Origin of the sequence: Rhizobium mongolense subsp. loessense (assembly GCF_900099775.1) — a bacterium.
GTDB lineage: Bacteria > Pseudomonadota > Alphaproteobacteria > Rhizobiales > Rhizobiaceae > Rhizobium > Rhizobium loessense.
Window position 1 is genome coordinate 286,696 of the sequence record NZ_FMTM01000002.1, and the last position, 57,045, is coordinate 343,740.

General features: G+C 60.1%; 54 protein-coding genes (2 of these 54 cut by a window edge). 16 read left to right on the forward strand and 38 right to left on the reverse strand.

What is annotated here, in order from left to right; translation table 11 throughout:
* The 3 genes from BLP23_RS09000 to BLP23_RS09015 form a co-directional block, all read right to left on the reverse strand.
* Positions 1-314, reverse strand: the beginning of a protein-coding gene (locus BLP23_RS09000; RefSeq protein WP_092584541.1) for a SulP family inorganic anion transporter. 1,216 nt of this gene lie to the left of the window's left edge; 314 of the gene's 1,530 nt are visible here — the first part of the coding sequence; its start codon is at positions 312-314; its stop codon lies beyond the left edge, outside the window.
* Positions 315-318: 4 nt separating this feature from the next.
* Positions 319-1,023 (reverse strand): carbonic anhydrase, encoded by a 705-nt coding sequence (locus tag BLP23_RS09005; RefSeq protein ID WP_092584542.1) that lies wholly within the window; start codon positions 1,021-1,023, stop codon positions 319-321.
* A 545-nt stretch (positions 1,024-1,568) separates the two neighbouring features.
* On the reverse strand, positions 1,569-1,961 hold the full coding sequence (locus tag BLP23_RS09015; RefSeq protein ID WP_092584544.1) for a winged helix-turn-helix transcriptional regulator: 393 nt from the start codon (positions 1,959-1,961) through the stop codon (positions 1,569-1,571).
* A 78-nt stretch (positions 1,962-2,039) separates the two neighbouring features.
* On the opposite strand from BLP23_RS09015, the gene BLP23_RS09020 reads away from it, so the two are divergent.
* Positions 2,040-2,948: an NAD(P)-dependent oxidoreductase gene (locus tag BLP23_RS09020; RefSeq protein ID WP_139187045.1), complete on the forward strand. Its 909-nt coding sequence runs from the start codon at positions 2,040-2,042 to the stop codon at positions 2,946-2,948.
* Complete coding sequence (locus BLP23_RS09025; protein ID WP_092584546.1) at positions 2,945-3,361, forward strand: GFA family protein; 417 nt, start codon at positions 2,945-2,947, stop codon at positions 3,359-3,361. The genes BLP23_RS09020 and BLP23_RS09025 overlap by 4 nt, the downstream gene beginning before the upstream one ends.
* A gap of 275 nt (positions 3,362-3,636) precedes the next feature.
* Here the strand turns inward: BLP23_RS09025 and BLP23_RS09030 are convergent, their stop codons facing one another.
* Complete coding sequence (locus BLP23_RS09030) at positions 3,637-4,053, reverse strand: GFA family protein (RefSeq protein WP_092584547.1); 417 nt, start codon at positions 4,051-4,053, stop codon at positions 3,637-3,639.
* 134 nt (positions 4,054-4,187) lie between these two features.
* The gene (locus BLP23_RS35220) at positions 4,188-4,514 is read right to left on the reverse strand and encodes a hypothetical protein (protein ID WP_407691775.1); all 327 of its coding nucleotides are present in this window, start codon (positions 4,512-4,514) and stop codon (positions 4,188-4,190) included.
* A gap of 196 nt (positions 4,515-4,710) precedes the next feature.
* Between BLP23_RS35220 and ku (BLP23_RS09040) the strand changes: the two genes are divergently transcribed.
* Genes ku (BLP23_RS09040) through ligD (BLP23_RS09050) form a run of 3 tightly spaced genes read left to right on the forward strand, consistent with a single transcriptional unit; the run spans position 4,711 to position 7,497 of the window.
* Entirely contained in the window at positions 4,711-5,610 is a 900-nt protein-coding gene (gene ku, locus BLP23_RS09040) for a non-homologous end joining protein Ku (RefSeq protein WP_092584548.1), read from the forward strand.
* Between the two features lie 14 nt (positions 5,611-5,624).
* Positions 5,625-6,443, forward strand: coding sequence for a non-homologous end joining protein Ku (gene ku, locus BLP23_RS09045; protein ID WP_092584549.1), 819 nt, complete (start codon positions 5,625-5,627; stop codon positions 6,441-6,443).
* A 4-nt stretch (positions 6,444-6,447) separates the two neighbouring features.
* The gene (gene ligD, locus BLP23_RS09050; RefSeq protein WP_092584550.1) at positions 6,448-7,497 is read left to right on the forward strand and encodes a non-homologous end-joining DNA ligase; all 1,050 of its coding nucleotides are present in this window, start codon (positions 6,448-6,450) and stop codon (positions 7,495-7,497) included.
* A gap of 276 nt (positions 7,498-7,773) precedes the next feature.
* Here ligD (BLP23_RS09050) and ligD (BLP23_RS09055) read toward each other — a convergent pair whose 3' ends face one another.
* The 15 genes from ligD (BLP23_RS09055) to BLP23_RS09120 all read right to left on the reverse strand — a co-directional run bounded on the left by ligD (BLP23_RS09055) (position 7,774) and on the right by BLP23_RS09120 (position 24,691).
* On the reverse strand, positions 7,774-10,416 hold the full coding sequence (ligD, locus tag BLP23_RS09055) for a DNA ligase D (RefSeq protein ID WP_092584551.1): 2,643 nt from the start codon (positions 10,414-10,416) through the stop codon (positions 7,774-7,776).
* 144 nt (positions 10,417-10,560) lie between these two features.
* The gene (locus BLP23_RS09060; RefSeq protein WP_092584552.1) at positions 10,561-10,872 is read right to left on the reverse strand and encodes a DUF982 domain-containing protein; all 312 of its coding nucleotides are present in this window, start codon (positions 10,870-10,872) and stop codon (positions 10,561-10,563) included.
* A 124-nt stretch (positions 10,873-10,996) separates the two neighbouring features.
* Positions 10,997-11,572: an alpha-ketoglutarate-dependent dioxygenase AlkB gene (locus BLP23_RS09065; RefSeq protein ID WP_092584553.1), complete on the reverse strand. Its 576-nt coding sequence runs from the start codon at positions 11,570-11,572 to the stop codon at positions 10,997-10,999.
* A gap of 21 nt (positions 11,573-11,593) precedes the next feature.
* Positions 11,594-11,788 carry a hypothetical protein gene (locus BLP23_RS09070; RefSeq protein WP_092584554.1) on the reverse strand — a complete coding sequence of 65 codons (195 nt, stop codon included), beginning with the start codon at positions 11,786-11,788 and terminating at the stop codon, positions 11,594-11,596.
* 145 nt (positions 11,789-11,933) lie between these two features.
* Positions 11,934-12,086: a hypothetical protein gene (locus BLP23_RS33625; RefSeq protein ID WP_167363857.1), complete on the reverse strand. Its 153-nt coding sequence runs from the start codon at positions 12,084-12,086 to the stop codon at positions 11,934-11,936.
* 511 nt (positions 12,087-12,597) lie between these two features.
* The gene (locus tag BLP23_RS09075; protein ID WP_092584950.1) at positions 12,598-14,217 is read right to left on the reverse strand and encodes a GMC family oxidoreductase; all 1,620 of its coding nucleotides are present in this window, start codon (positions 14,215-14,217) and stop codon (positions 12,598-12,600) included.
* Between the two features lie 2 nt (positions 14,218-14,219).
* Positions 14,220-15,749 carry an FGGY-family carbohydrate kinase gene (locus tag BLP23_RS09080; protein ID WP_092584555.1) on the reverse strand — a complete coding sequence of 510 codons (1,530 nt, stop codon included), beginning with the start codon at positions 15,747-15,749 and terminating at the stop codon, positions 14,220-14,222.
* Between the two features lie 30 nt (positions 15,750-15,779).
* Positions 15,780-16,622, reverse strand: a complete 843-nt coding sequence (locus tag BLP23_RS09085; RefSeq protein WP_092584556.1) for a class I fructose-bisphosphate aldolase — start codon at positions 16,620-16,622, stop codon at positions 15,780-15,782.
* Positions 16,595-18,343, reverse strand: a complete 1,749-nt coding sequence (locus BLP23_RS09090) for a glycerol-3-phosphate dehydrogenase/oxidase (protein ID WP_167363858.1) — start codon at positions 18,341-18,343, stop codon at positions 16,595-16,597. The genes BLP23_RS09085 and BLP23_RS09090 overlap by 28 nt, the downstream gene beginning before the upstream one ends.
* Before the next feature lie 12 nt (positions 18,344-18,355).
* Positions 18,356-19,351: an aldo/keto reductase gene (locus BLP23_RS09095; RefSeq protein WP_092584558.1), complete on the reverse strand. Its 996-nt coding sequence runs from the start codon at positions 19,349-19,351 to the stop codon at positions 18,356-18,358.
* Positions 19,348-20,355, reverse strand: a complete 1,008-nt coding sequence (locus tag BLP23_RS09100) for a sugar-binding transcriptional regulator (protein WP_092584559.1) — start codon at positions 20,353-20,355, stop codon at positions 19,348-19,350. The genes BLP23_RS09095 and BLP23_RS09100 overlap by 4 nt, the downstream gene beginning before the upstream one ends.
* A 1-nt stretch (position 20,356) precedes the next feature.
* Positions 20,357-21,346: an ABC transporter permease gene (locus BLP23_RS09105; protein ID WP_167363859.1), complete on the reverse strand. Its 990-nt coding sequence runs from the start codon at positions 21,344-21,346 to the stop codon at positions 20,357-20,359.
* A 22-nt stretch (positions 21,347-21,368) separates the two neighbouring features.
* Complete coding sequence (locus BLP23_RS09110) at positions 21,369-22,895, reverse strand: sugar ABC transporter ATP-binding protein (RefSeq protein ID WP_092584561.1); 1,527 nt, start codon at positions 22,893-22,895, stop codon at positions 21,369-21,371.
* 64 nt (positions 22,896-22,959) lie between these two features.
* Positions 22,960-23,988 (reverse strand): substrate-binding domain-containing protein, encoded by a 1,029-nt coding sequence (locus tag BLP23_RS09115; protein ID WP_092584562.1) that lies wholly within the window; start codon positions 23,986-23,988, stop codon positions 22,960-22,962.
* 556 nt (positions 23,989-24,544) lie between these two features.
* Positions 24,545-24,691: a DUF1127 domain-containing protein gene (locus BLP23_RS09120; protein WP_092584563.1), complete on the reverse strand. Its 147-nt coding sequence runs from the start codon at positions 24,689-24,691 to the stop codon at positions 24,545-24,547.
* A 352-nt stretch (positions 24,692-25,043) separates the two neighbouring features.
* Here BLP23_RS09120 and BLP23_RS09125 point away from each other — a divergent pair, with 352 nt between their 5' ends.
* Positions 25,044-25,286: a hypothetical protein gene (locus BLP23_RS09125; RefSeq protein ID WP_092584564.1), complete on the forward strand. Its 243-nt coding sequence runs from the start codon at positions 25,044-25,046 to the stop codon at positions 25,284-25,286.
* A gap of 4 nt (positions 25,287-25,290) precedes the next feature.
* Positions 25,291-25,599 (forward strand): DUF2934 domain-containing protein, encoded by a 309-nt coding sequence (locus BLP23_RS09130; RefSeq protein WP_092584565.1) that lies wholly within the window; start codon positions 25,291-25,293, stop codon positions 25,597-25,599.
* Between the two features lie 392 nt (positions 25,600-25,991).
* Here the strand turns inward: BLP23_RS09130 and BLP23_RS09135 are convergent, their stop codons facing one another.
* The 9 genes from BLP23_RS09135 to BLP23_RS09180 form a co-directional block, all read right to left on the reverse strand.
* On the reverse strand, positions 25,992-27,389 hold the full coding sequence (locus BLP23_RS09135) for a peroxidase family protein (RefSeq protein ID WP_233426663.1): 1,398 nt from the start codon (positions 27,387-27,389) through the stop codon (positions 25,992-25,994).
* 793 nt (positions 27,390-28,182) lie between these two features.
* The gene (locus BLP23_RS09140; protein ID WP_092584567.1) at positions 28,183-29,181 is read right to left on the reverse strand and encodes a L,D-transpeptidase family protein; all 999 of its coding nucleotides are present in this window, start codon (positions 29,179-29,181) and stop codon (positions 28,183-28,185) included.
* A 427-nt stretch (positions 29,182-29,608) separates the two neighbouring features.
* Entirely contained in the window at positions 29,609-30,769 is a 1,161-nt protein-coding gene (locus tag BLP23_RS09145; protein ID WP_092584568.1) for an alpha-hydroxy acid oxidase, read from the reverse strand.
* 812 nt (positions 30,770-31,581) lie between these two features.
* Complete coding sequence (locus BLP23_RS09155) at positions 31,582-32,442, reverse strand: hypothetical protein (protein WP_092584951.1); 861 nt, start codon at positions 32,440-32,442, stop codon at positions 31,582-31,584.
* A gap of 81 nt (positions 32,443-32,523) precedes the next feature.
* Complete coding sequence (locus BLP23_RS09160) at positions 32,524-33,441, reverse strand: homocysteine S-methyltransferase family protein (RefSeq protein WP_092584569.1); 918 nt, start codon at positions 33,439-33,441, stop codon at positions 32,524-32,526.
* Positions 33,442-33,636: 195 nt separating this feature from the next.
* Complete coding sequence (locus BLP23_RS09165; RefSeq protein WP_092584570.1) at positions 33,637-34,326, reverse strand: ABC transporter permease; 690 nt, start codon at positions 34,324-34,326, stop codon at positions 33,637-33,639.
* Between the two features lie 11 nt (positions 34,327-34,337).
* Positions 34,338-35,063, reverse strand: a complete 726-nt coding sequence (locus tag BLP23_RS09170; protein ID WP_092584571.1) for an ABC transporter permease — start codon at positions 35,061-35,063, stop codon at positions 34,338-34,340.
* A 25-nt stretch (positions 35,064-35,088) separates the two neighbouring features.
* Positions 35,089-35,862 (reverse strand): transporter substrate-binding domain-containing protein, encoded by a 774-nt coding sequence (locus BLP23_RS09175; protein WP_092584572.1) that lies wholly within the window; start codon positions 35,860-35,862, stop codon positions 35,089-35,091.
* Between the two features lie 44 nt (positions 35,863-35,906).
* The gene (locus BLP23_RS09180) at positions 35,907-36,689 is read right to left on the reverse strand and encodes an ABC transporter ATP-binding protein (RefSeq protein ID WP_092584952.1); all 783 of its coding nucleotides are present in this window, start codon (positions 36,687-36,689) and stop codon (positions 35,907-35,909) included.
* Between the two features lie 170 nt (positions 36,690-36,859).
* Here BLP23_RS09180 and BLP23_RS09185 point away from each other — a divergent pair, with 170 nt between their 5' ends.
* Positions 36,860-37,345 (forward strand): Lrp/AsnC family transcriptional regulator, encoded by a 486-nt coding sequence (locus tag BLP23_RS09185; protein WP_092584573.1) that lies wholly within the window; start codon positions 36,860-36,862, stop codon positions 37,343-37,345.
* Positions 37,346-37,629: 284 nt separating this feature from the next.
* On the opposite strand, the gene BLP23_RS09190 is transcribed toward BLP23_RS09185, so the two are convergent.
* Positions 37,630-38,406 carry a transporter substrate-binding domain-containing protein gene (locus BLP23_RS09190; protein ID WP_092584574.1) on the reverse strand — a complete coding sequence of 259 codons (777 nt, stop codon included), beginning with the start codon at positions 38,404-38,406 and terminating at the stop codon, positions 37,630-37,632.
* Positions 38,407-38,855: 449 nt separating this feature from the next.
* On the opposite strand from BLP23_RS09190, the gene fba reads away from it, so the two are divergent.
* The gene (fba, locus tag BLP23_RS09195; protein ID WP_092584575.1) at positions 38,856-39,920 is read left to right on the forward strand and encodes a class II fructose-bisphosphate aldolase; all 1,065 of its coding nucleotides are present in this window, start codon (positions 38,856-38,858) and stop codon (positions 39,918-39,920) included.
* An 8-nt stretch (positions 39,921-39,928) separates the two neighbouring features.
* Here the strand turns inward: fba and BLP23_RS09200 are convergent, their stop codons facing one another.
* The 7 genes from BLP23_RS09200 to BLP23_RS09230 all read right to left on the reverse strand — a co-directional run bounded on the left by BLP23_RS09200 (position 39,929) and on the right by BLP23_RS09230 (position 48,645).
* Complete coding sequence (locus BLP23_RS09200) at positions 39,929-41,674, reverse strand: glycerol-3-phosphate dehydrogenase/oxidase (RefSeq protein WP_092584576.1); 1,746 nt, start codon at positions 41,672-41,674, stop codon at positions 39,929-39,931.
* 29 nt (positions 41,675-41,703) lie between these two features.
* The gene (locus BLP23_RS09205; protein WP_092584577.1) at positions 41,704-43,254 is read right to left on the reverse strand and encodes an FGGY-family carbohydrate kinase; all 1,551 of its coding nucleotides are present in this window, start codon (positions 43,252-43,254) and stop codon (positions 41,704-41,706) included.
* 36 nt (positions 43,255-43,290) lie between these two features.
* The gene (locus BLP23_RS09210; RefSeq protein WP_092584578.1) at positions 43,291-44,133 is read right to left on the reverse strand and encodes a DeoR/GlpR family DNA-binding transcription regulator; all 843 of its coding nucleotides are present in this window, start codon (positions 44,131-44,133) and stop codon (positions 43,291-43,293) included.
* A gap of 179 nt (positions 44,134-44,312) precedes the next feature.
* On the reverse strand, positions 44,313-45,260 hold the full coding sequence (locus BLP23_RS09215) for a D-ribose ABC transporter substrate-binding protein (RefSeq protein WP_092584579.1): 948 nt from the start codon (positions 45,258-45,260) through the stop codon (positions 44,313-44,315).
* Between the two features lie 111 nt (positions 45,261-45,371).
* Positions 45,372-46,424, reverse strand: coding sequence for an ABC transporter permease (locus tag BLP23_RS09220; RefSeq protein WP_022714020.1), 1,053 nt, complete (start codon positions 46,422-46,424; stop codon positions 45,372-45,374).
* A 23-nt stretch (positions 46,425-46,447) separates the two neighbouring features.
* Complete coding sequence (locus tag BLP23_RS09225) at positions 46,448-47,992, reverse strand: sugar ABC transporter ATP-binding protein (protein ID WP_092584580.1); 1,545 nt, start codon at positions 47,990-47,992, stop codon at positions 46,448-46,450.
* Positions 47,989-48,645 carry a DUF2291 domain-containing protein gene (locus BLP23_RS09230; RefSeq protein WP_092584581.1) on the reverse strand — a complete coding sequence of 219 codons (657 nt, stop codon included), beginning with the start codon at positions 48,643-48,645 and terminating at the stop codon, positions 47,989-47,991. Before BLP23_RS09230 ends, BLP23_RS09225 begins: the two co-directional genes overlap by 4 nt.
* Before the next feature lie 798 nt (positions 48,646-49,443).
* On the opposite strand from BLP23_RS09230, the gene BLP23_RS09240 reads away from it, so the two are divergent.
* From BLP23_RS09240 to derI, 7 genes are all read left to right on the forward strand, one after another.
* Positions 49,444-51,018, forward strand: a complete 1,575-nt coding sequence (locus BLP23_RS09240) for an FGGY-family carbohydrate kinase (protein ID WP_092584583.1) — start codon at positions 49,444-49,446, stop codon at positions 51,016-51,018.
* A gap of 38 nt (positions 51,019-51,056) precedes the next feature.
* Positions 51,057-52,568, forward strand: a complete 1,512-nt coding sequence (locus BLP23_RS09245) for a glycerol-3-phosphate dehydrogenase (protein ID WP_092584953.1) — start codon at positions 51,057-51,059, stop codon at positions 52,566-52,568.
* Positions 52,569-52,579: 11 nt separating this feature from the next.
* The gene (locus tag BLP23_RS09250; protein WP_092584584.1) at positions 52,580-53,512 is read left to right on the forward strand and encodes a sugar phosphate isomerase/epimerase family protein; all 933 of its coding nucleotides are present in this window, start codon (positions 52,580-52,582) and stop codon (positions 53,510-53,512) included.
* A 73-nt stretch (positions 53,513-53,585) separates the two neighbouring features.
* Positions 53,586-54,521 carry a sugar-binding transcriptional regulator gene (locus tag BLP23_RS09255; RefSeq protein ID WP_092584585.1) on the forward strand — a complete coding sequence of 312 codons (936 nt, stop codon included), beginning with the start codon at positions 53,586-53,588 and terminating at the stop codon, positions 54,519-54,521.
* A 99-nt stretch (positions 54,522-54,620) separates the two neighbouring features.
* Positions 54,621-55,397, forward strand: a complete 777-nt coding sequence (locus BLP23_RS09260; RefSeq protein WP_092584586.1) for a DeoR/GlpR family DNA-binding transcription regulator — start codon at positions 54,621-54,623, stop codon at positions 55,395-55,397.
* Positions 55,394-56,164, forward strand: coding sequence for a triose-phosphate isomerase (locus BLP23_RS09265; RefSeq protein ID WP_092584587.1), 771 nt, complete (start codon positions 55,394-55,396; stop codon positions 56,162-56,164). The genes BLP23_RS09260 and BLP23_RS09265 overlap by 4 nt, the downstream gene beginning before the upstream one ends.
* A gap of 12 nt (positions 56,165-56,176) precedes the next feature.
* Positions 56,177-56,632 (forward strand): D-erythrulose-4-phosphate isomerase, encoded by a 456-nt coding sequence (gene derI / locus BLP23_RS09270; protein WP_092584588.1) that lies wholly within the window; start codon positions 56,177-56,179, stop codon positions 56,630-56,632.
* Between the two features lie 263 nt (positions 56,633-56,895).
* Here derI and BLP23_RS09275 read toward each other — a convergent pair whose 3' ends face one another.
* A protein-coding gene (locus BLP23_RS09275) for a hypothetical protein (protein WP_092584589.1) crosses the window boundary here: on the reverse strand, positions 56,896-57,045 show its 3' portion. 126 nt of this gene lie beyond the right edge of the window; the window shows 150 of its 276 coding nt (coding positions 127-276); its start codon lies off the right edge, out of view — the gene reads right to left on this strand; the stop codon is at positions 56,896-56,898.

The window sequence follows — 57,045 nt, forward strand, 5'->3', positions numbered from 1 at the left end:
GAGCCGATCCTCAGGAAACCCGCCATGATCTGCAGGAGGCCGACAACGAGCAGCACGGGACCGAGCATGGCAATGCCATACTGTTCGACGAAGCCGAAGACGATGACGGCAAGACCGGCGGCAGGCCCGGAGACCTGAAGAGGCGAGCCTGCCAGCAGGCCGACGACGAGGCCTCCTATGATACCGGAGATAAGCCCCATGGCCGCTGGTACCCCGGAGGCGATCGCAATTCCCAGGCAGAGCGGAATGGCGACAAGAAAAACCACCAGGGACGAAGCGAGGTCGCGCGATAATGCAGAGCCGTTGTTTATCATGGCGCTACTCCCCGGCAAGCGTTGCGGCAACCCGCGGCATGACATGCGGGTGATCTCGTCCTGTGATGGCGACCGGCAGCGGCTCCCCCTCCTGCACCTCGGTAAACGTTGCCAAGACCCCGTCATAGACTTGCACCTCGCCCGTCCCAATGTCGAAGAACCAGCCGTGCAGCGTGATCTCGTTGGTCGCAAGCTTCGCAGCTACCGACGGATGGGTCTTTAAATGGTTGAGCTGCACGACGACGTTTTCCATTGCCACCGCGCGCACGCGGTCAGTTTCGGAGAGATCGTCGGGATAGGCTTGGCAAACAATCGAATAGGCGGCGTGGCTGTGCCGCAGCCAGGCTGCGACATTCGGCATTGGTTCCAGAATTTCCGGATGGCACAGCCCTTTCATCGCCCCGCAATCGGAGTGACCGCAGACAACAATGTCGCTGACGCCGAGCGCCAGGATCGCATATTCGATTGCGGACGAAACCCCACCATTGAGGGTCGAGAATGGGGGAACAATATTGCCAGCATTGCGGCAGACGAAGAGATCACCGGGACCGGACTGCGTAATCGTTTCCGGCATCACTCGGCTGTCGGCACAAGATATCATCAGGGCATGTGGCTGCTGGCCTTCGCGCGCCAGCTTGCGGTAAAGCGCCGAGTGATTCGGAAACACGGCGCCACGAAAATTGGAGATACCTTTCAGGAAATCACCCATATATCGGATCCTCTCTCTGGCCGGACGTCGGACTGGGAGGATGTCTCTCATCCGGCGGGTTGCAGAAGCGATGTGTTCGCACGTGCACAATAAAGGGCGGGACGAGAGCAAAAAAAGAGTCTCGCAGCATATTGCGTCGCAACATTTTTTGAACAAGACGTGATCTGGCCGATTGCCGCTCACGTCGCGAAGTCCAAGATCGAACGAATGCGATCCACGCCTTCGCGCGGGGATCCCGCCGCCGAATTCGCGGTGATTCGCAGATGCCCTTATTCCGACGGACACTACCGCATCATGATCCAGCAGGATCTTAAGACGGGTATCTCATGCCCGATGCAGTTGGGGGTGAAAGTCCGACAGGACGGGACATAGAGCAAGAGGGAACATCAGCCTGATATGGGGGGCTTGAGTGGAGGTCCCACGAACTGGACTGGCAACTCCCATAGAACAGAAATTCTGGCCGCAGGGGTGGTGCCGTCCCGCTTGAGCGACAACGCAAGCGTCATCGGCTGCTCAGCAAATACGGTGAAGCCAGTGCAGAACGGCTATGAAATTTCGGCTGTGTCCGCCTCAAGCCCCGACCGCCAAGACGGACCGCCGCTCCTGCCCGCCTTCTCCGCCATGCGGATTTCGTATGCCTTACCCCAGTTTGCCATCACGGTCACGGCATGGTTGAGGCTGCGGCCGAACTCGGTCGCGGAATATTCCACCCGCTGCACCTTCCCCGGAAACACCTCGCGGCTGATGAGATCGTCCGCCTCCATCTCGCGGAGCTGCTGGGCAAGCACCTTCTCGCTGATCCCTGACAGGATGCGCCTTAGCTCGCCAAAGCGGCGCGGCGAGAGATTGATCTCCCAGAGGATGTCGGTCTTCCACTTGCCACCGATCACGTTGAGCGCACTGGCAAAGCCGCAATCGTCGTCCGGCAGGCGTTTCATTTCCGTTCTCCCCTTACTGCAGAGTAACCGCTTACCTGAAGGTACGCAATTTACCTCTCCGACTCGCAGCCGTATCAAATGACGTCTCAAATATTGGAGTTCAATTCGATGACGACAATAGGGTTCTTCGGCGCGGGCCGGATGGGAGCTTCACTTGTTCGAACGCTCGCAAAATGCGGCCATGAGGTGCATGTCTGGAACAGAACGGCGGCGAAGGCGGAAGCGCTTGCGCCGTTCGGTGTGCAGCCGAAGCCAACGCCGGAAGCAGCGGCGGCTGAGGCCGAGATCGTCTTCGTCAACCTTCTCGACTATGCTGCCTCCGACGCACAGCTGAGAAAGCCGGAGGTCACACAGATGCTGAAGGGCAAGCTCCTGGTGCAGCTCACCTCGGGCTCCCCAAAAGCGGCCCGCGACACCGGCGCCTGGGCGACCGGCCACGGGATCGCCTATCTCGACGGGGCCATTATGGCGACACCAAATGTCATCGGAGAACCCGACACGCTGATCCTCTTCGCCGGGTCGAAGTCGCTTTACCAAAAGAACGAAAGGGTATTTGTGGCGCTCGGCGGCAAATCCGCCTTCCTCAGCGAGGATTTCGGGGCTGCATCGGCCCTCGACAGCGCCCTTCTTGGGCAGATGTGGGGCACGTTGTTCGGCACGCTTCAAGCGCTCGCCATTAACCGAGCAGAAAACATCAATGCCGATACCTACGCGACCTACCTCAAGCTCGTCCAGCCGGTCATCGACGGGGCCGAGCGGGACCTCCTGCAACGGGTCCGCGACGGCCGCGACGGCGGTGACGATGAAACATTTGCAACAATCGCTGCTCACAATGTCGCTCTCCAGCATCTACGGCATATCAACGCCGATCGCGGCCTGAACCCGGTCCTTGCCGACGCCTACGACAGCCTCTTCAGAACCGCCATCCAAAATGGTCACGTCGGCGACGATTTCGCCATACTGGCCCGTTTCATGAGGGCGCCATGACCGGTGCGGAAAAGCCCGTCGTCCGCACGGCGTGCTGTTCCTGCGGCAGCCTGAAGCTGACCCTCCGCGGGGCGCCGGAAAGGGTCTATGCCTGCGCTTGTCTGGACTGCCAGAAAGCGACTGGCTCGGCATTTTCCTACCGGGCGCGTTATCGCAAACAGGCCATCATCGCCGACGACGGCAAGCGAGGACGCTTCCGGCGCTTCACCGACAAGGGCCGTTGGATGGATCAGATCTTCTGCCCGAATTGCGGCACGCTGATCTACATGGAGGCGGAGGTGCTGGACGAGCAGATCGTCGTCTCGATTGGCTGTTTCGCCGAGCCAGATTTCGCGCCGCCAGCTGCGATCTTCTGGTCACGGCGCCGCCATTGCTGGTACGAGCCGAACCCAAAGATCCAGCTTGTCGAGTAGCCTCAATGCACTGCGACCGCCGCGCTCAAACATTGTAAGCGGTCTACCGGCCCGAACCCATCCGCCGTGCTGCCATCAGCGATCCCTCAATGGCAATATGGGTCAAGGGGTGCCGTTGTCCTTGCATAGTGTTTCGGTTTTGCATTTGGCCCGATGGCCTTCTCCAACACGTCACTGGAACCTTCATCGAGGAGGGACCGAGCCGGCAAGACTCTATTGCCCGCCTCTCGCGGCTTGGGTTTCAGCTTCTTCCGCGGTTTCCTCTCGCGGCCGCCTCAATCTGGGTACCGATCGAATATTGGAAGCACGTGGATGTGCTCGGACCAGGGCAAGCGTTCCGCAACCTGAACCTGAATGTCAGGGGCAACCATCGTTGGGTCGTCGAGGGTGGCAATTTGCACGTCGACGATCCCGGGGATGAGGGCTTCGTTCACATAGATAAGGCCTGTTCCGCATGTCGCGCAGAAATGTCGGTGCGCTTGGCCGTTGGATGACCAGATGCGAGGTTCGCCTTTGGTAATTCGGAAGCTGCCGGCCGCTACCCCCATCCAGCCGACCATCGGCGCACCAGACGAACGACGACAGTCCTCGCAGTGGCAGATCGCAGCATGAACAGGTCGATCTGACTCATATCGAACGGCGCCGCAACGGCAACCGCCAGTGAGTCGGTTGTTGGAGCCGGCTTCAACCATTTCCAGGTCCTCCCAATCCTTGACCTCATCTGATTGCGCGCTATAGCACGAAATCGCCACTCTTGCCTTGACCGCTGGGCGAATTTCTCATGGGAATCCGCGCGCGAGTAACTTTCATCAAGACTGGAGACAAGTCACAATGCAAGTGGCCGCATAGCACCGACCAATCCCGACGATCGGGGACCGGATCGAAGCACTTTCGATGACGTCACCCGTTTCGACGCGCAGACGCATAAAGCTCTTACCCGCCGTTGATGCCAGTTCAACGCTGAAGCCTGGTCAGTGCTTGACCTTTCCAATCCCCCGGTCGCACTCACCAGGCTTTGCTTTGGTTTTTGCCTTTCGGCGACGATCGACAGGAACAGTGCCGCCGACGTCGTCGCTCTCCTTGAACCGTCCTTTTCATTGCGCCGGACATAGCGTTCGTCGCTGCCTGTGCCGACCAGTTCGGCCTTGGTCATGTCATTCATCCGTCAGTTGCGACCGACATAGAACGCACGCCGTGGCAAAAAGATGCATCGAATCAAGACCATGATATTGACTCGGAAAACGAGCCGCGGCGCAGGGCAAGTCATTGAAATTAGATTCGTTTCGAATCGGAACAATCGATGAGTGATTCAGTTGATTCGCGATGATTGGAGTCAGGAGTCCGCGTAAATGGTTACCCCGCGAGCGAACTGGAAGGGCTACGTCAAGTTCGGTGAAGTTGCGTTTCCAGTCGCGCTTTACACGGCTGCCTCGTCCTCCGAGCGGATTGCCTTCAATACCTTGAACCGCAAGACCGGCAATCGCGTCCGCCGCGAATTCGTCGACAGCGAAACCGGAGATCCGGTGGAGCGCGAGGCACAGGTGAAGGGTTTCGAGATCGAGGACGGGCGTTTTGTTGTCCTCGAACCCGAAGAAGTTGCAGCGGCGATTCCAAATAGCGACAAGACACTGAAGGTCGAGGCATTCATTCCTTGCAACGAGGTCGACGACGTCTATTTCGACAAACCTTATTATCTGGCGCCCGACAAGATGGGGAGCGATGCGTACAAGCTCCTGCGCGACGGCATGAAAAAAGCCAAGGTCGCAGCAATTGCTCGCGCGGTCCTGTTTCGGCGCCTGCGCACCCTCCTCATCCGGCCGCACGGTAAAGGCCTGATTGGATCGACGTTGAACTACGACTACGAGGTGCGTTCATCCGAAAAGGCGTTCGAGGAGATGCCGGACCTGAAGATTGAAGGCGAGATGCTGGAGCTGGCAAAGCACATCATCAACACCAAGAAGGGTGAGTTCGACCCGAAACAATTCGACGACCGCTACGAGGAGGCGGTGGCCGAGCTCGTGAAAGCAAAGATGGAAGGCCGCACGCTGCCGAAGAAGAAGGCACCCCCGGCATCCAAGCCGAGCGATCTTCTGCAGGCCCTGCGTGAAAGTGCCGGAATGTCCACGCCTGCCAAGAGCAAACGCACCGCGGCCAACGCCAACGCCGGCAAAGGCCGGCAAAAGGCCAATAGCGCCGCCGCGTCCACGGCCCGTCGCACTGCTGGCGCCCACCAGCGTCGTGCTGGCTGATCGAAGAGGACACCATGGCTCTCCGCCCTTACTGGAAAGGCTATCTGAAGCTTTCGCTGGTTACCTGCCCGGTACAGATGATGCCGGCCACGTCGGAAAACGAAAAGGTGCGCTTCCACACGCTGAACCGGCAAACCCACAATCGCGTCGTGAGCCACTATGTCGATTCCGTCACCGGCAAAGAGGTGAAGGACGAAGACGAAGTCAAAGGTTACCAAAAAGGCGAGAACGACTATGTCATTCTCGAAGACGAGGAACTCGAAAATGTTGCACTCGAGAGCACCAAAACCATAGACATCGAGGTGTTCGCGCCGCGCGATAGCGTTGGATGGATCTGGCTCGATACGCCTTACTACCTGTCGCCGGACGATCCAGTCGGCCAGGAAGCCTTCTCGGTCATTCGCGACGCCATGGCGGCCGAGAATATGGTCGGTATTTCAAGACTTGTCATCTCGCGGCGGGAACGCGCTGTCATGCTTGAGCCGCGCGGTAAGGGCATCGTGCTCTGGACACTGCGTTACGGGGATGAGGTCCGCGACGCCGAGACCTATTTCGAGAAGATCGATGACGAGATGACCGACAATGAGTTGATGCCCCTCGTTCAGCAACTCATCAAAAAACAGACACAACCCTGGAACCCGAAGATGGCCTCCGACCCCGTCCAGGATAAGCTTCTCGACATCATCGAGGCGAAGAAGAAGCTGATTAAGAAGGCCCCTAGGGCAAAGCCGAAAGGCAAGGACAAGGAAGAGCCGGCGCCAACCAACGTCATCAACATCATGGATGCATTGCGCAAATCGGTCGAAGCTGAAAACCACCCGGAGAGGCAGTAGCCTCATGACGCGCCCGCGCCGGCCCTCTTTGCCATTGCTCGACGTGTCCCGTTCTGCACTCCAGTCGCGTCCGATCCGCAAGCGCGATCCTGACCAGCCGAACCTGCCCTTCGATCCGATGCCGCAGCGCGTGGAACCCTGCCTCGCGCTGCTCAAGAGCGTGGTTCCGGTGGGACCGGATTGGCTTTACGAGGTGAAGTGGGACGGTTACCGGCTCGCGATCCATATCGAACCAAAGGGTGTGAGTATCATCACCCGCGGCGGCCATGACTGGACCCACCGCTTTCCCTCGATCGCGACGGCGGCAAAGGGCCTCGGGGTGACGACCGCCATTCTCGACGGCGAGGCCGTTGTTCTCGACGATCAGGGCCGGTCGGACTTTGGCGCTTTGCAGCGTTCGCTCGGAGGTCGGGGCGGCAAACGGATCTCGAGCGAGTCCATCCTATACGCCTTCGACCTTCTCTATCTCGATGGACACGATCTCACTCGCACCGAGCTTGCCGTGCGCCGGCGCCTTCTTGAAGATCTGATACCAGAAGGCAGCAATGAGACCATACGCCTTTCCGAAGCGATAGAACTGCCAGCCGAAGATCTCCTTGAGCACGCATGCCAGGTCGGCCTGGAAGGGATCATAGCCAAGCATCGGGATCAACCTTACCGCAGCGGCCGGACTGGCGACTGGCTGAAGATCAAGTGCGTCCAGAGCGAAAGCTTCATGGTCGTCGGCTACGAACAATCGGCCTCAGCGCGCGGCGGCATCGGCAGTCTGTTATTGGCCGGCAAGAAGGGCTTCGACTGGGTTTATGTCGGGTCGGTCGGCACCGGTTTCACCAGGAGCGATGCCGAGCACTTGAAAAAGACGCTCGATCAGCTGAGAACGAACAAGCCCGTGGTTCCTCTCAAGGGCAAGCGCTTCGTCTTCGTGCAGCCGACACTGATCGCCGAGATCGAATTTCGCGGCTGGACGCACGACCGCAATCTACGACACGCTTCCTACAAAGGGCTTCGGGAGGTCCAGGACAACGCGGCCGTCTTCGATGTGACGGATTGGTGATGGAAACAGATCACACCGTTGGCGGCGGGACAGGCAATCAGCGCTTCGCGGGAGCTGTTCGCGCGAAGGGCCGGCGATTGCTTCCCGATGGCACGGCACGTCAGTGATGACGAAAAGCCACTTCTCAAGCGCGAGCTGGATTATTGGCATGCACGGCATGCCAGCATGAAACCAACTATGGCGAAAAGCCAGCCCCCATGCGTTTTGGCATGACGGCAACTCAGGCCATGACCATCAAGGCAATATGAGCCGCAGCAGAGTGATTGGACATGCCGCTCATGCGGCGGCTCTTGTTCGGCCCAAACGCTTAATCGCCTGCTCCAGCGGCCGCTGGGCATCACAATAGCCTTGCCAGGCCGACGTCTTTGCGAGCAGAACCGGCACAGTCCTGACCGTGAATCGCTGCGGATCGAGGTGGGATTTGACCTGCGTCCATGTCAGCGGCATCGAGACGGTGGCGCCTGCTCGGGCCCGTGGTGACAATGGTGCAACCGCCGTCGCCATGCGGTCATTGCGCAAATAGTCGAGGAAGATCCGGCCGTCCCTCAAGCTCTTGGTCATCTTGATCAGATAGAGTTCGGGATTGTCGCGCGCCATCTGCTGGCAGACGGCATGCGCAAACCCTTTCGCCTCCGGCCAGGAGAGCGGCTTGCGCTTGTTGATGGCAAGCGGAGTGACCACATGAAGGCCCTTGCCGCCAGTTGTCTTACAGAAACTGATCAGTCCGAGTTCCTCGAGCCTGTCACGCATATCGCGGGCTGCTGAAACGACTGTGGAAAAGGGTACGTCCGGACCAGGATCGAGGTCGAAGACGAGGCGTCCCGGCACTTCCGGCTGCTTCGGCTCGCAATTCCAAGGATGCAGTTCGACAGCACCGATCTGAGCGACGGCTGCCAAACCCTCGACCCGGTCGATCTGCAGATAAGGCTTCTTGTCACCGAAGACCTTCACCAGTTCGAGAAGGCTCGAGGTGCCAGGCATGGCATGTCGCTGGAAAAACTGCTCACCACCGATCCCGTCAGGCGCTCGGATAATGGAGCAGGGCCGCCCCTTGATGTGCTCGATCATCCAGGAACCGACGGCTTCGTAATAGCGGGCCAGCTCTTCCTTGGTGACGGGTCCCTTGTCATTGGCATCCGGCCACAGCGGCTTGTCCGGGTTGGAGATCAGCACGCCCATCACCTCCGCCTTAACACCCTTCCGCCGCGTTGACCTAGACCCCGTAGATGCCTGAGCCGGCCGGGGCACGTCGGTCTTGGAAGGCTTCGCCGGCCGTTCGGCCTCGACTTCCTTGGCCGGCTTGTCATCGCGCAGTCCCTTAAAAGCAGCTTGGCGGACAAGACCGTCAGCGGTCCAGCCTGCGAATTCGATTTCCGCCACGAGTTCGGGCTTCAGCCAAGTGATTTCCGCCCCCTTCTTCGGCGCGCCGATGCCATTAAAGGGCGATTTCGTCGTCTCGAGCGCCTTTAACTTCGGAAGCAACGTTTCCACTTTCTTCGCGCCGTATCCGGTACCGACGCGGCCGACATAGACGAAGTTGTCGCCGTAGTAGACGCCGACCAACAAGGATCTGAACTTGCCATTCGTCTTGGCATAAGCCCCCAGCACGACCTCGTGGCCGGCCCGACATTTGGATTTGGCCCAGGTTTCGGTTCGGCCAGATTGGTACGGCGCATCCACCTGTTTCGAGATGATGCCTTCCAGCGACAGCTTGCACGCAGATCTGAGGACCGCGTCGCCGCCAGTTTCGAAATGCTCGACAAACCGAATGCGGGGATTGTTGCCTGCCTCGGCCAGCAGGGTCTGCAACCGCGCCTTCCGATCTACGACTGGCAGAGATCGTAGATCCTCACCACCGTCGTAAAGAAGATCGAATGCGAAGTAGACGAGATCGCCGGCTTTGCCTTCCGAAAGCGCCGCTTGCAGGGCTGCGAAATCGGGCGCGCCATTCTCGTCGAGGGCGCAGATCTCACCATCGATAATCGAATCGGGCAGTGCAGATGCCGCCTCGCTTATTTCGCGATATTTGGCTGTCCAGTCGAGGCCCTTGCGGGTCTTCAGCGTCGCCTCACCGTCCAGCACGCGCATCTGGATCCGGTAACCGTCGAACTTGATCTCGTGGATCCAGCCCTTGCCCGCGGGGGGGCGCTCCAGGGTCTGACAGAGCTGTGGCTCGACGAAGTCAGGCAGGTCGACAGGCGAAACCTGCGCCTTGCCGTCGCGCACATCCGATTTTCGCTGGTCAGCGGCTAGGCCTTGATGGCTGTCCCAGACCGCATCAGCCTGAACGTCGCCTCCCGCAACGATGAAAGGTTTGGGCTTGCGCCCTTTGCCAGCGGCGATCATCTCCATTGTTCGGCCGGAGGCGACCGATGTGTCATTCTCCTCCAGGATCGCCGCGCCATTCTCCTCGACCGAGAACGCGTCATGGTGCTTGATCAGCAGCCAGTTGGTTCGCTTGCCACGTTCGCGGTCGTTGCCCATGCGCACCAGCACGAAGCCGCCATGCAGGCGTTTGCCTTCGAGGGTGAATTTGAAGTCGCCCTTTTCCAGAGCTTGCTTCGGGCTCTTCTTTCCTTCCGGCTTCCAATAGCCACGGTCCCATAGCATCACAGTACCGCCGCCATACTGGCCTTTCGGGATAGTCCCTTCGAAATCGCCATAATCGAGTGGATGGTCCTCCACCTCGACCGCTAACCGCTTGTCGTGCGGGTCGAGGGACGGACCCTTCGTCACGGCCCAGGACTTGAAGACCCCATCGAACTCGAGCCTGAGATCGTAGTGAAGGCGGGTCGCGTCGTGTTTCTGGATGACGAAACGAGGGCGATTGCTGCGCGCAATGCGCGCTTCACCGCTCGGCTCAGCGGTCCTTTGAAAATCGCGCTTCGATCGATAGGTCGATAGTTTGTCACTGGCCATGGTTGTTCCCGAAAACAGCGTCCGACAGCGGAATGCTCCTTGGCAGCTGGAAGTTCCATGATGGCGTTCCTGCAGCCGATCATCGGAAAACAGGAAGCTCGTACCAGGCCTCGCCTCTTCGGAGACGAGGCCATCACCGATGCCCTAGATAATGGCTACACGTGCTGGCCGGGCCGGATGGATGGACGGCCTTCTCTTCCACGGGGCCATGACGGCAGGCATGCCGGCTTCGAGGCAAGCCGCCAGGAACGCCTCGCGCGCGATCACCGCGGGAATGGTTCCGTTGAGGGCACCCCGGCACGTCTTCACCGCGCGCTCGTGGCGCTCTCCGTGGCGCAGTGGCCATTCGTTTTCGAGAAAATCCAACGCGTCGTATGCGCCTGTGAAGATCCGCTCCAAACCGCATCGCAGCCGAATCCTTACCGGCCGGGTCCATGGAACATCGTTCAGCGGCATCTTTTCCTCCTTTCATGCCACCAATGATCCTGACGAAATGATATTGGGAATTGTCTCCGGCTGTTCAAGACCGTAAGGCCAACCAGATCATCGCGCCGTTGTTCAGGGAACCTGCTCGGTTCCGTCAGCCGATCTCCCGGAAGGTAATGGAATAGCGAAGCTGCTCGACAGGCGGGATCGAGTGCTCCCATTCGTTCCGGGCGGGACCCGACAGCAGGTAGACCGAGCCCGGCTCGACAATCACCGACACACGCTCCCAGTTCGGGCCGGCGCGGCGCCTCAGCCTGAAAGTACACGGCGACAGCAATGAGACACCGACGACCCTGCCGAACACCTTTTTGTCTTTATGCCAGCCGATCGGCGCACCCGGCGCATATTCGGTAATCAGCGCCTGTTGCAAGCCATCGGGTTCGATACCGGCGAAAGCGGCCGCAAGGGAGCGCACGGGCAAAAGGAACGGCGGCACGTCGTCAATGCGCCTCACCCGCTCCCTATCGAAGTCATACTTCCAGCCATAGGAGATGACCTTTCGTTTGCCCTCAAAGCCATGAAAGTCGAAGGGTTTCAGAGGCAATTGTCTTATCTCTCGAAGCAGATCCGACTGGACCGCCTCGGGAACGACGGCGGGTTGATAGCGGAAGCCCTGGGGCAACCGCGCCTCCGCTTCAGCAAACAAGTCTCCTTGCGGCGAAATGCTCATGGTCAATTCCTCGCCGGCGTGTCAGTGGACACTCGGCGTTTTGACGACTGCGGCGAAATCTTCTGCCACCAGTTCGCTGATCGCAATCAGGACTTCCTCGGCCGAGAAGCCAGAACCAATCGTAGTGCGGATCAGATCCTGCAGATCAGGCTCGACGACATCGCGGCAATCGTCGAGCCGCTCGTCCGAGATTGTAATACTGTGCAATTCTTCCATCGTTCGACCTTTCAAGGTTTCGGCTGGGCTCAATGTGCCGGCGGGCCAAAATCATTTACTGGCAGACGCTCGGCGCACGGCGATAGGGAACGGGCCCTTGCGCTGCACCCTGCAACTGCTTCTCCCTTATTATTGTGGTGAATGTTCAGCCGAGTTGCTCGGCAATGATCGCCTCCACTTCCCTGCGCGTTAGAAGGCAGGGGTACGGCTTCCAGTTGTTGTCCGGCCGAGCGACGACGTCACCGCGCTCGCGCGGCTTCATGGCCGCAGGCGCGGTAGCAATGCTTGTCTGGTTCAATCGAGTACCTTAGCAGCACGGGCGGCCACACCTCGGCCGCCCTTTTAGCACGCGGATTGTCGACCTCATCAGGACGCACGCCGCGTGGTGTGGGATTATGTGGGTGATTGCCAAAAGATAAGAGGTGCCGGTCTGCATTACAAGGCGGTGCACAGCCGCGGACACAGATGGGTGAATGGAGGTGCTCAACCTTGCATGGTATGTCGTTGACCCCCGGCCCTGAACGCCGGGGTATCCCGCGTTGGTTCAGGATGGCGAAGACGACAGAGAGGGTCGGTTGCCGGAGAACGCGCGAGGCTGGATAGTCTCGAGCTCATCGGTGGAATCGTAAAGTGATGGTCCACGGCGGTGATCTGCCGCACAATCACCAGCACAACATAAAAACTGGCTCGCCTCTCGTAGGATCAATCTGCACAGATTAGGCGCCTCAAACGGATCAGAACTGGAGTCTGGCTCACTGCGATTGAACGTGAACGTCAGTGCTGGCTCTAAGCACATTTTCGATCAAGGCTCACAACTGCTTCAGAATGATTTCCGAAGCCTTCTCCGCGATCATAATCACCGGTGAGTTCGTGTTGCCGGAGACAATCGTCGGCATGATAGAGGCGTCGACGATACGCAATCTATCGAGCCCGTGCACGTTCAGCGTCGGATCCACCACCGCCAAAGTGTCATTCCCCATCTTGCATGTGCCGACTGGGTGAAAAATGGTCGTCGCGATGTCGCCTGCCCTGCGGATCAAATCCTCGTCGCTGTCGTGCTCCCGACCGGGAAGGATTTCCTGCGGCCGGAAGCGGGCGAGCGCCTTCGTTTTCATAAGGCTTCGAGCGTGGCGGATGGACCGTGCCGCCAAAATCCGGTCGCCGGCGGTGGAGAGATAATTCGGGCGGATTTCTGGCGGCAGCGCCACCTCGCGCGTCGTCACATGCACCGTGCCGCGGCTTTCGGGCCGGAGATTGCACACGGACACCGTTACAGCCGGATAGCGATGGAGCGGTTCGCCAAGACGGTCGGTGCTGAGCGGTTGGACATGGTACTCGAGATCGGCCGTCGCGACGGCCGGATCGCTCTTGGCAAAGATACCGAGCTGACTTGGCGCCATGGAGAGCGGGCCGGACCGGCCGATGGCATATTGCAAACCCATGCCGACGCGGCTGAAAAGACTGTGATAGAGCTGGTTCAATGTGCGCGCGCCTTCAATCTTGAAAACCGTGCGGATCTGAAGGTGGTCCTGAAGGTTTTCTCCGACACCCGGAAGGTCGTGGTGGACGGGAATGCCGTTGGCCGAGAGCACCTCTGGCCGGCCGACGCCCGACAACTCCAGGATCTTCGGAGAGTTGATCGCGCCAGCCGATAGCACGACTTGTCGGGATGCGCGAGCGACGCAGAGGCGGCCGCGATGCTGGAAGCGCACGCCGGTGACCGTCTTTCCGTTGAATTCAAGCCGCTCAGTTTCCGCGCCTGTGAGCAGGCGCAGATTCGTGCGTTTCATCGCCGGCCGCAGGAAGGCTTTTGTTGTGTTCCAGCGCACGCCGCCGCGCTGGTTGACCTCGAAATAACCCGAACCCTCGTTGTCACCATCGTTGAAGTCCCCGGTCTTCGGAATGCCTAGTTCTTCGGCCGCGTCGCGAAAGGCGTCGAGAATCGGCCAGGAGAGGCGCTGGCGCTCGACGCGCCATTCGCCGCCGGCGCCGTGCGTGGCGGACTTGCCACGATAGTTATCTTCCGACTTCAAGAAGTAGGGCAGTACGTCGTCCCAGCCCCAGCCCACATTGCCGGCCTGCCGCCAGCCGTCGTAGTCGGCGGCTTGCCCGCGCATATAAATCATGCCGTTGATCGATGAGCAGCCCCCGAGCAGCTTGCCGCGCGGATAGTTCAGCGCGCGGCCGTTGAGGCCGGCTTCCGCGGCCGTCTTCATCATCCAGTCGGTGCGCGGGTTGCCCATGCAATAGAGATAGCCAATCGGCACATGGACCCAATGGTAGCGATCCGAGCCGCCGGCTTCGAGCAGCAGGACCCGGTTCTTCGGATCGGCCGACAGACGGTTTGCCAGGACGCATCCGGCCGAGCCGGCACCAACGACGATGAAATCGTAGCTGCCTTCGTCCACCGGCATTTCAGTGCTATTCATGGTCATGCCGCAGCTCCCGCCACCTGGTCTTTGGCTGCCGAAAGCCGCCGCCAGAGGGGGGTCATCGCTTCGGCAATATCCCTGTACAGTGCATAGCGCCTGTTGTAGTGCGCCGTCAGCGCATCGTTCGGCTCGTAGTGCCGTTCGACCCGCACCATGGCATTCGCCCCTTCCGTGAAATCGGCAAAGAGGCCGACGCCCGTTCCCGCCGCAATCGCCGCGCCCAACGCGCCCGTTTCCCGCGAGACAGCGACGGAAACCGGCATACCCAGCACGTCGGCGAATATCTGCGGCCAGAGGCGGCTGCGCGATCCGCCGCCCGACAGCACGGCCTCGTCGAAGATGGCGCCCGCCTTGCGGATCGTCTCGATGTGCTGACGATGCCCGAAGGCGACACCTTCCAGAAGCGCGCGAACCAGGTGCCCCTTGCCATGCCAGCCCGCAACTCCATAAAAGCCCGCGCGCGCATGGCCGTCCTGCTGGGCGCCGTAGAGGTAGGGATGGTAGACTGGATCGTCGGACGACGGCTCGATCGCAGCCGCCAAAGCGCAGCAGCCGTCGAAGGGCGATACGCCATCGTGATGTTCCCCCTCGAAGAACTCCCTTACCAGCCATTCGAGATTGGCGGCCGAGGTCGCGCTGTTTTCCATCGCCATGTAACGGCTACGGTCGAAGGTCGCGGACATGAAGACCGGCCCGTCGAGGGCGGGGCGATCGATGATCACCTGGTTGATGCTCCAGGTGCCTGCGATGATCGAGGCGCTGCCCGTACGCGAGACGCCCGAGCCGAGTGCAGAGGCGACGACGTCGAACAACCCGCCGATGACTGGCGTGCCGGCTGCAAGCCCGGTTTGCGCTGCGACCTCTTCAGTCACGGTGCCAGCGATGTCGGCGCTTTCGATGAGCGGCGGCAGCAGGTTCATGCAGTCGGCCAGGCCATAGGCAGCCATCAGCGTCCGGTCGTACCGGCGGGCGGCGAGATCGAGCAGGCCGGCGCCGGACATGTCCGAGACCTCGCTGACGCGACGGCCGGTCAGACGGTTGACGACGAAATCCTTGGAGAAGAACACCGTGCCGATGCGCTCGAAGAGCTCGGGCCTGTGACGCCTCAGCCAGGCAAGAAGCGTTGGCGTCTGCGAGGGCCAGGGGCGCTGACGGCCGATCGGATAGGTCCGGTCGCCAACGCCTTCGGCCGCCCATTCTTCGACGAGACCTATCGCCCGCGTGTCGAGCGACTGGATGGCGAGGAGCGGTTCGCCGTTCCGGTCGAGCGCATAAAGCCCGTTGCCATGGCCGGCACAGCCGATTGCGGCGATATCGGTCGCCGCGATGTCCGCCTTGTCCAGACAGGTGCGGATGACACGCTTGGCATGGGCCCACAGCTCGCCGAGATCGCGCTCGACATGGCCGGGGTATGGCATCCGGCTGTGGCCCTCCTCCCCCGCATGCGCCAGTTCCTGGCCAGTCCGATCGAAGATCACCGCCTTGATGACGGTGTTGCCGGCGTCGATCCCTAAAAGATAGTCTCCCATTCGCAACCCCTCCCAGGTTCGGTTATGCCTTCATCCCTGCTGATAGAGCGCGAAGGCGTCCTCGCTGCTCGCATCCTCGTGTACGATCGCCATGAGCCCGCGCACGACGGCGCTCGGATTGGCATGTTGGTAGATGTTGCGGCCATAGACCATGCCCACCGCACCTTGCCGCATCAAGGCCGCGGACTTGGCGAACACGGCGCGCAGGTCTTCCTTGCCGCCGCCGCGCACCAGAACCGGGCAGCGCGCAGCCTCGACCACGCGGTGAAAATCTTCCGTATTCGCCGTCGGATCCGCCTTGACTATGTCCGCGCCCATCTCGCGGGCAAGCCGCGTCAGCGTCACGATCTTGTCGGCATCGCCATCGACCATGTAGCCGCCGCGTTCAGTGACCGGCTGCATGACGAGCGGCTCGATCATCAGCGGCACACCGTACTTTTCGCAGTCTGCCCGCACGCGAGAAATGTTGTGCACGCACTGGCGGAAGAGATCCGGCTCGTCGGGCAGCATGAAGAGGTTGACCACCACGCAGGCGGCATCCATCTGCAACGCGCCGATCAGCGGCTCCGCCTCGTTCTGCAACACCGCCCACATGTCGCGATGGCGGATCCGGTTATAGGGGTTGCCCATGTCGATGCGCATGACGAGCGCCGGCTTCTCCTTGCCGGCAATGTTCTGCAGCAGGTCGGCTTGGCCGTAGTTCATCTGGATCGCATCCGGCTTCGCATCGACCAGCGCGTTCACGATGGCCGGCATGTTCTCCAGTCCATCGAGGAAGGACGGTTCGTTGCACACGCCGTGATCGATCGCCACGTCCAGGCAACGGCCGTTGCCGAACAGTCGGTTCATCCGGATCTTGCGGTTGTCTCGCATGCTTCACTCCTTTGTTTGTTCCTTGCCGAAAGGGTTGCCTCCGCGACGCCGTGGCGCTCGCGCATGAGGGTGAGAAAACGGGTGCGCTCTTCGTCCTTGCGCTGCACTGGCCAGCCCTTCTCGTCGGCGAGGAGGTCGAGCGCGGTCTCGGCCATGTCGAGGGAAAGCTCACCGGTGATGGCAAGTGTCGTGCGCCGGAGGAGCAGGTCGTCCAGATGCTCGACCGCCTCCGTGCGGATGAGATGCAGGAGCTCCCGGGCGCTGTAGCCGGCATGAGGCAAAAGGTTGTCCGGCCCCGCGGCGGTGAAGCGGGCAACGGCCTTCGCATCTGTACCATAGCGCTCGAAAAGCGTTGCGACGCGATCGAGGGAAAGGCCTGTCGATTCCGACAGGTCCCGAATCCAGCCGCTACGGTCTATCGGAAATGCCCGTCCGCCGCCGAAAGTGCGGTCCGCCGTGTCGAAGAGGCGGCTCCGGTCAAGCCGTTCCAACGCCATGTCGGCGGCGAGTTGGCCGAAGGAGCGAAAGGTCGTCCACTTGCCGCCGATCATGCAGAGCACTGGTGGCCCGCCGTCGCGGCCTTCGAGAACGGTGCAATAATGGTCACGCGGGATGCGGCCGGTGAAGCTGTCATTGCTTGCCGGCAGCGGGCGCACGCCTGCGAACTGGAAGACGATCTCTTCCGGGCGGATGCGGACACCCGGCAACACGAAGGCGAGCGATTGCAGGATATAATCCCGCTCGTCGGCCTCGCAGCGCACCGTTGCGGGGTCGTCCACGCGGATATCCGTCGAGCCGACGAGCACCTTGCCGAGATAAGGAAAGAGGATGCAGATGCGCCCGTCCTCGTTCTCGTAGTAGATCATGTGGCCATCGAGCATGTCGCGAAGCCCCGCATGGTCGATGATGAGGTGCGAGCCCTTCGTGCCGCCGATCAGCGGCGCGGGACGAGCTGCCTCAGGAAAGAGCGCGCCATTGGCGATATCAATCCAGCCGCCTGTCGCGTTGACGACCAGTGACGGCTTGATTGCCAAGGTTTCGCCCGAAATCTTGTCGTGCAGCAGAAACTCCCCGCCCCGTGCATGCTCGATCGTCGCATAGTTCAAGGCGCCGGCGCTCGGGCCGGCCAAGAGCCCATCAAGCAGGAGCTCAATGCCGATGCGCTCCGGGTGACTCACCCAGGCATCATAATAGGTGGCGGAGTTGCGGATCGCCGGATTGAGCGCCGGCCATTTCGCAAGCGTGCTTTTGCGACCGCGAAACTGATGGCGTGGCATCAGGGCGCGCTTGCGCGTCAGGAAGTCGTAGATGCTCAGTCCAGCCTTGATGGCGACGGTGCCGCGGCGGCTCGGCCGACGGGTGAGCCCCAGAAAGCGCACGATGCCGTTTGCCAGCCCGGAAAAGATATCGAAGATCGGCACCATGGTCGGCAGCGGAGCGACATAGTGAGGGGCATTGCGCAGCAACCGGTCGCGCTCGACGAGCGATTCCTGCACGAGGTTGAACTCACCGTTTTCAAGGTAGCGCAGTCCGCCATGCACCATGCGCGAGAGCCCGGCGCTGGCCCCGGAGCAATAGTCGCCCTTCTCCACGATGAGCACGTTGACGCCCTGCAGCGCCAGCTCGCGGAACACGCTGAGACCGTTGATGCCGCCGCCAAGGACGCACACGTCCACCTTCGGGCTTCGGCGAAGCCCGTCCAATGTCTGTTCGCGGTTCATCATGACAATCCGTTATCCGTCCATGTTGGCCAGCTTCGCCGATAGGGCGGCGTCGATGGCCGCGAGATCTTCCGAAGACAGCCGAAGCGTGCCGGCCCGGGCATTGTCGAGGGCCTGTGCCGGGTTGCGCGCGCCGCAAAGGGCAAAAGTCACACCTGGCTGCGCCAGTGTCCAAGCGATCACCGTCTGGGCGATGCTCGCATCGTGACGGTTCGCGACGGGCCGGATCGCGTCGGAGAAATCCCGCGCCTTCTGCCGGTTGGCGACGGAAAAGCGCGGATTGTCCTTGCGCTGATCGTCACCGGAGAAGGTCCGATCCGGCCCGATGCTGCCCGAAAGTAGCCCGAGCGCCAACGAGGAATAACTGAGCGTCGATACGCCGTTTGCAACGCTGAGCGGCAAAAGGTCCGCCTCGATCTCTCGATCGATCATGCTGTACCGCTCCTGGATCGCGTCAAGCGAGCCAGTGGCTATGTACTGCTCAAGCACGGACCGTTCGACATTGCTGGCGCCGATGGCGCGGATCTTGCCGGTCCGCTGCAGTTCCTCCAGCGCCGCGACGGTCTCCTCGACCGGCGTCGTCACGTCCTGCCAATGGGTGATGTAGAGGTCGATATAATCCGTGCCGAGCCGGCGCAGGCTGTCCTCCACTTCATGGACAATCGAATCCGCGCCGAGATAGCGGTGAACCGGCTTGCCATCCTGGTCGAACAAGTGATTACCCTTGTGCGTGTGCCAGACGAGGCCACATTTCGTAGCGATCACTGCCTTGTCACGCCGGCCGGCAAGCGCCTTGCCGACAATTTCCTCCGAGCGGCCGAGCCCGTAGGCGGGCGCCGTATCGATGAGCGTCACGCCGGCTTCAAGCGAGGCCTGAATGGCTGCGATGGATTGCGCCTCATCGGTTCCCCCCCACATCCAGCCGCCGATCGCCCAGGTGCCGAGCCCAACGGCCGACGCCTTGACGCCCGAGCGCCCGATCTCGCGCATCAGCTGTTCGCCGCTCATGCCGAAACCCCTTGCTTGGATGCAATTTCAAGAATGCGTGCCCCGGTCGCCTCGTCGGTGACGAGCGTGTCGAGATGGTTGCCGCGCAGGACGCTGAGGATCGGGCCTGCCTTGTTCGGGCCGCTGGCGACGCCGATCTTCATCGGAATCGAGGCGAATTCCGCCAGGGTAAGCGACACCAGCGAACGATTGAGGCTGTAGTCGCAGACCCGGCCCTGGTCATCGAGCAGGTGGGCAAGCAATTCGCAGCTTGCGCCCGAGCGCTCGATCGCCGCCCGATCAGTACTGGAGGAGGGATGCAGGTCGTAGTAGCTGGAGTCGTCCGTTAGGATCGAGCCGATGCCGACGACCGCCACCTTCGCCTCGCGCGCACGTTTGAAGACGTCGGCGACGGAGCGCATGTTGATCAGCATCGCCCGCTGCTCGGCGTCGTCGGCAAAGAGGGGCGCGTGGATCTGGTAGGAACGCCCGCCGAGCCGGTCGGCCATCAGGGTCGAAACATGGTTGACGTCGGTATAGTGCTTGCCCTGGACGCAGCCAGTTGCCGGAATGACCTCGACATCAAAGCGGCGCGGCGGCTGCAGACCGGCGACGACGGCGCTCACCCCTTTGCCGCCAGTGATGCAGATTGTGTCACCGTCGCCGAGCTCCTCCATCAGCAGGCGCGCCGCAGCCTCCCCGACCGCCTGGAGCGCGGTCTGCGGATTGTCCGAGACGGTCGGGACCACGATCGCGCGGCTGATGCCGCCGAGTGCCAGAAGCCGCTCCTCCATGTCGACCAGCGGCTCGACCGGAGACTTGATCTTGATCTCGACGAGGCCGAGCTGACGGCCGCGTTTGATGAGGCGGTTGACGGTGGCTTGCGAGATGCCGAGCTGGCCGGCAACCTGTGCCTGCGTCAGGCCCTCCATAAAGTGAAGGACGAGCGCCTGGTGCATCTGGCGGGCGATGACAATCTCCTCGCGCGGTACTGTCGTCTTGGGTTTCAATTTCGCAATTGACATGTCAGGCGGCTTTCTGCTTGTGCAGGAAATGGTCGATGGAAACGGCAGCGAGCAGAATGCACCCCTTGATCATGTCCTGCCAATAGACTGAAACATCGAGCAGGATCAGAGAGCTGGTGACGACAGAGAGAAGAGCGATGCCGAGGATGGCGCCGAGTATCGTGCCGGAGCCGCCGTTGAGCGAGGCGCCGCCGATCACCGCCGCGGCGATGATGTTGAGTTCCATGCCAACGCCGAAGGTTGGAGTCGCCGCGCCGAAACGGGACATGTAGATGACGCCTGCGACACCGGCGAGCGTGGAGCAGAGCACCGTCACCCAGAATTTCACGTGATTGGTCTTGATGCCGGAGTAGAGCGCGGCCTTCTCGTTGCTGCCCGTATAGAAGACTTTGCGGAAGGCGGTGGCCCGGCGCAGCAGGAAATCGAACAGGACGACGACGGCGACGAAGATCAAGATGACGTAGGGTACGCCGTAAAACGTGCCCTGCCCCACCGCCTTGAAGCCCGCCGGCAGCGTGAAGAGCGAGAGCGGCGTGCCCTTTGTGATAATGAGGCAAAGGCCGCGCACGATCACCATTGCCGCAAGCGAGGTGATGAAGTGATTGAGTCCCACGACCGTCACAAAGAAGCCCATTATGCCGCCGATCGTGCTGCTTGCGAGGATGCCGATGAGCGAGGCCGTCCACGGGTCGAGCCCGGCGAGGAAGAGCGAGCCCGAGAGCACCATCGCGAAGCAGACCACGGAGCCGACCGCGAGATCGATGCCGCCGACGATGAGCAGGATCGTCATACCCACGACAACGATGCCTTCAACGGAAAAGCTCATCAGCATGGCACGGAAATTGCCAAGCGTCAGGAAGTGCGGGGAGGCAAAGCTCATGATCACGCAGAGCGCGAGGATGATCGCGATCAGCCCCGCCTCGCGCATTGTGCCGATGCGTTTGAAGGACGCTGTCTTCGGCGCGCCTGTCGCCAACGTGTCGATTGCCATTCCCGTCTCTCCCACTTTGTTCTCACGCGGCATGGCTCGCCGCCTTTGCCGTGCCCACGCCCGAAGCAAGGCGAATCACGGCCTCCTCCGTCATCTCATCGACGCCGAGCTCGCCGGCGATGCGCCCCTCCCGGACGACAAGCACGCGGTCACATAGCCCGAGGAGCTCCGGCATTTCCGATGAGATAACGATGATGCCGACGCCCGACCGCGCAAGCTCGCGTAGCAGGCGGTGGATTTCGGTTTTCGCGCCGACATCGATGCCGCGCGTTGGTTCGTCCATCAGGATGACCTTTGGCTTCACCGCAAGCTGCTTGGCGAGCGCAACCTTCTGCTGGTTGCCGCCGGAGAGCGATTTGACCGGCGCCTCAATGCCGCCCATGCGCACCGCAAGCCGGCGCGCGAAATTCTCTGCCAGTGCGGCTTCCGCGCGGCGGTTGAGCAGACCGATCGGATTGGTCAGCGACTTAAGGTCCAGTACGGAGATGTTCTGTGCGATGGACATTTCTAAAAACACGCCCGACCCCTTGCGATCCTCGGAGAGATAGACGATGCCGGCCTTGACGGCATCGCAATAGGAGCGGATCGACTGCGCCTTGCCGTGCAGGCGCACCGTGCCCGCCGAGCGCGTTTTGAGCCCGCAGATGCCTTCGGCGATTTCCGTGCGGCCGGAGCCGATGAGGCCGCCGATCCCGAGGATCTCGCCCTTGCGCAGGTCGAAACTCACATCATGGAACCGCTCGCCGTCACCGATATTGTCGGCCTCGAGGATCGCCTCCCCGGACGCGTCGTGCGCACCGAGCTTGTCGGGATAGAGCTGGGTGATCTCGCGCCCTACCATGCGGCGCACCACATCGTCCGGCGTGATGTCGGCGATGCGGTCGGTACACACGTAGCGGCCGTCGCGGAAGACGGTAACCCGGTCGCACAGGCTGAAAATCTCCGCCATTCGATGGCTGATATAGATGATCGAAATGCCGTTCGCCTTGAGGTCGCGGATGATTGCAAAAAGCTGCCGCGTCTCGGTTTCAGTTAGCGCCGCGGTTGGCTCGTCCAGGATTAGTACGCGGCAGTCGAGTGTCAGAGCCTTGGCGATCTCGACGAGTTGCTGGCTGGAAATCGGCAGGTCCGCGACCTTGCGGCGGACGTTGATCGCGGCGAGACGATCTATGACGGCCTGTGCATCGCGCTCCAGCGCGCGATAGTTCATGAAGGGGGCACGGCGGCGGTTGGTCGCCGCCATGAACATGTTTTCGGCCACGGTCGCATCCGGGCAGAGGGCGATTTCCTGATGCACGAGACCGATGCCGAGCGATTGGGCCGCGGCAGGGGAGGATATGCGCACGACCTTGCCATCTACGCGAATTTCGCCTTCGCTCGGCTGCAGCACGCCGGCGATAATGTTCATCAGCGTCGATTTGCCGGCGCCGTTCTCGCCGCATAGCGCATGGACTTCGCCGCGCTCCAGCGTGAAATCGACGTCGGTCAACGCCTTCACCGCCCCGAAATGCTTGGTGACGCCATGAATGCTAAGCACCGGCTCTGCCATCGTCTTCCTCCCTCTCCATCACGACCATCCGCACCCTTGAGTGCGGATGGCAATCTTCAGAAGCCTATTCCTCGATGCCCTTCGTGCCGCGCCGCTTCAGGTACTTGTCCCAGTAGAAGTCGTCGGCGTTTTTCGCCGTCACAATAGACAGGCCGTTATCGACGACCGGGATGCTCATTGGGTTGAATCCGGAGCGCTTGGCATCGTTCATCGGGTCGATCAGTTCCGGATGCTCGGCGAACCACAAAAGCATGAAGCCCATATAGCCCTGCATGCCCTGGTTCGGATTGATCGAGCCGAAGACTTCACCGGCCTTGATCATGTCGAGGATGTTGGCATTGACATCTGCGCACATGACGAGGACCTTGCCGCCGCTTTCCTTGTTTGCCTGCGCAGCGCCGATCGCCGAGTTCGCTTCGGGCATGAAGACGGCGCCGAGGTTCGGATTGGCCTGGATAAGACTCGAAAGCCCCTGATAGGCCTTGGTCGGGTCCTGGTTTGAAGCAGCGCGGCCGACGAGCTTCATGTCCGGCCACTTCTCTTCCATACGGGCTATGAAGGCGGCGATCCGCTTGTCGTGGTTGTCCTGGCCCGGATTTTCGAGAACCGCATATTCACCCTTGCCGCCCATCTTCTTGGCGATCGCATCGGCGGCATAGGTGCCCTCGCGGGTGTTGTCCGAGGTGATGAAGGAGACGCGCTTGGAAAGTGGCGAGTCGGCCGCAAACGTGACGACCGCCGTACCTTGGTCAATCGCGCGGTTGATTGGCTCGATGAAGGGATCTGAGTTCATCGGATGAACGAGAATGCCGGCCGGGTTCTGTGCCAACGCCTGGTCGAAGGTGGCGATCTGTTTGTTGACGTCATATTCCGGCGTGCCGGTATATTCCGTCTCACAGCCGAGCTGCTGGCCCGCCTGCTTGAACATCTCATAGACAGGGAACCAGTATTCCACGCCCGACACCATGACGTTCATGACGTATTTTTCGCCCGGCTTGCACCGGAACGGGTTCTCCGTTTCGGCGGCCGCGGAACCGGCAAAGAGCGTCGACGCAAGGACCGCCATCGCGGTCGTGCTGAAAAAAGTGCGCAAGTGTCCTCCTCGGGGCCAAAGCCCCTCCCAAAAAAGCCCGAAGGGCGCCAGACCGGCGCCGGTGATCGCAGTGATGACCGGATTTCCTCCTCGAAGTTCCGGTAGGAGTAGCTAAACGCAATGCATCACGTCTGTCAATATAATTCATCGCGTGAATTATAATTCACAGACGCTATCATCGCTACTTGGTGCTTAAGCAGAGCCCAGATACGAAAAAAGCCTGCCGCGGGAGGAGGTGCGGCAGGCTTTCAGGAAAACCGAACAGCGACTGGGAGGAGGAGAGCCGCCGTTCCTACAGACGTCCCTTGGGAGGAGGAGTGGGTCGCCTGAAACACGAAGCTCTGCGGGAGGAATGCAATTGCTTCGTTAAGAGAGATCATACGCGATCGCTGGGCGGTTGATAGGCTTTATGTTGCACTGCAGCTATGCAAGAAACACAAAGCCACCAGGCTCGCGATCGGCAAAAGCCCTGGGAGAACATGGAAACATGAAAATTGACGCGAAAACGCCCGCATGAGCGGGCGTCGGCAGCGTCGGCGAGCTTGGAGCAGCGCTATTAGCGAGCGATAGATGCCCGGGCGATGCTACGAATATCGGCGCGGGCGATGCCGAGATCCTGCAATTCACGGCTGGACATCCGGCCAAGTTCGGAAACGGTCTGACGGTACTTGCGCCAGTTATTGAAAGAGCGTGCCACGTTCATGATAATCCCCTTTCCTGAGGGCTTATGACGTCAGCAACCTGCTTGGCTCCGGCGTCGTTTCGATGATTGGAATATAGGTGTTTCAATCGTTTTAAAACAGCGACAATCCGTCACCGCAGCTATGCGTCTGGCGCATATGACCCGGGGTTCTTGCGACGATCCCCATTGGCTCGCTCTTTAGGCAGAGGCCTGAATGGCATCTAGCCGCCGATCTTAAAAGCCGCATCCTGCAAATGCGCCTCATTTGGACGCGATTGTCCGGACCACCTCAGGAGTATCCGCATCAGACGGTAAAATATTGAGGAACCGACACCCCTCCCCGCCAGTTCTCCTTTCACGAAAGGAAAACTCAATGGCAAATGAACTCGAAGCCGGCTTCACCGGATCGCCAGTTGAAAAACCTGAGGGCATCCGGAAAGTCGCATCTGACACCGCCTCCGCAATCAAGCGCGAGGCCAACGCTGTCGCAGTCGGCGTGACAGACCATCCGCAGGCCGCAAGCTCACTCATCCTCGGGATCGGAGCGGCAGCCTTCGGCATTGGCTACCTGCTGGGCAGGTCGTCCGTCTCCACCAGAAATCGGCATTGGAGGTAATGACATGGCAGGAGAGGAAAATCACGCTCGATATGGAGGACGGCATGGCTCCATTCACGAAGACGAAGTGCGGAGACGAGCGCATGCCATTTGGGAGCGAGAAGGACGACCTGAGGGTCGTCAGGAAGATCACTGGATCCAGGCGAAGGGAGAGATCGAACGGGAGGCCGGTGAAATCGAAGGCGACGACCTTCCAAGCTTGGACGCCCTGAGAGAAGCCGCACGCGAACATACCGACGCGTTCCTGGTTGCAACCGACCTTGAAGATGCCGATGAGCGCGAGGCCGCGCCCGGCACCCGTGAGCAACCCTGATCGTCGCAAAAGGCCTGATCGTCGCAAAAGGAAAGTGAAGATGACAAAGACCGTGACAACAATTGCGGCCGCATGCGGCATCATGCTTTCACTCTCCGCCTGCGGCAACACGATCGGCGGCATGGGTTCGTGACACCGAACTTACTTGTTGCGGGCAACATCCAATGCGATCCTTAGCTCCGGTCCGTGTTCAGTTCGGCAGCCTTCGGTCCATTCCGGCGCAAAGCCGATGTCAGGCTCAGCGACACCAGCGGACAGGGCGCCGTCAGAACGCCCGTCCGTTAGACGGGGCCGATCCTGCCTTGTCAAAGCTCGTCCCCAGTGATTTCCCAAAGCAGCGAGTATGTCACTTTGCCTCGCCGCGATGCGGCGAGGCCAAAGTTCCAAGAGCCCTACTGCATGACCGCGGCGAACCGCATCCACCTGGCGATCGAGTCGATCGGTGCGTTGTCCGGCATCTTGAGAGGGCTCTGATCGGGCGTGAACCCGCGCGAAAGGGCCGAGTCTGGATCGGCAAGCAGGACGCCCACGAATGTCAATGCCACGAGACAGCTCCCAACTTCGCCCAATCGGTTTCCACCTGCAGCCTCGGCTTCGGCAAGAATGTAGAACCACAGCGGTGTGCGCTCGTGGAAGCGGGACGCGGTGCTGGCGAGAAAGTTCTGCAAATTAGGCTTCGTGGCAAACAGGGCTGAGACATCTTGGATCGGCGAGGACTCCACTGCGCCGATTTGTTTGAGATGCTTGTGTAGCGCCTGGCCCGTCGGAAGCCTGAGATTGTAGCCTCGACGAAGGTTCCTCCTTGCCAGGTTCTTGAACAACGCCTTGAGCTGCTGATCGCCCTGGTCTTCGCCTTCCTTGAACATCGTATGCAATGGCGGAGCGAGTTCCGTGTCGATCTTTCTGGCAAGACGGGCCGGCTCGCCGTCGCTCCCGTCGTGGGGATCGACCCCTGTAAAGCGCGCCCAGTCGATAATCCAGTTCTTGGGCAGCTTCTTCTCGTCATCCAGCCTGCCGCCGCCGCCGGTGAATTCGAAAAGCAACCGCAAGGTGGCGCGCGGTAGGAAACCGGTGCCCGGTCGCCCAAAGTTCTTGTTGTAATCATAGAAGGCTCTGACCATGGAATGACCGAACCGATAAGCCGCCGCGGAGAATTCTAACGGCAAAGCATTTCCAAGTCGGGTATTCTGCCTTCGGGCATCGAACTCGGCTCTGAACTTGAAGAAATGAGATGCCCGATCGTTGACGACGCGGTCCACCACAACCGGGTCGCACACGCCCTTGAGATATCCATCAACGATCAGCCACTGATAATGGAGTCTGGTTAGAGCCTGGGCTGAGCTGAAATCGGCGATCCAGCCTGTGTCGTGCGACGCAAGGTAGTCGATGGCCTTGTTGTGGAACCGAAGAAAGCTCAGATGGAACTGCGCAATGACGAGATTTTCGTCGTTGCGATTGTCCCCGATTATCGCGCGCTGAGGCAACGTATCAGAGAATTTCTGAAACGCCTCAGGCGTCATCGCCGCCTGAGCCAGACGTAAAGCCGCTTCCCGGACGGACGACTGGACCTGGCCATACCGCGGCAGATCTCGATGTTGGTCGAGGTTGTCAGGCAAAGGCCCCGGTTCGATCGCTGTTCCGACACGCATTTTGTCTTTCAGCGTGGGGTGGCGAAGACCAGAAATCACTTTGACAACGTCTGCATCTATACCGTCACCGACGGCAGATCCGCCGTAGACACTATCAAGATCGAAGCGGGGCGAACGGGCGTTCCTGAACTGGCTCTCCACTGTCGACGAGGCGACAGGCGGATGTGCGTTGACCATGCTCGAAATCGCCCCTTCGCGATCAGTTCGGGCTGTCAGCTCATGATCCAGGAATTGCCCCCAATATGTGAAAACCGGCGGGAGCGCAGAGTCTTCTGTCGGATCCTCACTCGTCGGCGTAGCGACAGTGTCGATCACCATTGCGCCGAGTTCATCGAGCTCCCCAACCGTCTCCGCCGTGTTGGGCAAGTAGTTCTCAGGCGCATCCAGTGGCGGTACGAAATAGCCGAAGTCAGCCTCTTCGTCGACCGCAACGTCACCTGTCGCTGGCGGCCCGGCGCGAAGGCTTGAGATCGAAACGGTGCGCTTTTGCTCGGTACCCCCGTGTGATTGAAAAACGATTGCCATTGGCAACACCCTCCGTTTTCCAGCCCGCGGGATAATTCGTACAGCTATAAGGCGAAGTCAATTAATCATATAGGGCTATTTTTCGCCTTAAAGTTGGTAAATACAGCGTAAAATCGACCCCCGTGGTGTTTGGATTCGGAGCATTGTCATTGCGTCCGCAATCGCCCTGAGTGCCATACCAAGCCCCAGGACACTCGGTCGACGGCAGCGCCTCAGTTCCTTACCTTGGCGTCGATCGCCAGAAACAACGCCGCCCACTTCTGAGGCGGCGGGCAGGCATCGTTTGCCGCCAGCGAGCACTCGTCAAAATGCGGAAAACGGCCAAGATCCGCGACTGAGCAAGGTGGCGCTCGTTTCATCACCGCTCGTCGCACGGCTTTCTTCGACGTACCGACTGATGCCACAGGCTTCACTTCGGAGCGGCCGGACCTTGATTGACAAAGGCCACCACGACTCCTGGCTTGACCATTCCGGCCAGCTCTTCGGCGTCCCAGTTCGTCAGACGCACGCAACCGTGCGATCCAACCTTGTCGATTAGTTTTGGTTCAGGCGTCCCATGTATTCCATAAGTCGGTTCAGTCAGGTCGATCCAGACGCTCCCGACCGGACCGTTCGGCCCCTTTGGTATCGTCAAAACCTTGTTATTCTTCCCCTGCCTGAAGTTGAGCCTTGGGTCGTACCTGTACGCCGGCATCCTCGCGACGCCTTTGACCTTGTGCTTGCCCGACGGGGCCGGATTGTCTTCGCTTCCGATCGTCGCGGGATAGACTGCAAGCAGCGATCCGTCTTCGGCATAGGCCAGGATCTGCCCTGTCTTCTTGTTGGCCTCGATCCTCTCGACCTTTCCTTCTTTCGGAGGGCCGGGCGTCACGACCCAAACCGTGTCTCCAGGAGCGAACCGCGAAGAGGGATTGAGCGCTTGCAAAAGGTCGACGTCCATGTGAAACCGCTCGGAAAGCTTCTCGGCAACGCTGGTGTATCCCATGCTCTGCATCTTCGCCTTCTCGTCGTAATCTTCAGGGATCTTGTCGACGAGGCCCGTGGCGTCCTCTGCCGAGATGACATAGCTCTCAACGATGGGCAAATTGCCTTCCAAGCGGGCGACCACCTCCGGATCCGGCTTACCATCGGCAACAAGGCTCATCATCATCTCGAACCCGGCCACGGCTTTGCGGACATTCTCGCCGTAGAAGCCGTCGATCACACCTGGAGACGAGCCCGCTCGGTCGAGCAGGACCTGAAGACGCACGACCGCTGGATCTGGATCGGTAGGCGCCTTAGTCGGCATTTCTGCAACGATGGAAGCAATCGAAGCGGCATTGACGGCTTCGCGCCGAAGTTCCTGCGCGCCAACACCACCAACGGTGAAGACCAGAGCGAGCAGCGACATGGGCAAGGCTGTTTTCATGGATAACAAATGGCCGGTACCGGCAACTTGTTCCACAACGCTGTGGGGCCTGGCGTCTTGATAATGCCAAGAAAGCAAACTTGCGGGTCGGCGAAGGAATAGCAGAGCCCGCACATCACATGGGGGAGCACGCTTTAGATAGCTCGCGAACAGGTGACCTTGCTGGCATCTGGGGCAGCTTCCCTTGAAGCCAGTCAATATGGATTGGACGTCGGCTGATGGTCACCATCATGTTTCCATCGCGTCTCAACTCTGCATAAGCGCAGATGTTCCGCTATCGCCACTGCACATGCATGCGGTCCGGCACCGGCATCGACCGCACTATTCGCATCTTGCGTCTCGATGGAGCCGACGCCGCGCCTAGTATGGGACGTTTGCGGCACGGGCGAAGTCGCCAGAACTTGAGTGAGCTTGGTCGCTGGTCAATTTAATATGGGGCGTTTTGACGGAAGCGCAGGTTCTGTCTTGTGAGCTGATCGACGGATGTGCATCCCATAAGCTTCATATCGCGCGCGATTTCGCTCCGCATTAAATCCAGCGCGCGTTCGACACCCGCTTGCCCCGCGGCCGCGAGTGGGAATAGGTAGTATCGACCGAGACCGACAGCTTTGGCGCCCAATGACAATGCTTTGAGCACATGGGTGCCACGCTGAACGCCGCCATCCATCATCACGTCGATCTTGTGGCCGACCGCGTCGACGATTTCGGCGAGTTGGTCGAATGCGCTGCGCGAGCCGTCCAGCTGGCGGCCGCCATGGTTGGAGATCACGATGCCGGTACATCCTATCTCCGCTGCTCGCTGAGCATCCTCAACCGACATGATGCCTTTCAAGCAGAACTGTCCGTCCCAATGCTGTACCATTTCGGCGACATCGGCCCATGACATCGCAGGATCCAGCATTTCGGTGAAATAGCGGCTGATCGACATGGCGCCACCGCCCATGTCGACGTGGCCGTCGAGTTGCGGCAGACGAAAGCGTTCATGCATGAGATAGTTGATTGCCCAACCCGGCCTGACCGCGAACTGGGTGAGGCCGGCAAGGTTCAGTTTGAACGGAATCGAAAAGCCTGTGCGCTTGTCGCGTTCGCGATTGCCGCCGGTGATACTGTCGACAGTCAGCATCATCACGTTCACGCCGGCCTGCTTGGAGCGTGCCATCATTTCCCGGTTCAGGCCACGGTCCTTGTGGAAATAGAACTGATAGACTTGCGGCCCGTCGCTGATCTGACGTGCTTCTTCTAAACTGATAGTTCCCAGCGACGACACCCCGAACATCGTGCCGTATTTGGCTGCTGCTGCAGCCACCGCCCTCTCGCCTTGATGATGAAACAGCCGCTGCAGCGCCGTCGGCGAACAATAGACCGGCATTGCTAGTCTTTGGCCCATGATCGTCACCGACATGTCTACATCGCTCACACCGCGCAAGACGCTAGGCACCAGGTCGCAGTCACCGAAGCATGTCGTATTGCGACGATAGGTGACTTCGTCGTCAGCCGCACCGTCGATATAATTGAAGATCGGTCCAGGGAGGCGCCGCTTGGCCAATTGGCGGAAATCATGGAAATTGTGGCAGTTCTTCACATTCATATTCCAGCTCTGATATCTTGAATTACACTGAAGACCGAGCTCTGATTTTCGCCCATTCGATCGTCGTCGGATGTCTCGGTTCCATCCACCGCTAAGCCAAGGACGTTTCCATTGCCCTAGAGTTCGCCCTTGCGTCCCGATGCAGGGGTAGAGGGTGCAACGTTCGATGGCAAGTTCCCACAAAGCTCGGAAACGGGATATGTCGCGTTGTGACCTGGCGGCCTGGACAAGTCGTCCCTGTGGTTTGGATACCTACGGCGGGGGCCTCGGCAATTACTTTATCCAGCGACTGCGCGCGACAAGGTCATGTAACATTTCGGGTTCTGGGCTTACCGCCACCTTGCGGTGATCTTGCCGGACGAGAAAGGGCGCTCCACGACTTCATGTCGGAGCGCCCGTAGCATGCGGGTCGACGACGTTTGCGGCGGAGGTCGACAGCAGGCAGCAACAAGATGAAGAGATTCGGTACGGATAGGCAACATGGGATTGGATTTAGGGACCATGTCATGCGCTGACTGATTGCGTTATCCACCGGTTATCCACAGCTTGCCCACCGCGACGGCGGCTACGACCGCAGCAACTTCAATGACATTTGCGTGACGGCAATCACAACACAGAATTGCTATGTGACCGTTGGATGACACCATGCATTTGTTTGTCGGCCTCGATACAAACCGAGGGGCCGCCGCGATAGATTCAGCCTCTCTCTCGAGCGCGTGGCGGCGGACGCTCGGAGGCGGAGGGCGGTGGGCAAACATGAGGGCCCACCGCCTTCTTTTCAACCGAGGGTCGCTCGTCTGGATCCGCCCAGCTCACGTGGGGAGTCTGACAATTCCATATGGATTGAACTTGAACTCATCCGCCTCGTACGTTGAATCAAAGGAAAGTGTTGCATGACGTGTCGTAAGTGTCGGCTCGAGCCCCCACTTCGCGATCTCGTCAGCCACCGCATCCATCGTGGCGACAGCCTGCCTTTCATTGCCAACCGATTCCGGCACATACACCTCCGGCAGCCCCACGAGATGAAAACCGACACTCTCAAAATATCCCAGAGCTGATAGCGGGCGTTTCGCAAAAGCCAGCCGTCCGACCCGCTGTTGAGCCAAAAGGTCGCCGGCCTTGAGCGCTTCGGCTCCTTGGCGTATCAGTTCTCTCCATCGATCAAGCCCATGGGCGACGCCAGCGCTTTCTCCCTTTACGGCGACCGACCCCGCGCCGATCAACCGTTCGACAAGACGCAGGGCAGCCATCGTGACCCTCACTGTCTCCACCTGGATCATGCGCGGCCCAGGGACATAGAGCACGGATTGGTGATTGGCGACGGCTTCCTCGTCTGCCGGATTCCACGCTTTAGGTTCGACCCGATCCCAGCACACGGCGAATGACTGCTCCATATGATCATCCGGCTCGGTCTGAGAATAGTCCACGGCGACGCTGAACCCCGTGCCGAAGTCACGGATTGCTTGCGATGCCGCACGGGACAAAGGCGTCAGGTCGCGCTCCTGGGCGAGAAAACAGAGAACATGCCGGGGCGTTGCCGACGATCCTTTCGCCTCGGTCTGCGTCATTGTGTCCCCGTCAGACGAATCTCGACCGGATTGCTGCGCCAATGACGGCTTCCAGCCGATCACGGTCCACATCGATGCCAAAAGCACGCGACGCATAAGATTCAAGGCATAGGCATCCTGATCGGCCGTACACTGATCACGGCTCGGCCGAAACCTGCGGCACAAACGCGGCTTTGCAGCATTCGCTCATGCAGCTTCACCCGCCAGGGTCTGCTTAAGGCGATGGATATGCCTGGCACCAATGCCGCAACAACCGCCTATTATTGTTGCACCGGCCTCCGCCCAAGAGCAGGCAAAGCGCGAATAGCTATCATCGTTCAGATCGGTGCGGGTAGCATGGAGGCTTTCATTCGCGCCGGCATCATTTTGCTCCCCTTCGAAAGCATTGGCGTAGACCCCGATCTCTACCGTGGAGCCGCTATTCTTGAATGCACGAGATGCTGTTTCAACCGCCGTCCGCATGACTTCTGGCTTGCTGCAGTTGAACAAGAGCGCCTGCGCGCCGGACGAGGCGGCCCAATTCGCCGCATCGTCGACCCGCTCGCCGGAACGCAGCTTCGGTTCACCTCCTCTTACCTGTGCCTCGTCATCGGCCAGCGTGAACGAGATCCAGAACGGCTTCCTGTTTGCGGCAACTGCAGTGCGCACAGCCTCGCCCTCGGCGATCAGGCTGAGGGTTTCCCCGAGCCACAGATCCACAAAGGGGCTGAGCTGTTCAACTAGCACCTTGAGATAGTCCTGGACCCGCAAAGGATCAAAGTTTTGGGGTTCGTAGGACCCGAAGATTGGCGGCAGCGAACCAGCAACCAGAACTTTCCGATCCTTGACGGCATCGGCGGCTTTGCGTGCCAATTGGCCTGAGCGCGCGATTAGCGCCGCCCCTTCCTTCTGAAACCGCTCCTCGCCGATGTGGAAAGGCACCAGCGCATAGCTGTTGGTGGTGACGACGTCCGAGCCGGCGGCGATGAATTCCTCGTGGACCTTTCGGACTATGTCTGGCGAATTGACTAGCGCCAGCGCAGACCATTCCGGCTGCTTCAGTTCGGCACCGAGGCGCAGGAGTTCGCGGCTCATGCCGCCATCGAGAATGCACAGTCTGCTCATGGATAGGTCTCCGTAAGGGAATGGAATCAAAGCCGGCAGCAAAGCCAGGCCGCAGTTGGCGATGATGTCGTCCGCAGCGAGCCGATCGACAACCGAAAGCGTCTCTGGCGGATGGCCTTAAGCACTCATTTCTGCCAGCACGGCGAAACAGTCCGGAAAGGTGTGGCGTCATGACCGTTCGTTTCCCCGTTGGCGTTAGCGTCGCGATGGCACCTGCGCCTCGAGGAGGCGGAAGGCGCGAGCGATGATTGCCGTGAGCATCAGATAGAAGACGGTAACGACGATCAGCGGCTCATAAACGAGCAGCGTATCCTGGCGCACCTTGCTCGCTACCGCGTAGAGATCCATCACTGTGACGGTGAATGCGAGCGGCGTCGCTTTGAGCTGCATGACGATTTCGCCGCCGATTGTCGGCAATGCGATGCGAATGGCCCGGGGCAGCCATATGCGCCGGATCAGCGTGAAGGGCCGCATGCCGAAGGATCGGCCCGCTTCCAACTCACCCTTGGGCACTGCGAGCAGCGCGCCGCGCAGCACTTGCGCCTCGTAGGCGGCATAGTTTAGCGTAAAGCTCACGGCCGCGAAGAAGAAGCCCTCACGCAGGATGGGCCAGAACAGGCTCTGGCGCAGGCCTGGGATCATGGGCAGCAGCGAACCGACGCCGTAATAGAAAAGCCAGAGCTGGATGAGCAGGGGCGTGCCGCGGAAGAAGGTGCAGTAGCCGCGAGCGAGATATTGCGCCAGCGGGCCGCCGCTCACCTGTGCGAAGGCGAGGCCGATCGCCAGGACGAATCCGAAGACGACCGAGATCACCAGCAGCAGCACCGTCTGCGCGGCGCCCGCCAACAGAAGCGACCAATAGGAGGCTATCCACGAGAAGGTCATGCCTGTGCTCCTTAGGCAGGCTTCGGCTGTCCGCGCCGCACATGGCGCTCGATCAGGTTGAAGACGATATTGGAGACGAGCGTGAGGGCGAGATAGAGAAGGGCAGATGCGAGGAAAAAAGTGAAATAATGCTTGGTGCTCGCGCCAGCCAGGCGAGTGGCGAGCGCCAGTTCCTGATAGCCGACGACGGCAACCAGCGCGCTGTCCTTGGTGACCGACATCCACAGATTGGCAAGGCCCGGGAGGGCATTTGGCAATAATGCCGGCAGAATGATCCGGCGGAAACGCAGCATCGGCCCCATGCCGAATGCTTTCGCCGCATCGATCTGACCAACGGGGATGGCGAGGATCGCGCCACGCAGAACTTCCGTCATATAGGCTCCCTGCACGAAGCCGAGCACGACGACGGCAACGACGAAGCCGTTCACTTCGATCGCAGGCAGCTTGAGCCCGGCCAAAAGCCGGTTGAGGCCGTCCATTCCTGCATAGTAGAGCCCAGCGATCAAGATCAGTTCCGGAATGGCGCGGATAGCTGTCGTATAGACTTTGAGCAGCAGGCCGAGCGGCCTGTTGCCAGAAAGCTTGCCAAGCGCACCTCCCGTCCCGAGCAAGATGCCGATCAGGAAAGCGCCAGCAGAGATGGCAATCGTGGAGGCGGCACCGACAAGCAGGGTTCCACCCCATCCGGGCGGATAGGGGGAGAGCAGGTCTAATATGCCTCGTGGTTCGGTTGCCATCGTCCGATCGGGTCCGGGATCGGGGTCAGTTCGTACCGTAGATGTCGAAGGCGAAATATTTCTTGGTGATTTCACCGTACTTGCCGCTGGCGCGCACGGCAGCGATCGCAGCATTCAGCTTTGCCTTGAGCTCGGAATCTTCCTTTCGCAAGCCGCCGGAAACGCCGGCTCCGAGAATCTCCTTGTCGTCGGCGACGTCACCCATCTTGACGCAGCAATCCTTGCCGGCGTCGCTTTTCAGGAATGCATCAAGGGCAAGCGAGTCGCCGAACACATAGTCGATGCGGCCGGCGGCAAGATCCTGGAACGCCTCGTCCAGAGTCTGATAGGTCTTCTCGTCAGCCACATCAGCGAAATACTTCTTGTAGTATTCCGATTGGATGGTCGAGACCTGAATGCCGATGGTCTTGTCCTTCACGTCGTTGGCCGTCGCGCCCAGGTTCTGGTCCTTTGGGCCGATCAAAGTACTCGGCGTGTTGTAATACCTGTCGGTGAAGTCGATGACCTTCGAACGCTCTGCGGTGTTTGACATCGACGACCAGACGACGTCGAACTTCTTGCTCTGCAGCGCCGGAATGAGCCCATCCCAGGAGACCTCGACAATCGAGCATTTCTCCTTCATCTGCTCGCACACGGCGTTCATCAGGTCGATTTCCCAGCCCTGCCACTCACCGGAGGCATCCTTGGCAAAAAAGGGGGGATACGATTCGTTCATGATGCCAAAACGGACTTCAGCCTGAGCCGTGATGGCAGTAGTGGCAAGCGTGGCGCCGGCGAGCAGCAGGGGGAGCAGTTTCATTCGTGGATTTCTCCTGTTGGGGGTATTTGTGAATAATCAGCGGATCAATGATGGGCGAGCATGCCGGTAAATTCCCGGCAACGGGCACTGAGTGGGGCGTCGAAGATCTGCCGAGGCGATCCCTCCTCCTCGATCAGGCCCTGATGCAGGAAGAGAACATGGCTTGAGACGTCGCGGGCAAAGCGCATCTCATGGGTGACAATCAGCATTGTGCGGCCCTCCTCGGCGAGCTCGCGGATCACCTTGAGCACCTCTGCGACCAGCTCGGGATCGAGCGCCGAGGTCGGCTCATCGAAGAGCATGACGGCCGGATCGACACAAAGCGCCCGGGCAATGGCTGCCCGTTGCTGCTGGCCGCCGGAAAGAAAGGCGGGGTACGCGTCGCGCTTTTCGTAGAGTCCAACCTTATTGAGGAGAGCGTCCGCCTTCTCGACGGCCTCGCGGCGAGCATATCCCAGCACATGGACCGGTGCTTCGATGACGTTCTCAAGCACCGTTCGATGGGCCCAGAGATTGAAGTTCTGGAAAACCATGCCGAGGCCGGTGCGCAGTCGCTCGATCTGCCGCCAGTTCACCGGCTGCATCTGCCCGCTGCGGCTGCGTTTCAGTGCGACTTCCTCGCCATTTACGACAATGCGGCCCCGATCGGGGATCTCGAGCAGATTGATGCAGCGCAGGAATGTGCTCTTCCCGGAGCCCGACGAACCGATGATCGAAATCACGTCGCCTTTACGGGCCGTCGTCGAAATGCCCTTGAGGACTTCATGTGGTCCAAAGCTCTTGTGAAGATCATCCACACGAAGTGCCTGGAGAGACGTTTTTGTCATGGGCGGTACCGGTTCAAATAGCGTTCGGAGAATATCGCGAATAGCTGCGGTTTTTGCGCGCAAATTCTGATTGTTTTGCATTAATTATGCAGAAATCTGTTTCTGATGCGTTTAATATGACAGAATGCCGGTATCGACGGGTAATTTCGCCGCCGGAGGCGGAGGAGCACATGGAAAGATTAGATGGCTTTGACCGCGATATTCTCGATATCATTCAGCGCAATTGTCAGCTGACGGCGGAAACCATCGCCGAAAAGGTCGGGCTTTCGACCTCGGCGGTGCAGAGGCGGCTGAAACGCCTGCGCGATGACGGCATCATCAAGGCAGAAGTTGCCGTCGTCGATCGCAAGGCGACGGGTACGCCGATGGTGTTCATCGCCGGATTGGAGATCGAGCGTGACAACTACGATGCGCTAGCGAAGTTCCGCCTTTGGGCGGAAAAGCAGGATCACATCCAGCAAGTTTACTATGTTACCGGAGCGGTGGACTTGATCACCATTATCACGGCCCGCGACGTCGAGCATTATGACGACATCGCGGCCCTGATCATGAAAGAAAACCCGCAGATCCGGCGCATGCACACGAATGTAGTGCTCAAGGACGTCAAGTTAGGTCTACTGGTTCCGCTGAACGCTGGCGATGACCCCAACAGATGAGTGCGCGCTGCTCATGCTTCTTTGGCCGCATCGGGAAAGTCTCCGCACGGCCTGTCAGGCGGCCCGAAAGCAGCCTATTTCGACCGTCCCATCGGCGTCGAGAGGGATGCACGAACCGTCCCAGACGCAGGCTGCGCCAGGAAATCCACCGCGATGCAACGCAAGCGATTAGGTGTCGTCACTGATGCAGCTTCTCTTTGTGCCCGGAATACGGGATCGCGACGCAGCGGCGCGCTCGTCAAGCGAGGATATTATTTCGTCCGCTATTACGCAGCAGAGATTCCTTACTTCATTGCCGCGTCGAGTTTCTCCTTCCATCCACCGCTTTCCAGTTGCTTGCGCATGAAAGCGTCCACCGCCGCCTTCAAGGCGGGATCTTCGCGCAGCAGATAGGCATTTTGGAAATGCGTGAACGGCTCCTTGACGGCGACCGGGCACAAGACGCTGGCATGCAGCTTGGACTGCAGGTCTACCTCCACGCCGTCCGTGACCATCACATCGGCCCTGCCCGACGCAATCTGGTCAAAAATTGTCTTGTTGTCCGGAAATACCTCGATCGACGCCTTATCGAAATGCTCGTGAGCGAATTTGTCGTTGGTCCCGCCCGGATTGACGATCACCCGCACGGAGGGCTGGTCGATCGCATCAAGCGTGGTATATTTTTCCTTGTCCTCGCAGCGGGCAATCGGTCGCTTGCCGTCGGTCACATTGGGCACTGAGAAGTCGCCCACTTCGTCACGAGCGGCGTTTACGGTAATGCCGCCGAGTGCGATGTCGAACTTGCTGGCCTTGAAATCGTCCAACATCGTTTTCCAGGTCGTGGCAACGAAATCCGCCTTAACACCGAGATCGGCGGCAAGATCCTTGGCCATGGTGATGTCGGCACCCGTGAGGGTGCCATCAGCGGCCTTGTAGCTGAAGGGCTTGTAGTCACCCGTCGTTCCTATCTTGATCACGCCAGCCTTCTTGATTTGCGATAAAGCGTCATCCGCCGCGAAGGTCAGCGCCGATGTCAGGCTCCACGACACCACCAAGGTGGCCGCAAAACAGGTTCGCTTCATGGTTCCTCTCTATAGGGATGTTCGGTTGTTGCAGCGGGATTGCCGGTTCGTCGCGCGAGATTACTGACGCAGCCAGGGTTTGTCACTCCCTGAGCCTGCACGAGCTGGCGCGACCAAGAGATTCCAGTTTCAGTGAGAAATTGCAGCGGAAAGTCCGCTTTGCCGCCAAGAACCAACAATTCTTCGCCTGGAAAGGAGAAGGGCGGTTAAGCGAGCATTTATAGGACCACTGCCTTTTTGGTCACTGTTCCGATCGGTTGAACGCATGCGAAGATAGCTCCCCGCAAATATCATACTGTTTGTGATATTGTTATTACCGCTTGTTACATTCCGCCTCCTATGTCATTCTGCGGTTTAAAACCGGGCGCGCGAATAGCCAGCGCGCCCGGGGCTTGACTTTCGACAGGATGGCGGCGTTCCGTTCGACCATCGATATGGGGAAATCTTGGATGGCACGCATCACGCTGAGGCAGCTGCTCGATCACGCTGCGGAGGAAGGCTACGGCGTTCCCGCTTTCAACATCAACAACATGGAGCAGGCGCTCGCCATCATGGAGGCCGCGGACGCGTCTCATGCACCGGTTATCATGCAGGCGTCGCGCGGAGCGCGCGCCTACGCCAACGACATTATGCTGAAGCACATGATGGATGCCGTCGTTGAGATCTATCCACATATTCCGGTCTGCGTTCATCTCGACCACGGCAACGATCCGTCGAGCTGCATGACGGCGATCCAGGCAGGCTTCACCTCGGTGATGATGGACGGTTCGCTGAAGGCGGATGCCAAGACACCCGCTGACTGGGCCTACAATGTGGGCGTCACCAAGACGGTGACGGACATGGCGCATCTCGGCGGCATCTCGGTCGAGGGCGAACTTGGCGTTCTCGGCTCGCTGGAGACCGGCATGGGCGAGGCCGAGGACGGCCACGGCGCCGAAGGCAAGCTGTCGCATGACCAACTGCTGACAAACCCCGACGAGGCCGTAAAGTTCGTGCGCGAAACCAAGGTCGATGCGCTGGCGATCGCCATGGGGACGTCGCATGGAGCCTACAAATTCACCCGCCAGCCGGACGGATCCGTGCTGGCGATGAGCGTCATTGAAGAGATCCACCGCAAACTGCCGAATACGCACCTCGTCATGCACGGCTCCTCGTCAGTCCCGATCGAACTGCAGGAGATCATCAACAAGTACGGCGGCCAGATGAAGCCGACATGGGGCGTGCCGGTCGAAGAAATCCAGCGCGGCATCAAGAACGGCGTGCGCAAGGTGAACATCGATACCGATGGCAGGATGGCGATGACCGGCCAGATCCGCCGAGTGCTGCAGGAAGATCCGAGCGAATTCGACCCGCGCAAATATCTTAAGCCGGCGATGGCTGCGCTCAGCAAGCTCTGCAAGGAGCGGTTCGAACAGTTCGGCACGGCCGGAATGGCAAGCCGGATTACGCCGCTTCCTGTGTCGGAAATGGCCAAGCGCTACAAATCCGGTTCGCTCGATCCGGTCTTCTCTTAAGTTTGAGCCTACGCTGAGGCGGGGTGCTGTGCCTGCTCGGGCCCGGCGGCAGGCATCCTGTTTGCGAGCGTCTGGCCATGGAATTTTTCAAGCTGGATGACGACATCCTCGATCTCGCTTGCAATGCGTTCGGCGTTCCAGCCCAGCGCAGCCCCGGCAAGACCGGCGATTTCCCGCAAGCCTTCGAGCTTCAAGCGGCCTTCGATAGCAAGCGTCGTACGCCGAAGGACGATATCTGAAAGGTGTACGACGAGTTCGTTTCGAGCAATCCAGTCGACTTCCTTGAAACTGTAGTGCCCCGCGCCCGTCAGCCGCTGTTCATCGGAATATGCCGACGAGAAGGAGAGCACGGCCGCAGCCGTCGTTCCGTAGCGGCCAAGCAGTTCGTCCACGCGCTCGACCGGCGCGCCGGTCCGCGCTGCGATTTCCCTGATCCAGATGCTTCGTTGCTGCACATCCATTGGGAAGGCCTTTCCGCCACCGATCGGCAGGTAGCGGGTCGATTGCTTGCGAACATGCTGCAGGCGCGCGAGAACGGAATCGGCAACCTCTTCGGCAAAACCGCGGAACGTCGTCCACTTTCCGCCGACCAGCGAGATGATCGGAAACGGCCTGCCTTCTTCGGGCTCCTTCACCGGTGCGGAATGATCGCGACTGATCAGCCCCGGGGCGGTCGCCTCAGACGCCGGCAGCGGACGGATGCCGCTATAACTGTAGACGATCTGATCACGATCGAAGCGAAGCGTCGGCAGCAGCGTGCGGACGCTATCGAGAAAATATTCGATTTCCGGTTCCTCGCAGCGGACATTATCCGGGTCGTCGGCAGGGATATCTGTGGAACCGACGAGCGCCATCCCGAGGTAGCTGTAGACGAGGCAGATGCGCCCATCGTCGGCCTCGAAATAGATCATGTGGCCGTTCAGGCTGCGAACCAGCTCAGGATGATCCAGAAGAATGTGGGAACCCTTGGTACCGCCGATCATCCGAGAGGGAGCGCCGAGCGCCCCATTGACATGATCGATCCAGGGACCGGCGGCGTTCACCACCAGTTTGGGAGAGATTGCGAATTCGCCGCCGTCCGGCTGCCTGAATGTCAGGCGTCCGCCGGAGACTACCGCAAGCGTCGCGAAATTGACGGCAAGGTTCTTCGCATTTGCCTCGAGCCCGTCCATGACGAGTTCGTAGACGAGCCGCTCAGGCCTGCTGATCTTGGCGTCGTAATAAATTCCGCCGGCGACGATTGCCGGGGTGAGGTGCGGCATTTCCTTGCGCGCCGTCCTTTTCAGGATCAGCCGATGGCGCGGCATGACCTGGTCGCGTGATCCAAAGAAATCGTAGAGCCCAAGCCCGATCTTGATGAGAACGGCCCCCCGGCTGCGTGGCGCAGTCTTGGAGCCAAGCAGCGTGCACAGCGCTGCCCAAATACCCCGTGTCCAGGAGAATACCGGTATGAAAGTAGGCAATGGCTCGACGCAATGCGGAGCGTTCTTCAGCAGCAAATTGCGCTCCAACGTCGACTGGGCGACCAAGCCGAACTCGCCCGTCTCGAGATATTTCAGGCCGCCGTGAATAAGGCGCGATGGCGCAGCGCTCGTCCCGGAGCCGAAATCGGCCTTGTCGACGATCACGCAATTGACGCCTTGCGCCGAAAGGTCGCGAAACAGTCCGGCACCATTGATGCCCGCTCCGATGATCAGAACGTCGATGTCGCCCTCTCCAAGGTTCGAGAAGCGTTGCTGCATGTCGGGAGTCATGATCTTGTTCGTCCTAAATCGCCCACACATCAGTGCCGGGGTTCTGCCTCGTCGGTTACCGATTGCTCCGGCGCAAGGCCGGCAATTTTCGGCCAAAGTGGCGTCATAGCGTCGGCGATCTGGCGGAAGACCCAGTAGCGTTTGTCGTAGTTCGCGCTGCGTGCCGCATCGGGCTGGCACGTCTTCGCGATGCGGGTGATGTCGCGCGGATCGCTCTGCGGATCAGCATAAACGCCGGCGCCCGATCCGGCGCAAAGGGCAGCACCCCAGGCAGCGGCCTCATCCGTTTCGGTCACGGTCACCGGTATGCCGAGCACATCGGCAAACATCTGAACGACCAGCGGGTTGCGCGAGACACCCCCGGCAAGCCTTGCCTCTTCAAATTCAAAGCCGTCGCCAAGTGCATCGACATGGATGCGATGATTGAAAGCGATACCCTCAAGCACGGCCCGCAGCATGTCGCCGCGATTGTGCCAGCCGCCGAGGCCGAAGAAGCCGGCACTTGCCGAGGCACCATAGGGCGAACCGAACAGATAGGGATGGAAGAGCGCCGTCGATGGCCGATCGAAAGCCGCATCGATTTCCGGCGCCAGCAGCGCGTGAATGGAGCTGCCTTGCGCCTCGCCCTTCGTCCGCTCGCCGGCGCACAGCTTGTCGAGAAACCAGTCGTAATTCGCGGTCGATGCCGGCGAGATCGACATGTTGTTCCAGATGCCCGGCGCGATGCCGTTGCGGCAGAACCAACGCCGGTCGACTCGCGGTTCCGACGATAGCGTCTCATTGATCGAATAGGTACCGGCAATGACGGCGACGACGCCCTTGGCATAGCCGCCTGCCCCGAGCGCGGAGGCCGTCACGTCATGCAGCCCGGCAACGACCGGCGTTCCCTTGGCAAGGCCGGTCAGATGCGCCGCCTCAGATGTCACCCGCCCGATGATCTGATCGGAACGCGCGGCCGGCGGTAGCGCATGGACAAGTTTCTGCAACCCAAAGAGCCTCAGGGCCTCCTGGCTGTATTCCTGTGTCTTCACATCGGTAAAGGAGGTACTTGCCTCCGTGCGATCCGTACCGACGATGCCTGTCAGGCAAAACCGCAGCCAGTCCTTGCAGCTCAGGAAATGACCAATGCGTTTGAACCGCTCGGGTTCCATGTCGCGGATCCAGGCAAGCAGTGCCGATGGTGCGGAGACATGCGGGATCTGACCCGTGAGCTCGATGGCTTGGTCGGCGACAATGCTTTCCATCCACCGATCGATGACGGCACCGGCCCGGCTGTCCAGGGACAGGATGGCTCGACCCAAAGGTATCCGCTCGTGGTCGAGCAGATAGATGCCATCTCCGTGGGCCGTTGCGGCGATGCCCTGGATGTCGCTTGCCGGCCGATTGCTGAGGGTGATCGCCTCCCGAATCGCATCTGCCGTCGCGCTCCACAATTCGTCCATGTCCCGTTCGATATGGCGGGCCCTTGGGATAAACTGCGTGACGCGGCGCCGGGCGACCGCGAGCGGCGTGCCGTCAATATCGAAGATGACGGCCTTGGTGACCGTCAGGCCACTATCGATCCCGAGCAGACTCGGCATTCGCTTTTACCTCGCTATCGGCAACGGCCTGTCCGGTCACGAGCGCCCTCCGGCACCCTTGGCTATGACAACGTTGATATTTCTGGACCGCATGCGATCGATGTGCACCGGCTGCGTCTTGTCGTCGACGATGACGACGTCGAACTCGTCCAGTGCCGCGAAACTGTGAAGCGCCCGCTGCTCGAACTTCGTGTGATCGGCAAGCAGGATGCGCTTGACGGAACAGTCGAACATCGCACGCTTGGTATCGACCGTCTCCGGGGATTGGTGCAGCACCGTGCCGTCGCTGATCGCCGACATGGAGATGAACGCGACATCGGCCCTGAGACCCCTGATCTCGTTTATGGTCATGCGACCCATGAAGGCGTTACACCAGTTGTAATACTGTCCACCGAGTGCGAGCAGCGTCACGTCGTGCATGCCCTTCAGCGCGTTCATGAGCGTCAGGGAATTGGTGATCGCCGTGACCGGTACCTTCGACGGCAGATGCGCCGCCATCTGTAGGACCGTGGTCGAATCATCGAGGAAGATGGCCTGCCCCGGCTCAACGAACTGCATCGCCGCTTCGGCGATCAGCTTCTTCTCCGCCGACTGGCGGTTCGAGCGATAGACCTCGCTTGATTCTATGAGATTGGTGGCAGCCGCAGTGACGATGCCGCGCGTCTTCCTGAAGAGACCGCGGCTGACAAGTTCGTCCACGTCGCGATGAGCAGTCATCAGGCTGATCCCGAAACGGTCGGTGAGGTCTTCTATCCGCATCGAGCCTTCATTCATGACGGCTTCGGCAATCATGCGCCGGCGAGCGATCTGGCGCGTCTGGCGGCTGTCGCTCGTAAGCTGGTCCAACAGATCGTCGCCCTGGCTCGTCTTCTGTGTCACGGGTCACCCTTGTCGCTGAACTCTGGATCCCAGCTTCGTACAGTGATTGCCGCCCCAAGGCAAAAAGGCGACATGGAACGGGCGGCTGCGGCCCGCATAGCGTTTCCGGCATCCGAGGCGCCGAGCGACCTGTGCCGCCGTCGCTGAAAGGGGCGCCTTTTCGAGCGCCCCTTCGACGATTACTGCGACAAGACGAACGGACCCGTGTACTTATCCACATTGTCCTTGGTGATCAGCAGACAATCGAAGAGCTGTTTCTCGCTCTTGGCGCCGGTGTTGCCGGTCTTGATCATGCTGTCTGCCTGCTTCACCGCTTCTTCGGAGAACACGGCAACCGGCTGCAGGACGGTGTACTGGAGTTCACCTGCCTTGATGGCCGCAACAGCATCCGGAGATCCGTCAAAACCGCCGACCTTGATGCTGGCGAGCTTGCCGGCTTCCTTGAGAGCGGCGATGGCGCCCAGCGCCATTTCGTCGTTACCAGAGATGACGCCGACGATGTCCGGGTTTGCTTGCAGCATGGACTGCATCTTGTTATGGCCCTGAGTACGGTCCCAGTTGGCGACTTCCTTGGCAGCCTTCTTCAGGTCCGGATACTGCGAAAGCACGGTCTCATAGCCGTTGGAGCGCGTCGCGGCATTGTTGTCCGACGGTGCGCCGAAGAGTTCGGCATAGTTACCCTTATCGCCGATGGCTTCGACCCACTGCTGGGCACCCAGTGCTGCACCCTGGGCGTTGTTGGAAACGAGCTGCGCCTTCGCCAGGCCTTCCTGATTGATTTCCGCGTTGACGAGGATAACCGGAATGCCCGCGGCAACGGCCTTCTTGACCGCACCGACGGAACCGTCAGCATTCGCCGGATCAAGGATAATCGCAACCGACTTGTTGGTGATGGCCGTATCGATCAGGTTGCTTTCGGTGTTGGTGTCACCCTTGTGCGCGCTGACCGAGGCGGTATAGCCAAGCTTTTCGGCGGCGGCTTTGGCAACGTTGCCTTCCGTCAGCCAGTAGGGGTTCGACGGGTCGTTGACGATGATCGTCATCATCCCGGCCGCCCAGGCCGAGCCTGCAAGAAGCGGTGCCACAGTTGCGGCGGCAAGAAGAATGCGCATGCCTTTTTTAAACATAGTCTCTCTCCCATTAGTGAGCTCAGTTATTGCCGGAGACCCGGCGGTGCTTTCCCCAATCGGCCTTCATGGAATCCAGCCTGCCGTCGCGGATAAGTTCAGTTGAAGCCGTCAGGAGGATTTGACCCGGCGGCCGTATTGGATGCTATTCATGAGGACGGCGAGAACGATCACTGCCCCGGTGAAGACGGTCTGCCAGTAGGCTGAGACCCCGATGATTACGAGGCCGTCCGAGAGGAAGCCGATGACGAAGGCCCCGAGCATGGTGCCGCGAACCGTACCGCGGCCGCCCGTCAGCGCTGCACCACCGATGACGACGGCTGCGATTGCCGTCAGTTCGTAGGTGGTGCCGGCAGTCGGACCGGCAGAGGTCAGCTGCGACGACAAGACCAGGCCGGCGATCGCGGCACAGGCACCCGACAGCACATAGACGACGATCTTGACGCGCTTGACGGGGACGCCCGAAAGGTCGGCTGCACGTTCGTTACCACCCGAGGCATAGAGCCAACGGCCGAAGGCCGTGCGGCTGAGCACGATACCGCAGACAATTGCCAGAACCGCGAGCACGATCACGCCGATCGGGATGCCTCCGAGCCGGTTGAAGCCGAGCCAATCGAACCCGGTATTGCCGAGCTCCGGCCGGCCGCCGAGATTGTTGTAGGTCAGGCCATTGGTCATCAATAGCGCAATACCGCGGGCTACATAAAGCACACCCAGGGAAGCGACGAAGGCCGGCACCTTGAGGTAAGCGATCAAAACGCCGTTGACGGCACCCACCAAAGCACCGAGCGCACATGTGATGATGACGACGGCCCAGACCGGCGGATAGAGGATGACGCCGAAATAGTTGAGCGTGACGCCTTGCATCATGAAGCCAGCGATGCAGCCTGCAAGCCCCAGCGTCGAGCCCACCGACAGGTCAATGCCGCCGTTCAGGATCACCAGCAGCATGCCGATTGCCAAAATGCCAAAGATCGCGACGTGCGACGCCATGATCAGGAAGTTGTTCAGCGTGAAATAGTAGGGTGACAGGAACGAGAAGACTGCGATGATGACGATCAGCGCAAAGAATGCCCGGCCTTCCAGGATGAGACGCACGACGTTGGTATTGCGCTTCTGCCCGGTGGAAACCGACTTCTTCTCGATGATGTTTGTGACTGACATACTCAGCGCTCCATAGTTCCAGGCTAGTGCGCGACCACGGCTTCGCCGGAGGCTGCCATGATCTTTTCCTTGGTGACGTCCGAGCCAAACTCGGCCGATATCCTGCCGCGGTGCATAACGATGATGCGGTGCGCGATGCTCAGGCATTCATTGACTTCGGACGTCGAATAGATGACCGCCAGTCCCTGCTTGGCACGCTCCGCGAGCAGCTTGAACACTTCGGCCTTGGCGCCGATATCGATCCCGCGGCTCGGCTCGTCGAGCAGGATCACCTTCGGCTGGGTTGCCAGCATCTTGCCGATGACGACCTTCTGCTGGTTGCCGCCGGACAGCGAGCCGATAGCTGCCGCGCCGCCATCGGTCTTCACATGCACCCGGCGGATCGCATCGTTGACGAGATCGCGCTCCCGATGACCGGAGGTGAACAGCCCCTTCGTAAAGGCGCCGATGCTCGCAAGCGACAGATTGGATCCGACCGTCATCGTCTGGACCAGGCCATCGCGCTGGCGATCTTCCGGTACAAGAACGAGACCGCCAGCGATGCGCCCCGCGATGCTGAGCCCGCCGACGTCCTGGCCTTCGAGCAGAACCTTGCCGCCGTTCGAACGCAGGCGACCGGCGATGCATTCAAGGAGTTCCGTCCGCCCCGCCCCCATCAGTCCGTATATGCAGACGACCTCGCCGGCGCGCACCTGCAACGAAAGGCGGTCGACTGCATTATAGGCAGCGCCGGAAGGACCGGGAACACTCAGCTTTTCGATGGAAAGCGCTACTGCGCCGAACTGATGGCCTTGCGGCGGATTGCCGAGATCAAAGTTCTCGCCGACCATGTTGCGGACGATCCATTCGAGGTCGATATCCTTGCGCTCCGCATAGGCCGTCATGTTCCCGTCGCGCAGGACAACGGCGTGGTGGGTGATCTGCAGGGCTTCTTCCAGATGATGCGAGATGTAGACGATCGAGACGCCGCGGCTGGTTAGGTCATGGATGACCCTGAAGAGCACTTCCACTTCGGTGGCGCTCAGCGCCGATGTCGGCTCGTCCATGATGAGGATACGCGAATTGATAGAAAGGGCGCGCGCGATCTCGACGATCTGCTGCTGGCCGAGGCGGAGATCTTCGACGCGCGTCAGCGGATCGATGTCTTCCTCGAGCTCTTCCATGAGCGCACGTGTCTGGCGCTCTTCCTCGGCGAAGTCGACAACCCCACCCTTGATGATCTCTCGACCCATGAAGATGTTGTCACGGACGCTGAGATTGGGTGCCAGGCTGAGCTCCTGGTGAATGATAGAAATGCCGCACCCGCGCGCATGGGTCGACGATGCAAAACTGACAGGCGAGCCGTCGAGAATGATCTCCCCGGAACTCGGCTGCACGACCCCCGAAAGGATTTTCATCAAAGTCGACTTGCCAGCGCCGTTCTCTCCGAACAGAGTCGTGACCTGGCCGCGGTGGATGTCAAAGTTCACTCCTTTCAGGGCGTGAACATTGCCATAGGACTTGGCGATGTTGCGAGCGGCAAGAACGACCTCGCCCCGGCGTCCGGAGTTGCATAGCGGCTGGCTCATTTGACCTCGACCTTCACCGGCGTTACGAGCCAGTTCCTCGGGTTGATGAGCTTGAAGACACCCACAACGGTCGCCGTCTTTCCATCCAGCGTGTCAGGATCGAGACCTGCAAAGACCGTCTTCTTCATCTCGTTGTTGATGGCCGAACCGGCATCCTGATACTGGATCTGGTTGGTAAACTGCCCGAATTCGATGGTTCCGGTCGCGTCACGGAGGTCCGTGCCATTGACCGCAGGACCGGTCTGGACACGGACCACCGTCTCGGGAGGCAACCCATCGACTTTTATCTCGCTAATGTTCGCCTTGCGGGCGCCGAAGACACCCGTCAGCGTAACAGGGATCACCGGTCCGGTGCTCGTCGCAGTCCCGTATTTCTCGGCGGCTGCCTTCTTGTCGGCAGCGATTGCGGCCGCAAGCTCGGAGACCGCAACGGCCCGATCCTCGACCTTCGCCTTAATCTTCGGGAACTGCTCTGCGCCGAACGTCTCCGCGGAAAATGCCTGTTGGCGGACATCGTTGGCGGAGCCGATCTTGACGACCGTGGTATCGAGCGCAATCGCCCCAACGACGATGACGGCAAGCGCCGCGCTTGCCATGAGCTTGAAATTGCCGCTGCTCGGCTTTGATGCTGCATAATCAGGCGGTGTACTCATGTCCGGACGGCCTTTGACTTGAATGGTTAGGAAAGAAGGGCGAGCGCGGCAGCAATCGCAGACCGGCGGACCCGTCGTTCCGCACCAGAGCAAGCAATCGGCGGATCACCGGCAGGACCGCAACCGTGACAAAAATCCTCATTTGGAAGCCTCCTCAGCACGACCGGCGACTGTCTCCTCCAACCGCCAGGGCCTGCAGCTCTCGATCCGGAAGCGCGCCTCCGTGATAGAATTGTGTTATTTACGTCGCAAACCATGTTATAATTTTTGGCGCGTGTCAACGGCCACTTGACGAGAACTCGAGTAAAAACGCGTGACTTCGCGTTCAGTTTTTCCCGCTGCAGCGCGGAATAATTGGAAGCGAACGCACAAACTCGCCTCTCCGCTTTCCGCCCAGAATTGGCATGTATCTTACTGTATTGATTGCATATTGTTCAGATTCGACGCAGCAGAGACTGGTGACGACGGCGTTGCAGCCTATCATTTCGCAAGTGGTCTTCTACACTCTTATACAATTTATTTTATCTGAAAAAAATTTCAATGCCAGAAAAATCTTACTAGCCTTATGGTATCATTATGTTATGTTCCGCAACGAGGCGCTTGTCTGAAGTTCGGCTACATATCTCATCCAGGATTTGCAAAAGGCAGAGCTTGCCGCAGGCGACAGAAGGACCGAAGCAGCCGGCCAACCGGATGCCGAATCCCCAACGAAACTTGCCGATCGCGAGGACTTCAGATTGAATTGGACGCGCGCAACAGCCGCCGAGGCGTTCGCAACAGAGGCGAGATAGCCCTGCGATGACATCGAGTGAGAAGATCATCATCGGGATAGATGCCGGTACCTCCGTCATCAAGGCCGTGGCCTTTAATCTGTCCGGACGCCAGATCGCCACGGCCTTCGTACGCAACAGATACACGACAGGAGACGACGGTTCCGCAACGCAGGCGCTGGATCAGACTTGGCTCGATTGCGCCAGCGCGTTACGTGGCCTTGGGGAAGAAGTACCCAATCTCGCATCACGCACCGCAGCCGTCGCGGTCACCGGCCAGGGCGACGGCACCTGGCTCGTCGGCCGCGGCAATAGGCCGGTCGCTGATGCCTGGCTATGGCTCGATGCGCGCGCCGCACCCACCGTCACGTCGCTTGCCGGCGAAAATGCGAACCGTGCCCGCTTCGAGGCAACAGGCACCGGCCTCAATACTTGCCAGCAGGGTGCGCAACTCGCCCATATGGATCGCTTCACACCGGACCTTCTCGACCGAGCGGAGACGGCGCTGCACTGCAAGGACTGGCTTTACCTCAACCTGACAACCGTACGGGCGACCGATCCATCCGAAGCGAGCTTTACCTTCGGCAACTTCCGGACGCGGCAATATGATGCGGTGGTGATCGATGCGCTCGGCCTGAGCCATAGACGGGCGCTTCTGCCTGAAATCATCGACGGCACCGAGATCACTCACCCGCTGACATCAGAGGCGGCGAGGGCCTCGGGACTTCTTGCCGGTACGCCGGTCTGCCTTGGTTATGTCGACATGGCGATGACGGCGCTGGGTGCGGGCGTGCGCAGCGGCGCTCGCAACGCCGCCTGCTCGACGATCGGTTCGACGGGCGTGCACATGCGTGCCAAGGCTGTTGCTGACGTTCAGCTCAATCATGAGGGTACGGGATATGTGATCGCCCTGCCCGTCCCCGGCATCGTCACTCAGGTCCAGACCAACATGGGCGCTACGATCAACATCGACTGGATCCTGGACGTCGCCGCCTACTTGATGGCCGAGGCGGGCAAGCCTGCTTCGCATGCAGACCTGATTGCGCGCATCGACGGCTGGTTTGCGGAAAGCCGGCCGGGTTCGGTGCTTTACCATCCCTACATCTCCGAAGCTGGGGAACGTGGGCCTTTCGTCAACGCCAATGCACGCGCGGGCTTCACGGGGCTTTCTACGCGCCACGGCTTCCCCGACCTGCTGCGCAGTGTGGTCGAAGGGTTGGGGCTTGCCACCCGCGATTGCTACGCGGCAATGGGCGCGATGCCCGACGAGTTGCGGATCACTGGCGGCGCAACACGCTCGGTCGCCCTTCGCCGTTCACTCTCGGCCGCCGTTAACGCACCGATCCGCCAGTCGCGCCGCGATGAGACGGGGGCCGCCGGCGTGGCGATGATGGCCGCGGTGGCCGTCGGCGTCTATTCTAGCATGGACGAATGTATCGCCGACTGGGTGACGCCGCTGCTCGGCGACGCGGAGATTCCGGACGTAAACGAAGCTGCCCGGTTCGACCGGCTATTTTCCGCCTACACCGATGTGCGCCAGGCAATGGCGCCTGCCTGGGGCAAGCTCGCCCGAGCCGCAACGACACCGCCGGTAGGCGAGTAAATCAAGTTTTGATGCAGCAGGCATCGAAGGAGTATGACATGACTGAACCCGACCTTGTGGATCTCTTCGTCATCGGCGGAGGCATCAATGGCGCGGGAATCGCACGCGATGCTGCGGGCCGCGGCCTGAAAGTCGTGCTTTGCGATAAGGACGATCTGGCACAGGGAACCTCGTCTCGTTCGGGCAAGCTGGTGCATGGCGGCCTGCGTTATCTCGAATACTACGAATTCCGCCTGGTGCGCGAGGCGCTGATCGAGCGTGAAGTGTTGCTCAATGCCGCGCCTCATATCATCTGGCCGATGCGCTTCGTCCTGCCGCACAGCCCGCAGGATCGTCCGGCGTGGCTCGTGCGGCTCGGCCTGTTCCTTTACGATCACCTTGGCGGCCGCAAAAAGCTGCCGGGGACACGGACGCTCAATCTGCTGCGCGATCCGGAGGGAACCCCGATCCTCGATCAATACCCGCGCGGTTTCGAGTATTCCGATTGCTGGGTCGATGACGCCCGCCTCGTGGTCCTGAACGCGGTCAGCGCGGCGGAAAAAGGCGCTACTATTCTCACTCGATCGGCAGCTGTCTCGGCGCGTCGCGAGAGCGGCAGCTGGATCGTTACGACGAAAAACAGCCTCACAGGAGAGACGCGAACCTTCCGCGCCAAATGTCTCGTCAACTGCGCCGGCCCCTGGGTAATGGACATCATCAATCGTGTCACCGGCTCGAACTCCGACCGCAACGTCCGTCTCGTGAAGGGTAGCCATATCATCGTGCCGAAGTTCTGGGCCGGCTCCAATGCCTATCTGGTCCAGAACCACGACAAGCGCGTCATTTTCATCAACCCCTATGAGGGCGACAAGGCGCTGATCGGGACGACCGATATCGCCTATGAAGGCCGCGCCGAGGATGTGTCCGCCGACGATGCGGAAATCGATTATCTTTTGAAGGCGGTCAATCGCTACTTCAAGGAGAAGCTACGCCGGGAGGATGTACTGCACAGCTTCTCCGGCGTTCGTCCACTTTTCGACGACGGCAAGGGCAATCCGTCCGCCGTAACCCGCGACTATGTCTTCGATCTCGACGAGACGGGCGGCGCTCCTCTGCTCAACGTCTTCGGTGGTAAGATCACCACGTTCCGTGAACTTGCCGAACGGGGCATGCAACGTCTCAAGCATATTTTTCCGAACATGAGCGGAGACTGGACGGAAAAGGCGCCATTGCCCGGCGGCGAAATTCCGAATGCCGACTACGAGACCTTCGCCAACAGCCTGCGCGATGCCTATCCATGGATGCCTCGCAAGCTCGTGCATCACTACGGCCGTCTCTATGGCGCCCGCACGAAGAATGTGATTGCGGGTGCGACTGGCATCCAAGGGCTCGGGCGGCATTTCGGCGGGCAGCTTTATGAGGCCGAGGCCCGCTATCTCGTTGCGACGGAATGGGCCGCTACGGCCGAGGACATCCTCTACCGCCGCACCAAGCATTACCTGCATCTGAGCGAAGCGGAACGTTTAGCCTTTGGCGAGTGGTTTGCTTCAATCCGCCTTGCCGCAGCGTGAAGGATATTGCCATGCCGCTGACCCTTTCGCTCAATACCAATCCACTTGTGAACCGTTTCGCAGACCCCGACGACCTCATCGAGACGGTCGCGCGAGACTTGAGGATCCGCGACCTCCAGCTGACTCACGAGTTCATCAATCCAAGCTGGCAGGCGCCCGTGATCCGCCGCCTGGCGCGCACGATGAACGCCGCGCTGAAGCGCACGGGTGTGCGGGTCACATCAGGCATGACGGGGCCTTATGGTCGCCTCAACCACTTCGGACATCCAGATGCCGATGTGCGCCGCTATTACATCGACTGGTTCAAGACTTTTGCCGACATCACCGCCGATCTCGGCGGCCACTCCGTCGGAACGCAGTTTGCAATCTTCACCTACAAGGACTTCGACGATCCGGTCAGACGTGAGGAACTGGTCAAGATCGCGATCGACTGTTGGGCAGAGATAGCCGACCACGCACGCGCCTCAGGCCTTTCTTACATTTTCTGGGAGCCGATGAGCATCGGCCGCGAGTTCGGCGAGACGGTTGCCGCTTGCCTGGCGCTGCAAAAGCGGCTGGCAGCCGCCGGATTGGCCATCCCGATGTGGATGATGGCGGATATCGATCATGGCGACATCACCTCCGCCAACCCCGACGACTACAACCCCTATGCCTGGGCACGCGCCGTCCCGCCGGTATCGCCGATCATCCACATCAAGCAGAGCCTGATGGACAAGGGTGGACATCGGCCCTTTACTGCAGAATTCAACGCTATGGGCCGCATCCAGCCCGCGGCTCTGCTCCAGGCACTTGCCGAAGGTGGGGCGAAGGACAATGAAATTTGCCTGGAACTCTCCTTCAAGGAACGCGAGCCGAACGATCGTCAGGTCATCCCGCAGATCGCCGAAAGCGTCGCCTTCTGGGCACCTCATATCGACACTGGTGTCGCCGACTTGAACATCTAAGGCGGGCATCTTTAAAAGGCAGCACTGCGATACGGCGGAATCGCCGCCTGTGACATTCGAAAGGGGAACCGTTATGACGGACGCCGATGATACGCTAGCCGTGCGTGCTGCCTGGCTTCACTATGCGGGCGGGCTCACGCAGTCCGACGTCGCCCGGCGCCTCGGCGTGCCATCGGTAAAGGCGCATCGCCTGATCGCGAGAGCGGTTGCCGATGGCGTCGTCAAAGTCACCATCGACGGGGATATCGTCGAATGCGTCGAGCTGGAGATGCGGCTTTCCGAACGGTTCGGGCTTCAATATTGCGAGGTCGCACCCGATCTCGGCGAGGAAGGGTTGCCGCTTCGCGCACTCGGCCATGCGGGCGCCGGCTATCTCAAGCGCGAGATCGAGCACGGGGACAGTACGGTTATCGGCCTTGGTCACGGCCGCACGCTTTCCGCCGCCGTCCAGTATATGCCGAGGGTCAACGCGAAGGGCCTGCGCTTCGTCTCGTTGCTTGGCGGCCTGACACGAAACTACGGCGCCAATCCCTATGACGTGATGCACCGCATCGCCGAAAAGACCGGCACCCACGCCTATGTCATGCCGGTTCCCTTCTTCGCCAATACCGGAGAGGACCGCGAAGTGTTGAAGGCGCAGCGTGCCGTCAAAGAAGTCTTCGATCTGGCCAACAACGCCGATCTGAAGCTCGTTGGCCTGGGAACTGTCGATGCAGAGGCGCAACTTGTTTTGTCCGGTGTGGTTGAGCCCCGTGAAATGGAGGACATTGCCGCCGCAGGCGGTGTCGGCGAAATCCTCGGGCACTTTTTCGACGCCGACGGCCACATCCTTGAGACGACGCTAACAGCGCGCACGCTTTCCGCGTCATTCCCCAAGACCACGAGGGAGCGGCTTGTGGCGCTGGCGGGTGGACAGGCGAAGGTGCCCGCCATCCGGGCAATTCTCAACAGCCGCCGCCTTTTCGGGCTTATAACGGACGAGCGAACCGCGCAGGCCCTGTTGGAGTAGCATATCAAGACAACAAGTTTTCATCGCAAAATAACACAATTCATGTTGATTATCACGAGATAATCGTTATTTTGATATCAAACAAGGGCGGAGGCCGGGATGAGGCGGGAAGAGCGGCACCAGTTGATCGTCAACCTGCTCGTCGAAAACAAGACCGTCGATCTCGACGACCTTGCCGATCGCTTCGCCGTGTCGAAGATGACGATCCATCGCGATCTCGACGATCTCGAGCAGGCGGGTGTCCTGCGCAAGGTTCGGGGAGGCGCGACCATCGATGCCGGAATGCAGTTCGAAAGCGACTTTCGCATTCGCGAGCGCCAGGGCACCGAGGCCAAGCTCGCAATGGCGCAGACCGCGCTGGAACTGGTCGAGCCGGGAATGACCGTGATGGTAAACGACGGCTCAATGGCGGCCGTATTCGGGGAAATGTTGCTGCAGAAGCGTCCACTGACGTTGATCACCAACAACGCGGCGATCATGGAGCGGCTGAAAGGTGAAAGCGGCATCACGCTGATCGCGCTCGGGGGCATCTATTCGGCGAAATTCAACGCCTATCTCGGCGTCGTCACCGAAGAGGCACTGTCGCGACTGAGGGCCGACATCGCCTTCATTTCGACGCCGGCCGTCAGCGGCAGGCTCGCCTACCACATGGACGACAACGTCGTGCGCGCCAAGCGGGCGATGATCGCGTCATCGGCCAGGACCTGCCTCCTGGTCAACCACCAGCGCATTGGCCACACCGCACTGCATGTCATGGCGGATCTCGCCGACTTCGACGCCGTTATAACCGACATCGCACCGGATCCTGCTTTCCTGGAGGAATTCGAGCAGGCGGGCATTACGCTCACCATTGCATCAACGCAGGATCCGACATGACCGAAAAACCGCGCTTGTGGATTGGCACCAGCTGGAAGATGAACAAGACGCTTGCGCAAGCTCAGCATTTCGCGCGCGGCCTGCAAGCCACAGATGCCGCGCGCGACCCGCGCATCCAGCGCTTCGTGATTCCGCCCTTCACCGCGGTCCGCGAGGTCAAGGCAATGCTTGCCCAGACGTCCGTGAAGGTCGGCGCGCAGAATATGCACTGGGCCGATGAGGGGGCCTGGACGGGCGAAGTCTCGGCGGTGATGCTGAAGGACTGCGAACTCGATCTCGTCGAGCTCGGCCATTCAGAGCGGCGCGAACATTTTGGAGAGACCGACGAGACAGTTGGCCTGAAGACCGAAGCGGCCGTTCGCCATGGTCTCATTCCGTTGATCTGCATTGGCGAGACGCTCTCCGACCGTCAAAGCGGGAAGGCTGACGAAATCCTAGCGGCTCAGGTGCGTGGAGCGCTTTCGAAACTTTCGAGCGGCCAGAAGAGCGCCGAGATCCTGCTGGCCTACGAGCCCGTCTGGGCGATCGGCGAAAAGGGCATTCCGGCGACTGCGGATTACGCAGATGCCCGCCAGTCTGGAATAATCGCTGTTGCCGAAGCTGTTCTAGGCCGGAAGATCCCCTGCCTTTATGGCGGGTCAGTCAACCCACAGAACTGCGAAGAACTGATCGCGAGCCCGCATATCGAGGGGCTCTTCATCGGCCGTTCGGCCTGGAATGTCGAAGGCTACCTCGACATCCTGGAAAAATGCGCCGCCAAACTCTAAGGAGAAAGAACCATGAAGCTTGCCATTGCAGGAGACAGCGCCGGCGAGGGCCTCGCCAAAGTTCTGGCTGACCATCTAAAAGACCGCTTCGAAGTACACGAAGTCTCGCGCACGAGCGCCGGTGCCGATCCTTTCTACGCCAACCTCTCGGACCGCGTCGCTTCGGGCGTTATCGACGGCACCTACCACAAGGCGATCCTCGTTTGCGGCACCGGCATCGGCGTCTGCATCTCGGCCAACAAGGTTCCGGGCATCCGCGCCGCCCTGACGCACGACACCTATTCTGCCGAGCGCGCCGCGCTTTCCAATAATGCGCAGATCATCACGATGGGAGCCCGCGTTATCGGAACGGAGCTTGCAAAGTCGATCGCTGATGCGTTTCTTGCCCATACCTTCGACCAGAACGGTCGGTCTGCCGGTAATGTCAAAGCCATGGAAGAACTCGACGCGAAATACAAGCCCCGTTAGTCCATGCCGACGATAGAGCCGGCTCCCGACACTGCCCAATCCCATAATCGTCAGAGCGGAACAGATGCGCCATGGACATGGTGCGATGATCGGCAAGGCGCCCTGATTTCCACTTCCACATCCGACTGACCGACGATCGTTGCAGACAATTTCGGATGCAGCTCACAGGGCCGCGTGGCCGGCGCAGCTGAAGAGTATGAATTCGCTTGTTTGCTCCGCGACTGCTCATGGCAGCGCTGGCTGGAGATTGCCTGCAGCTATTCTCATGCCCGATCATATGTAAACGAGGTGAGCAGGGTCGTCACGAAATTACTCGCCCTTTCCTTGACCAGGACTTCCGTCCATTCATCTGTCCCCCGCAGCCTCAGATCCGTGTAAATGCTGTCCACGGCTGCCTCTTCGATACGCTTGAT

Coding starts and splice junctions, on each gene's coding strand:
- BLP23_RS09005 (WP_092584542.1), bottom strand. CDS start 1,023: ATGGGTGATTTCCTGAAAGGTATCTCCAATTTTCGTGGCGCCGTGTTT.
- BLP23_RS09015 (WP_092584544.1), bottom strand. CDS start 1,961: ATGAAACGCCTGCCGGACGACGATTGCGGCTTTGCCAGTGCGCTCAAC.
- BLP23_RS09020 (WP_139187045.1), top strand. CDS start 2,040: ATGACGTCTCAAATATTGGAGTTCAATTCGATGACGACAATAGGGTTC.
- BLP23_RS09025 (WP_092584546.1), top strand. CDS start 2,945: ATGACCGGTGCGGAAAAGCCCGTCGTCCGCACGGCGTGCTGTTCCTGC.
- BLP23_RS09030 (WP_092584547.1), bottom strand. CDS start 4,053: ATGGTTGAAGCCGGCTCCAACAACCGACTCACTGGCGGTTGCCGTTGC.
- BLP23_RS35220 (WP_407691775.1), bottom strand. CDS start 4,514: ATGACCAAGGCCGAACTGGTCGGCACAGGCAGCGACGAACGCTATGTC.
- ku (WP_092584548.1), top strand. CDS start 4,711: ATGGTTACCCCGCGAGCGAACTGGAAGGGCTACGTCAAGTTCGGTGAA.
- ku (WP_092584549.1), top strand. CDS start 5,625: ATGGCTCTCCGCCCTTACTGGAAAGGCTATCTGAAGCTTTCGCTGGTT.
- ligD (WP_092584550.1), top strand. CDS start 6,448: ATGACGCGCCCGCGCCGGCCCTCTTTGCCATTGCTCGACGTGTCCCGT.
- ligD (WP_092584551.1), bottom strand. CDS start 10,416: ATGGCCAGTGACAAACTATCGACCTATCGATCGAAGCGCGATTTTCAA.
- BLP23_RS09060 (WP_092584552.1), bottom strand. CDS start 10,872: ATGCCGCTGAACGATGTTCCATGGACCCGGCCGGTAAGGATTCGGCTG.
- BLP23_RS09065 (WP_092584553.1), bottom strand. CDS start 11,572: ATGAGCATTTCGCCGCAAGGAGACTTGTTTGCTGAAGCGGAGGCGCGG.
- BLP23_RS09070 (WP_092584554.1), bottom strand. CDS start 11,788: ATGGAAGAATTGCACAGTATTACAATCTCGGACGAGCGGCTCGACGAT.
- BLP23_RS09075 (WP_092584950.1), bottom strand. CDS start 14,217: ATGAATAGCACTGAAATGCCGGTGGACGAAGGCAGCTACGATTTCATC.
- BLP23_RS09080 (WP_092584555.1), bottom strand. CDS start 15,749: ATGGGAGACTATCTTTTAGGGATCGACGCCGGCAACACCGTCATCAAG.
- BLP23_RS09085 (WP_092584556.1), bottom strand. CDS start 16,622: ATGCGAGACAACCGCAAGATCCGGATGAACCGACTGTTCGGCAACGGC.
- BLP23_RS09090 (WP_167363858.1), bottom strand. CDS start 18,343: ATGAACCGCGAACAGACATTGGACGGGCTTCGCCGAAGCCCGAAGGTG.
- BLP23_RS09095 (WP_092584558.1), bottom strand. CDS start 19,351: ATGAGCGGCGAACAGCTGATGCGCGAGATCGGGCGCTCGGGCGTCAAG.
- BLP23_RS09100 (WP_092584559.1), bottom strand. CDS start 20,355: ATGTCAATTGCGAAATTGAAACCCAAGACGACAGTACCGCGCGAGGAG.
- BLP23_RS09105 (WP_167363859.1), bottom strand. CDS start 21,346: ATGGCAATCGACACGTTGGCGACAGGCGCGCCGAAGACAGCGTCCTTC.
- BLP23_RS09110 (WP_092584561.1), bottom strand. CDS start 22,895: ATGGCAGAGCCGGTGCTTAGCATTCATGGCGTCACCAAGCATTTCGGG.
- BLP23_RS09120 (WP_092584563.1), bottom strand. CDS start 24,691: ATGAACGTGGCACGCTCTTTCAATAACTGGCGCAAGTACCGTCAGACC.
- BLP23_RS09125 (WP_092584564.1), top strand. CDS start 25,044: ATGGCAAATGAACTCGAAGCCGGCTTCACCGGATCGCCAGTTGAAAAA.
- BLP23_RS09130 (WP_092584565.1), top strand. CDS start 25,291: ATGGCAGGAGAGGAAAATCACGCTCGATATGGAGGACGGCATGGCTCC.
- BLP23_RS09140 (WP_092584567.1), bottom strand. CDS start 29,181: ATGAAAACAGCCTTGCCCATGTCGCTGCTCGCTCTGGTCTTCACCGTT.
- BLP23_RS09145 (WP_092584568.1), bottom strand. CDS start 30,769: ATGAATGTGAAGAACTGCCACAATTTCCATGATTTCCGCCAATTGGCC.
- BLP23_RS09160 (WP_092584569.1), bottom strand. CDS start 33,441: ATGAGCAGACTGTGCATTCTCGATGGCGGCATGAGCCGCGAACTCCTG.
- BLP23_RS09165 (WP_092584570.1), bottom strand. CDS start 34,326: ATGACCTTCTCGTGGATAGCCTCCTATTGGTCGCTTCTGTTGGCGGGC.
- BLP23_RS09170 (WP_092584571.1), bottom strand. CDS start 35,063: ATGGCAACCGAACCACGAGGCATATTAGACCTGCTCTCCCCCTATCCG.
- BLP23_RS09175 (WP_092584572.1), bottom strand. CDS start 35,862: ATGAAACTGCTCCCCCTGCTGCTCGCCGGCGCCACGCTTGCCACTACT.
- BLP23_RS09180 (WP_092584952.1), bottom strand. CDS start 36,689: ATGACAAAAACGTCTCTCCAGGCACTTCGTGTGGATGATCTTCACAAG.
- BLP23_RS09185 (WP_092584573.1), top strand. CDS start 36,860: ATGGAAAGATTAGATGGCTTTGACCGCGATATTCTCGATATCATTCAG.
- BLP23_RS09190 (WP_092584574.1), bottom strand. CDS start 38,406: ATGAAGCGAACCTGTTTTGCGGCCACCTTGGTGGTGTCGTGGAGCCTG.
- fba (WP_092584575.1), top strand. CDS start 38,856: ATGGCACGCATCACGCTGAGGCAGCTGCTCGATCACGCTGCGGAGGAA.
- BLP23_RS09200 (WP_092584576.1), bottom strand. CDS start 41,674: ATGACTCCCGACATGCAGCAACGCTTCTCGAACCTTGGAGAGGGCGAC.
- BLP23_RS09205 (WP_092584577.1), bottom strand. CDS start 43,254: ATGCCGAGTCTGCTCGGGATCGATAGTGGCCTGACGGTCACCAAGGCC.
- BLP23_RS09215 (WP_092584579.1), bottom strand. CDS start 45,260: ATGTTTAAAAAAGGCATGCGCATTCTTCTTGCCGCCGCAACTGTGGCA.
- BLP23_RS09220 (WP_022714020.1), bottom strand. CDS start 46,424: ATGTCAGTCACAAACATCATCGAGAAGAAGTCGGTTTCCACCGGGCAG.
- BLP23_RS09225 (WP_092584580.1), bottom strand. CDS start 47,992: ATGAGCCAGCCGCTATGCAACTCCGGACGCCGGGGCGAGGTCGTTCTT.
- BLP23_RS09230 (WP_092584581.1), bottom strand. CDS start 48,645: ATGAGTACACCGCCTGATTATGCAGCATCAAAGCCGAGCAGCGGCAAT.
- BLP23_RS09240 (WP_092584583.1), top strand. CDS start 49,444: ATGACATCGAGTGAGAAGATCATCATCGGGATAGATGCCGGTACCTCC.
- BLP23_RS09245 (WP_092584953.1), top strand. CDS start 51,057: ATGACTGAACCCGACCTTGTGGATCTCTTCGTCATCGGCGGAGGCATC.
- BLP23_RS09250 (WP_092584584.1), top strand. CDS start 52,580: ATGCCGCTGACCCTTTCGCTCAATACCAATCCACTTGTGAACCGTTTC.
- BLP23_RS09255 (WP_092584585.1), top strand. CDS start 53,586: ATGACGGACGCCGATGATACGCTAGCCGTGCGTGCTGCCTGGCTTCAC.
- BLP23_RS09260 (WP_092584586.1), top strand. CDS start 54,621: ATGAGGCGGGAAGAGCGGCACCAGTTGATCGTCAACCTGCTCGTCGAA.
- BLP23_RS09265 (WP_092584587.1), top strand. CDS start 55,394: ATGACCGAAAAACCGCGCTTGTGGATTGGCACCAGCTGGAAGATGAAC.
- derI (WP_092584588.1), top strand. CDS start 56,177: ATGAAGCTTGCCATTGCAGGAGACAGCGCCGGCGAGGGCCTCGCCAAA.